This window comes from Desulfosporosinus sp. I2, assembly GCF_000960765.1.
Taxonomy (GTDB): Bacteria; Bacillota; Desulfitobacteriia; order Desulfitobacteriales; family Desulfitobacteriaceae; genus Desulfosporosinus.
The window spans coordinates 1-56846 of the sequence record NZ_JYNH01000017.1; the positions used below are offsets into that span (position 1 = coordinate 1).

Here is a 56846-nt window from a genome sequence, read left to right on the forward strand (position 1 = left end):
CCCAATGTATGCAGGAGCCCTTTGGTGGCCGCGTGCTACAAAATCTGGCGCAACATGGAGTATGGTGGCAGGATCCGTTATTTATCTCTTTATGTGTCTGTTTGTCAATGCTAAAGAATCGGCAATCTTTGGATTGACAAAAGCCTTCTTTGGAACGGTCTCTCTGGCTGGAACGGGCTCCTTAAGTTATATCGATCCACTGATCGTCGCTCTGCCCGCCAGCATTATTATTTTCATTGTCGTGACGTTAGCAACCCAACCCTTAAGTATCAAAGACAGTGTAATAAAACAATAACTTTATTGGAGTAAACATACAAGACAAAGAATAGCCACTTTCCCAATTGTTTGGAAAGTGGCTATTCAGATGCCGCGCAAGCACAAATTATTGTTTCAAGAAGACCCAAATCGTTATGTTTAGGGAACAATAACCGATCTAAACCCCTCTCCTGAGCGTAAAAAGTCTAAGCCCTCATTAATTTGGTCAAGTGAAAAGCGTTTAGATACCATTGACAGGACTTGGATTTTACCATTGCGAACCATTTCAATTACTTTAGGATAATCTCCTAATGGACAACCTAGAGAACCCACTACTTCCATTTCTCGGTACATTACTCGGCTGGCATTTAAAGTCATAGGATGCGCAGAATAACCCACGATGACCAAACGTCCACCGTTTCGTACACAATTAAAAGCAATTTCCTGAGTTTTAGGATTACCAATACATTCGCAGGCAATATCTACTCCACCACCCGTAGATTTACGAACAACCTTAGCTACATCAGGATAATCATTGGCATTATAGATTGCGACAGCACCTAATTCTTTCGCTTTAGCCAATTTAGTGTTGGAAATATCAACAGCTATGACAGAGGCGCCCGCTGCATTAGCTACTTGGACCAGGTTTAAGCCAACCCCTCCACAACCATAGACAAGTAATGTGTCACCCGGTTTAACTTTGGCTCGGTTTTTTACGGCGTGAAAAGGGGTAGTAATGGCATCGGCAATAATAGCGCCTTCAATCAAAGGAATTTCGTCAGGTAAGTGAAAGACATTACTGGCAGGGGCCTTGACATATTCCGCATAACCGCCATCGACATTATTCCCAAACATCTCCATATTGTCGCAGACATTGCCGCGCCCTTCGCGACAACTACTACATTCACCACAGGCCATAACCGCTGGCAATAAAACTCGATCCCCTACTTTAAATAGAGTAACATCAGGGGCAACTTCAGCTACCGTACCAGATATTTCATGTCCTAAGATCAAGGGTGGCTTTTTAAACGTTGGAACACCATGGTCAATATAACTTAGGTCCGTGTGACAAAGCCCGCAGGCTGCAACTTTAACTAAAATTTCACCGGTTCCAATCACAGGAATCGGCACTTCCTCTACTTTAAGAGGTTGATTAGGACCATAAAAAACTGCTGCTTTCACTACAATGCACCTCCAATTATTTAAAGAAAATTCTCGTTCTTTGCTTATTGAACCTCCCAATAAACGATTCCGGCATTACGCCTAATTCGGACACGCTTTTGGATCCTTAGCCAACCCAAATGCCCTAAAGTTTCCGAAAGAGCTAACCAAGTGTGATACCGACCTCCGCTTGGAAACAATTCATTGGCGATAGAGAATGTATCTAAGCGTTTTGTGCCTAGAATCTGAAGAACTTGTTCACAACGTTTACCCATACGGGAAAACTGACCATCAATCGCCCTGTCAATTTCTAAGATTGGTTTACCATGACCAGGATAAGCTCTAGAGGCCCTTAGTCGACGAATCTTAGTCATAGATTCCTGTAACCTTACCAAGCTAAGGTCTCTTTCTTCCCCATAAATATCAAAGACTGGGTTGGGAGTAACTTGTGTTAATAGGGTATCTCCAGTAAACACTGCACCATTTTCTACAAGCTGAAAACAACAACTACCAGGTGTATGCCCCGGTGTATGAATCACTTTAATGGTCAGTCCAGGAAATCTCAGGTCAGTTCCCTGTGACAAAAAGCTGATACAGGACTCAGACAAGGGTTTATACCCTCTCTCTGAGGTTATTACCTCTTCTATCAAATTTGCTATTTTAGCCTTCTGGACCCCCAGTTTTTCTAAAAAGGGAAAGACTGCTTCCTGGTTAACAAAAAAAGGATTATCCGATGCATTGGTTAATTTATGCCTATCCGCGGGATGGACCCAAACTCGGGCACCTGAACGCTCCACAATTTGTGCTGCGAAGCTATAATGGTCATAGTGCCCATGGGTCACTAAAATGTGCCTAATGCTATCCCAGCTCACTTCAGCTTTTTTAAGAGTAGCTTCAAGAGCGTCCAGAGCCTGCGGTGCATTTGGACCAGCATCTACTAGGATGGACTCACTATTTTCAAGTTTAATTAGGTAGACGTTAGCATTAAATCCAACCTCTGGAATTGGTACTTGATAATCAAAGATCTGCATCCCCTTGCTCCCCGCTCCTGCGCCTCAATTTTAGTACAGCGCCTCAATAATAGTAGCCATGCCTTGTCCGCCACCTATACAAAGCGTAACCATACCGTAGCGAGACTTGCGTCGTCGCATTTCATAGAGAAGAGTTGTCATCAAGCGAGCACCTGTCGCACCAATCGGGTGACCTAAGCCTATAGCACCACCATTGACATTTACTTTCTTCATATCTAACCCAAGCTCCCTAATAACGGCCAAAGATTGTGAAGCAAAGGCTTCATTTAGTTCAATAAGATCAATCTCCTCTAAAGCGAGTCCTGCTTGTTTCAACGCCTTTCGAACGGCGGGCACAGGACCAATGCCCATTATTTGCGGGGGCACTCCAACAGCAGCGTCCGTAATAATTCTGGCCATAGGCTTAATACCAAGTTCCTTAGCCTTATCTGCGGACATTAGGACTACGGCAGAGGCAGCGTCATTACGGCCACATGAATTGCCTGCAGTCACTGAACCGCCTTTCTTAAATACAGGTTTTAAAGTAGCCATTTTTTCTAAAGTGGTAACTCTTGGACCTTCATCCGTATCAAATATAACCGTTCCTTTACGCGTTTTAATTTCAACTGGAATTATTTCATCTTTGAATACTCCTTCAGCTAGGGCTCTCTGACACCGCTCTTGGCTTTGGACTGCAAATCTATCCTGGTCCTCTCTAGAAACATTAAACTGGTCGGCCACGTTTTCCGCAGTATCACCCATTGAAACACTGCCATAAAGTGAATGGGGTTGTCCACCTGGGCCTGCTTCTGTTAAAGAATCCACTAAAACCCCATCCCCAGCACTATAACCATATCGGGCATTTTTTAAGTAGTAAGGTGCACGACTCAGACTTTCAGTTCCGCCAGCAACCACCACCTCGGCCCTTCCAGTTTGGATTTGTTGGGTACCATTACTGATTGCTTGTAAACTTGCCGCGCATTGACGGTGCACTGTAAAAGCTGCAGCAGTTTCCGGAATTCCCGCCAAAAGTGCACAAACACGAGCAATATTTGAAGCTTCCGTTGTTTGCCGTGACCAACCCATAATTACTTCTTCGACTAAATCAGCACTGACTCCCGCACGAGCAACTGCCTCTTTTATGACTATGCCGCCTAAGTCTTGGGGCGTAATGTCTTTAAGTGTCCCTCCAATTGTGCCAACCGGAGTTCTTACAGCACTTACGATTACAACTTCTTTCATTAAAGGTCCTCCATTTAAAAATTTAAGTAAATTTAATAAGCCATTTAATTAATGAGTTGTATTACCTAGTCTTATATCAGCTTGCTTAGCGCATGATCATGCCACCCTCGATGCATAGTATCTGTCCAGTAATATAACTGGCATCCTGAGAGGCCAGAAACACAAACCCACCGGCCATTTCCTCTGGTTGCCCGAATCTTCCCATGGGGATTTTATCCGTATACTTCACACTTAAGACTGGATCAGTCGCTATCTTTTCAGTCATTTTTGTCACTGCAAAAGGAGAGATCGCATTCACAGTAACTCCGTATTTAGCTAATTCCCGTGCAGCAGATTTTGTCAAAGCGTTTATTCCACCTTTAGCTGCGCTGTAATTTACTTGCCCAATTGTACCTTGCAACCCAGCCGATGAAGTCACATTAATGATTCGGCCATAGCCGCGGGCTTTCATATCTCCTGCCACAGCTTGCATACAAAGGAACGTGCCTTTCAAGTGGACATTAATAATCTCATCCCACTGCTCTTCAGTCATTTTAAGCATCATAGCAGGTTTACTTAAACCAGCGTTATTGACTAAAATATCTATTTGCCCAAGTTCTTCCTTGATTTTTTGAACCATTGCTAGCACTGATGCTTTGTTTCCTACATCTACTGTAACTGTACATGTTTTGCGCCCAAGTGCTTCAATCTCCCGTACGACATCATCTTCACGAGTGATAGATCGACTAGCTAGAGCAACATCGGCTCCCTCATTAGCAAAAGCCAAAGCAACTGCCTTGCCTATGCCATCCTTAGCACCAGTAACTAAAGCTACTTTTCCTGCAAGTTTCATCTCTTTTCCTCCAGTCAGTCGATTTTATACATTTAAACCCTATAATAAATTTCTCACAATACCACTTGGATCCACACGACGCAAAGCCTCTAGCTCAATCTGAGTGGGTTCGGGAGTCGTTGGCACACTATTTGGAATAACTAATTTGAAGCCAGTACTTTCCACTACTTGATCAACTGTCACACCGGGGTGGAGAGATTTTAAACGCATAATCTTAGTTTCCTCGTCAAAATCCAGGGCACAAAGTGGCGTAACGACCAAAGCCGGACCGTTCCCAGGTAGATTTTTTGAGGCCCAAGATTCAGGACCATCCAAAAATCCGGGACCACTATTAAAATCAACTTTCTCAATCAGAGTACGAGCATTGTGCGAAGTAGTATAAATTATGACACGACCAGACCGAGGCAAAAAGGGAAGTCCTACTGTTCCTGGACCGCGTAAAGACGGATTTTTCCAATCCCCAATGCAAATTAAGTTACAGTTTCCGTATTGATCAATTTGCAATCCTCCGCCAAAGAAGACATCGAAGCGTTTCCCATGACCCTCGAGTAAAATTACATCCGGTAGGGCCAAAGCGGCTTCTGAGCGCAGGTTCTCTTCGTCACAAGAAGAAAATACCAAGGGGTCTAGAAACGGATTGACAGCCCCACTTCCGCCAGAAATATACGAGAGATTGGGTGCATGAGTCAGCTGAGACATCCGGCAGGCGGCCATCGGTATCATGCTCACGGCACCCATTACGGCTACCTCACCGTCTTCTAAGTTGCGAGCCATGACACAAGCCATTAATTCAGCAATGGAGTATGCGTTTTCAATCATAAAAAGACACATCCCCTTTTTGACGCATAGCGTTAAGTTTATCCAGCCCAATCTTACCGGAATACTCTTTCTCAGAAATACCAGTGACATACTGTTGGAAATACTCTCCATAAGCTTCGGGATTTTTGCACGACTTAAGATAACTCTTGAGGTGAGCCTCATCAAACGTGTAATACCCATGTGAGGAAGTTGGATGGCAACCGAAAGGAGCTTCAACTACTGCCGAGATCAGAAATCCCGGCACATTTACTTTGGTGGACCCATATTTTTCAGCTAGGTTGGGTACAATCGTTTCCACCTGCAAAATCACAACATCTGAAGCAAAAATCATTTGCCGATCAGTAAACTCGCTGCCCTTAAATATCGCGTTCCCATAAGGATCAGCTTCCTGGCAGTGGATCAAAGCGACACTTGGTTTAATTGGGGCAGCTGTCATCACTTCTTCACCAGTATAAGGATCCGTAGTAAACCGATATAAATCAGGATTAACCTTGGGGATATCCGTCAATTCTAACCCTTTAGGATAGGGAATAAAGGGAAGGCCGCCTGCCCCTGCTTGTAAACCATAGACCAAAAATGGTTCATCCGCTTCCAGCAGCTTTATCGTCTTTTTTTCTACTGCCTTGCGAAAATTTGGGGCTAAACCTAAGTGTTCAAAGCCGACGTAGGCAGTCAAAATTTCTTCCACAAGTCCACTGCCAATCATTAAATCGGCATTAATACAAGCCGAAGGACTGGTTACCAGCCGTTTGACTTTCTTTTGCTGACGGATCACTTCCCTAATCAAGGCCATCGGATTGTTATGCATGTGCATACCACCAACTGCAAGCGTGTCACAGGTATCTGGCATAAAACGTTGGATTGCCTGACTCACAGGCATTACCTTACTAGTGCGCTCCATCTTCTCACTCCCCTCTATTTGATTATTTTAGATGCTGACTAGTATAAAGAAAACGCAAGCGCTTTGGTTAAAACAAATGCCGCCTGTAGTGCCTCTGTAGGGCAAAGCGGAAAACATTCTTTGCAGTCCCAGCACTCCTTGGAAGCTATCTCCGGAATGAAGCTGATCTCTCGCCTTGTTCCTCTGTCAATAAATCCAATAGCATTTTTCTTTTTGACCTCAGCACAGTATCTGACACATAGGCCACAATGAATGCAAAATGAGGGTTCTTTTTCAAAACGGTCTTTGTCTGCTCCATACTCTTTAGCCAAATCTTGCAATTCGAAGGCATCCGGAGCATGAGACAGCAATAACTCCAAGATCATTTTGCGAATTCTATCGACCTTCTGCGACCTAGTTCTAACGACCAAATCTTTTTCCACCGGGTAAAGGCAGGAAGCAACGAGTTTTGTCCAACCGCGAACTTCTGCTTCGACTGTGCAAAAGCGGCAACCCCCATAAGGTTCCAATTTCTCGTGGTGACAAAGTGTCGGAATCGATATTCCCGCCTTTTGTGCTGCTTCTAAAACAGTCATCCCTTGGCTTGCTACGACTACTCTTCCATCAATCTGAAAAATAATTTCACTCATTTTTCTTTGCTCCCTCTGACTATAGTTCTCGCTTCTTCGGGGATTGGCGGTGGAACAGGCTCGCCGGAAATCTTCCTTACCGAACGAAAACGAGGAGGGCAAACTTCGAAACAAGTTCCGCACTTTGTGCATTTCTCTTGGTCAATGACATGGACTAGGTTCTTACCTCCCACAATCGCCTCTGAAGGACATTTCCTGGAGCAAATCATACAGCCCTGACACCTATCCGAGTCAATATAGAAGGCGATCAGCTCCTTACAGGAAAGAGCCGGGCACCTCTTTTCTTGAATGTGTGCCTCATACTCATCTCTAAAGTATTTTAGCGTGCTTAGAAACGAGTTGGGGGAACTCCTGCCTAACTCACAAAGGGCTGCTTCACGGGCAACCTCGGCCAACTCCTCCAAAAGCTCGAGGTCACCCTCTCTTCCCTTTCCTTGAGTGATATTAGTAAGAATCTTAAGCATCTGTCTGATGCCTTCACGACATGGGACACATTTACCACACGATTCATCCGTGAGGAATTCAAGGAAGTACCTGGCGATATCAACCATACAGGTATCTTCATCCAGGATAATCATTCCGCCTGACCCCATCATTGAACCGGCCTTCTTGAGTTCATCGAAACCCACTTCAAGATCTAGCAGATCCTCAGGGAGACACCCGCCGGACGGACCCCCGGTCTGCACTGCTTTGAACCTCTTACCGCCAGGGATACCACCGCCTATCTTGTAAATAATATCCCTGAGGGTCATGCCCATGGGTACTTCCACAAGACCGGTATTGTTGATCTTCCCTACTAAGGAGAAAATCTTAGTGCCCTTACTTCTTTCCGTCCCTATCTGTGTAAACCAGTCAGCACCTCTATTAATGATCAGCGACACATTTGCCCAGGTCTCAACATTATTCAAGACAGTGGGTCTATCCCAAAGACCTTTTATGTTGGAGCGAATATACTTTGGTCTGGGCTCTCCTGCCCGGCCTTCCAAGGCAGTCATCAAGGCCGTGGACTCACCACAGACGAAAGCGCCAGCTCCCTGATGCACTTTAACCGTGAAATCAAAGTTTGAACCAAGAATATTCTTCCCAAGGAGACCATACTCCTCAGCTTGCTTAATCGCGAGGGTCACATTTTCTACTGCTAAGGGGTATTCCTGTCGTACGTAAATATAGCCTTCGTGAGAGCCGACGGCATAAGCCCCAATCATAAGCCCTTCTAGAACAGAGTGGGGGTTTCCCTCAAGTAAAGCTCTATCCATAAAGGCTCCTGGATCCCCTTCGTCTGCATTGACTATCACATACTTTACTTCTCCGGGAGCATTGCGAGTTCCCTCCCACTTGCTCCCTGTGGGAAAGCCAGCACCGCCCCTTCCTCTCAGGTTGGATTTTTTGACTTCCTCCACTACTTGCTCCGAGGTCATTTGGAAAAGCACTTTGTCTAACGCGGAATAACCACCAATCGCTAAATAGTCATCAAGGCTCTTAGGATCAAGTTTGATGTTACTGCCAAGTATGATTCGTTCCTGATTCTTATAAAAGGGAATATCGAATTCTCGGGTTGCTTTTTCGCCTGTAGCTGAGTCAACATAGAGCAGACGATCGACGACCTTCTTCTCTTTTATAGTCTGAGAGACAATTTCCAGAACATCTTCAGGCTTTACCTTCAGGTAGCATATCTCCTCAGGATAAATAACCACAACGGGTCCTCTCTCACAAAATCCAGGGCACCCGGTTCCTTTTGTAGTTACTTCAGCATTTAAGCCTTGTTTTTCAATCTCTGCTTTAAAGGCGGCGATGACTTCACCTGCGCCGGAAGCAATACAACTGGCGCCGGCACATACTGAAATGCAAGCTTTATTGGGGTCTCTTCCCGCCAATATGCCCTTCCTGAGTTCTTCCAATTCCGTGGACGAATTTATTCGCGCCATAATTTCACCCTAATCATAGTTTTTTTAGAACGTCTGCGATCATGGCAGGCGCCATATTACCATGAGTCTTCCCGTCGATTTCCATCACCGGTCCTAAAGCACAACAACCGAGGCAATTAACCGTCTCAAGGCTAAACTTCAAATCCAAATCCGTTTCGCCAGGTTTAATTCCAGTTAGGTCTTGTACTGTGTCGAGGACACGCCTCGCCCCACGAACATGACAAGCGGTACCCTGACAAATGTGAATTTCATGTTGTCCTTTAGGAACTAAACTAAAGGCTGTATAAAAGGTAGCAATATGCAGTATCCGGGTTAAAGGAACTTGCAGTCGTTCAGCTACCCGCTCTAATGCTTCCTTAGGAAGCCAGTGATTCTCGCTCTGAATCTCCAATAATATCTGAATTAGTGAACTGGCCTCACACTCATGTTTATCAATAATTTGATCGACTCTATCCTTATCCATAGCTACACCTCAGTCCTAATCTCCTTTTTTCCTCTAGGCCACCGCCTGCACATTCACCTTATGCGAGAGCATAGCATTTCCGGCCTTCATCGTACCTGACGAATCTTTGCCTTGAAGAACTATTAAGGTGCCTTGATACTTCAGACGGAGTCAACCCTATAAGCTTAGCGATCTCTCCGGTTGTAAGGGGTCCTTCTTGCAGTAGTGAGATAATCTGGCTTATTGCCAATTTTTCTCCAACCGTTTCATCAAACAACCTATTAAACTCGACACTAGTGAAAAAATTAAGAATCTCTTCCTCCGATTTAACAGGTACTCTCAGTCTCTCTCTTTCCACCAGCCTAATGTAAGGGACTAGGTTTGTAACAGCTTCAAGTTTAGACTTTAATGCCTTTTCGTCTATTCCTTCACCTTTGCCAAGAGGGCCTAACTCCTTCACCTTTTTGCCAAACTCATTCATAACTTCGGCAAAAAGAGTTCCATCGCCGGCAGACATAGTTTCAATTCTTAACCTTTCTGGGTTCAGCCCAAGGTGCTCCATTATTTTCTGACATAGAAGTACCATGTTTAGGGCGTGATAATTTCCGTGGGTACCAAAATTACATTCATTGTAACGGCAGCCACCTATAAACACTCCATCCATTCCATTGGAGAAGGCCCTGAGTACAAAGGATAAGTCGACTCTACCAGAACACATGACTCGAATAAGCCTGCTTTCAGTTGTATATTGTAATCTGGACACGCCAGCCAGGTCCGCCGACCCGTATACTCAAAAATTACATACAAAACCTAATATTCTGGGTTTAAATTTAAGTCCTGTACTCATTCGTTTTCACCTCCCTACTTAGTAATCCAATCTTTATTGATATCGGACTTCTACAAGCCTGAAGCCGCGTCAATTTGACTCAAGAGCTCTTGATCGGTGAAGTGCTTTAGTGAAATCGCCCCTGTTGGACACTTCGTATTGCAAAGTCCATCTCCTTTGCAGAGAGCAGGATTAATCCCGGCTTTCCTGCCTTGTGGTGTGTCATGAAATTGTATAGCCCCATATGTACAGGCTGTGATACATGCCCCACACGAAATGCAGTTACTTTCATTCACCACACAAACAGAGCCAGACGCCAAGACAGTTTCATGAGAGAGAAGAGTAATGGCTCGCCCGGCAGCTCCATAAGCCTGGCTAACCGTTTCTGATATAAACTTGGGATAGTGAGCCATTCCGCAAAGGTAAACGCCATCGACAGCAAACTCGACAGGCCTTAATTTAACATGGGCTTCTTTGAAGAAACCATCAGCATTGTTCGTTAAATTGAATAACTTAGCTGCTTCCTGACTTCCCGCTGACGGAATAAGGGCGGCGGCTAAAACGAGTGCCTCAGCATCTATTTCAAGTTTCTTACCTAAAATAGGATCGGTCACAGTAACCCTTAAGACAGGACGACCCTCCTCCTCAACTGCTTCCACCTGAGGTTTATCCTGTGGCTCATAGCGTATGAACCTTACATCCTTACTTGCCGCTTCCCGGTAATAATCCTCTTTGAACCCATACGTTCTCATATCACGGAAGAGAATGTAGACATCCATCTGAGGGTTTAGCTCTTTTAGTTTCAAGGAGTTCTTGATTGACTCGCTGCAACATATCCGGCTGCAGTAATTTCTGTCTTCATTTCTGCACCCTACGCATTGGATCATCACTAAGCTCTCGGAGGTAAGCAGCCTTTCATCTCCTTTAGCAATTTGCTCCTCTAACTCCAGGTGAGTCATTACCCTATCATCTTCTCCATAAAGATACTCGGTGGGTTGGTATACTTCAGCACCTGTAGCTAGAATAGCTGCTCCATGTTTTATCTCTGCGACTCTTCCTTCAGACTTCACCTTAGTTACGAAATTTCCAACGTAGCCATCTGTCTCTGTGATAGCAGCATCAGTATAAACATGGATTAAGGGGTGTTGATAAACCTGGCGTATGACATCACGTAAATACGCTTGAACATCCAGCCCTTCTAAGGTGTAATGTATTCTGCGAGCCATCCCCCCCAAGTCTGTATCCTTTTCCACCAGATAAACCTCATGTCCCTGCTTGGCTACACTCAGAGCGCTGGTCAGGCCGGCCAATCCGCCTCCGACTACTAAGGCGGTCTTGTTGACTTGAAGTTCGAAATCCTGCAAAGGATCCAAATGGCAAGCCCTAGCTACCGACATCCGGATTATATCCTTGGCCTTTTGGGTGGCCTCTTCCTTTTCTTTGGCGTGGACCCAAGAGCAATGTTCTCTAATATTCGCCATATCTAAATAGTATTGATTAATTCCCGCCTCTCGAAGGGTGTCCCGGAATAACGGTTCAAGTGTCCTAGGAGAGCAGGCAGCGATAACCAATCGATTAAGCCCTTTTTCCTTGACCATGTCTGATATTTCTTTGGCAGAATTAGTGGCACATGAAAAGAGCTGTTCCTGAGCGTAGACAACATTAGGTAAGCTTAAGGCATATTCGACGGTAGAAGGAACACTGACTATCCTTGAGATATTAGCCCCGCAATGACACACAAAGACTCCTATTTTGGGTTCCTCTTGGGAGACATCCCTTTCCGGCGGATAGATCCTTTCTTGGGACAGTTTTCCTCGCCTGTAGTCAAGGAGTTCACCACATTGAGAGCCGGCACCGCTGGCGGTATAAACCGACTCCGGAATATCTGAAGGACCCTGAAAGGCTCCGCTTACAAAAATTCCAGGCCTAGTGGCCTCCATAGGATTGGAAGGAATTGTTTTACAGAATCCATGAGAATTAAGCTCGATGCCAAACTTTGTTGCTAAACTCTTCGCCTCAGCAGGAGGGTTCAAGCCAACGGATAGTACCACCATATCGAATTCTTCTTCTTTTACTCCATCCTCTGGAGTAGAATATCTGATCGTGACATTCTTACTTTCTGGGATCTCTTTTCCTATAGATACGTAACTTCTGATAAATCGCACTCCGGGTAGTGTCTCGGTTCTTTGGTAAAAACGCTCGAAATCCTTGTTATAGGAACGAATGTCGTTATGGAATATAGTGCACTCGACCTCTGCATCATGCTCTTTTGTGAGGATCACCTGTTTCTGAGCATAAGTGCAACATACGGCAGAACAATAGCTATTACCGCCCTCTGGGTTAACCTGTCTGGAACCGACACATTGAATCCAGGCTATTTTATGGGGATGCTTCTTATCAGAAGCGCGCAGTATCTCACCTTCGTAGGCCCCGGAGGGACTTAATAGGCGTTCATAATCAAGACTGGTTACCACGTTCTCAAACTTTCCATAGCCATAGTCGTTCCGGAGCTTTGGATCAAATGGCTCAAACCCCGGAGACAAAACTATTGCCCCTACATTGACTTCTACCCGCTCCGGCGTTTGATTAAAATCTATCGCGCCAGTTTTACAGACTGCTTGGCAAATACTACATTTCTTTTCTTTAAGGTAAAGGCAACTTTCATCAATATACGTGGCCAGAGGAATTGCTTGAGCGAAGTAGATATGGATGGCTTTATTTTGCGATAGTTCCTGATTAAATTGATCAGGGTACTTGACCGGGCAGTATTCTACACAGGTGGTACAGCCCGTGCATTTGCTCTCGTCAACATATTTGGGCTTTTTAATCAAGGTTACCTTGAAGTTTCCTGCTTCCCCTGCTACACTATCAACTTCAGTATAGGTCAGGACTTCAATATTTGGCTGCCGGTCGACCTCGACCAGTTTGGGGTTGAGTATTCAACTAGAGCAGTCATTGGTGGGGAAAGTCTTGTCGAGCTGGGCCATATGTCCTCCAATGCTCGGTGCTTTGTCAACCAGGTAAACTTTATAACCCGCCGTAGCCAGATCAAGAGAGGCCTGAATACCGCTGATCCCTCCGCCGACAACCATTACGTCCCCAAAATTACTGTCTCCAACACTATTGCAAAGTTGTTGAATTTCTTCTTTAAGCAATCGTTCTTTTTCCACTTTCTATCACCTCCGCGGTTTTCATTTGACCGTACTGTCCGGGTTGGGCCGATCCTGTCTCAATATCTTGTTTAATCTGAGATTGGATTAAAAACAAATCCCTAACTAGCGACGATTAGTGCATAATTTAATATCTAGGTAGTTTAATCTGTTCATCATAATATTCGACTAAACCAATTTCCTTCATGCGGTCATTTATATATCTCCAGCGTTCCCTTAAACGACCGGTAAACTGTTTTTCACAAGGATATTCATTACACTGAAAGCAATAATCCACGTTCTTCTCTTTATGGCAGGTTTTAGCTGAACAAGTCGTTATCGGACATTGTATATTTTCCCCTCTGCACCCGCTACATGAGCCATTGGAAAAAGAGGTCAGAATTTCTTCAAACTGAGAATAACCGTTAAAAATAGGTTCTTTCTCTGTTTTCATTTTCACTACAGGTCTATAATTACCGAGTAGTTGAGCAAGCCTTGTACTTAATTGTTTGATTTCCCCGTGTTCATAATCGGCACATCTCTTACAATCAAGACCACAGGGAGAAAGATGTTTTAATTCAATCTGCACAATCGCTTCTTGCATATTTAGCTTCTTCGTCATCTAAATTACTTCCTGGAGGATCTCTGTGATGTCCTTAACCTCTATGACATCATCATAGTTCAGGACTAACCTGCTATCCTCAAAATTAGTGATGCAATAGGGGCAGGAAGTAACCAGCACCTCAGCCCCAACCCCAAGCGCTTGATCTAATCTGAGGTTGGCGAATCTGTCAGACTTTTGAGTTTCTATCCAAATTCTTCCTCCCCCCATTCCACAACAGAGACTATCTTCCCGCGCCTCATCCATCTCGTTCAGTTCCAAACCAGGTATCTTCTTTAAGATCCCTCGCGGTTCGTCATATATGCCATTATGTCGACCCAGGTAACATGGGTCATGATACGTTACTTTCTTCTCATACTCCTTGCTAATCTGAAGCCTTCCCTCATTAATAAGCTCAAATAAGTACTGGGTAATATGAACCACCTCAAAGTTTACCTTGAATTCAGGATACTCGTTCTTAAAGGTGTGGTAGCAATGAGGGGAATTAACAACGATTTTTTCGACTCCGTTTTCAATCCAAGTTTTGATATTTTCCCTAGCCAGGCGTTTGAATAATTCCTCATTACCTGTCTTGCGGATGCTTTCTCCACAGCAATTCTCCTTGGTACCCAGAATCCCGAAATCTACCCCTGCCTTATTGAGGATTTTGACTGTGGCAGCAGCTACCTTCTTTAATCTCGAGTCATAGCTGAGGTAACAACCGGGGAAATATAAGACTTCCATCCCTTCCACGAATGGCTTTACAGAAAGACCCGCTGCCCAATCTGCCCTCTTTGATCGTTCTTCACCGAAGGGGTTACCTTCTGCAAGAAGACCTGAGCTTGCGGCGCGGACTGGTTTGACGGCTTCAGGAAAAACACCATATCCCGTGGCGAACCTGCGCAGGGCGATCATGTCTTGGATCTGCTTTACGTCCCTAGGGCATCTTTGAGCGCACTTTCCGCAGGTAGTGCACCGCCAGATCTCTTCATTTTCTATCTCAGTCAAGCCGAAGGTTGCCTCTCGAATTAGCTTGCGCATACTGAACGTTCTAACTCTATTCCAAGGACAAACAGTATCACATTTCCCACATTGATAGCAGAATTTGACGGCGTCTGCACCGCTCTCTTTTATTTCATCAATTGCCTCTTTTAAGGGGGCTACAGTCTCCACGAGTTTAATCTCCTCCTTTCAGATTAAAGTTTTTAACCCTTCTGTGACATTCGGGCAACGCTATCCACTAGCTGCTGTAATCCATGTTTGTCGACCAATGATTTCAAGCCCAGCTCCATATCGCCCAGCGTCACTTCTTCTTCGACTTCCTCTTCCCTTTCTTCGTAAGTCAGGGCTTCAGCTAAGCACCACTGAACACACATGGGCTCTTTTAGTGACGGATCATCTTCACACATATCGCATTTGAGAGGAAGCCCAGAATCGGGTTCTTTGAAAACGTCCCTCGATGGGCAGGAAGCCCTACAGAAGCCACACTCGTCGTATTCCTTTCCGTCAATCACATATTTGTCTCTGCCCATACATTCGGATGCCGTATACTCCCCTGCATATACAGGAACAAATACGTCTCTGATTGGATCACGTATCAGCCGAATACGTGCCCTCGCTGGATTATTGCTACTATATTTTGGTGCAGCGTGAAAGGAAGCGCAGATTACCTCACATGCCCGACAGCCATTGCATTTATCAACATCAATCTTGATTGTCTTAACTTTCTTTTTAACTTTCATCGTTTAGAATCCCTCTCTGTTCTAAGTCTTTACTAACGTAATCCATACCCAATTCATGTAAAGACTCTCTAGTAGGAATACCCTGATTATTCCACCCCTTAAATTTGTAATATTCATCTAGTAGCGTAGCTTCAAGTTCAGGAAATCGTTTCCTCCAATGGTCCTCCGGGGGACGTTCATCATCTCTTGTTAAGCCTCTTCTTACATTAAAGGCTCTAATTAAAGTTCGATTCCTTTTGGCAGCTTGCTTTAGGCCGACTTCATCCATATCAATCCCTGTTGCTGACGAGATTACTGTCGGATAATTGTGCAAATGATACGCAGGCTTCAGGGGAAATGATCCCAAACCGGCGCACATTCCAACGGCGTCATCAATGTAGTGCATCTGCTCCATCCAGTCAACGATTTCACAAGACGCTTCAACGGTTGGGTAATATGGATTTGAGTTTTCTCCGCGTAGTTCCCAGTCCAGAAAATATTGCTTAAACTTTTCAGCAGGAACATGGATCCAATCCTTTACAAACTCTTCTCTTGACTCCTTCGTAGGAAAAGGCGCCTGGGGGAACTGCCCTTCAATTTGGGTGATGTTTATCTTCTCACCAGTACAATACATAAGGAAATAAACGGGATTCATCATGCCAAGCTTGAGAGGCAGCTGCTCATGTTTCTTAATGTTATTATGAGCATAGGCTTCTGCGCCTTTACCAATCTTTTTGGCAGCCCAATAAGTACCATCGGCTAAAATATCTCCTATACCTTCTCGCCGAACAATTCTTTCAAGTAGCCAGAAAAATCTCCCTTCAGGATCTGACGGCATTCCCGGCATATCCTCGTCAGTCAAAATGCCGGCTTCATAAAGTTCAAGGGCGAAGGCAATAGTTTGCGGAGTTGTGAATCCGTCCACTCCATAGGCCTGAGCTTTAGAATTGATTCTAAAACCAAAATCCAGGTCTGTCATGGATGCCATGGTATACGTAAGTTTCGAGTAACATTTCATCATGTATTTTGGAATTCCTGGGTAGGCAACTGATGCCCCGCATGACATCGGGCAGTTATAGCAACTTAAAAACCGCTGTCGCGCATTTTCTGAAGACTCCGTCCACTTTGTTTCGACTTCCTCGGTCCAGAAATCTTTCCTCCGATGGCGAGCATTTCCCCAAGCGAAATTGGTGGTGTGCCACTCCTCATCATGGATTCTCATCTCTTGCGGTGACCCAAGCCCGGCCAAAATGGGCGGTACCATCCCAAGTGGATTTTCTCCTCGGACTTGGATATATTTCAGGACTTCGTTGCATTGCTCCATAAATTCAGCCGATCTAGCGATATTGACGTCCTTTGTTCCTCGAACAGCTATCGCCTTTAACCTTTTGCTTCCCATAACGCCGCCTACTCCTAATCGGCTGCAACTGGACCTACCCTGCTCGATGGAAGCATAAAAGACCCTATTTTCACCAGCTAGGCCAATAGAAGCAACATGGGCGTTCGGTTCCTTCAACTCCTGTCGAATAAGATCTGCAGTTTCATTAGTACCCATCCCCTTGAGATGACTGGCATCACGAATTTCTACTTTGTCATTGTGTATCCACAAATAAACCAGATCAGGGGACTGTCCGCGAATGATCACTTTGTCATAACCGGCATGCTTCAATTCTGGTGCAAAAAATCCGCCCATCATTGAATATGCCATTAAATTAGTTTGTGGAGAAATGGTAGAAACAATGGTACGATTTGCACCGGGAGCAGGGGTGCCAGTCAAGAGACCAGCGCTAAATATCAGGAGATTATCAGGAGAAAAGGGGTCAACTTCAGGAGTAACCCTATCCCATAATATCTTGGCGTTAGTACCTAGCCCCCCAAGATGAAGTTCCGTTAATCTCGGGTCAGTTTCTACTCTTTCAATATTTCCTCGGGATAAATCAATTTCTAAGTTATACCCTGTCTCTGCGTATCTCATTTTTCAACCCCTCTTGGAATGTTTTTAATGTAAATAATCGCTCACTAAAACCATTGTCATCAAGAAACTTAGATTACTTCTCCAGGGGAGGTGCCATAACTTCTTCAAAGAATTCCGTGGTATATGGCTTGCATTCCACCTGCAACTGACGATACTTAATAAAGTCAATAGTGTCTTTGCCGGTTGCTTTCTTGTTGTTGAAAGCGTTGAAGCCCATATACGCCTCGCTTTGCATGTTGGCAACCAACCAGTGACGGTTCAGTAGTTTTGCTTGATCCCAGAAGAATTTCTTCTTGGCGCGGACACCGTCAATGGACATCATCAGGCAGTTGGGGAACAAGTTGGTAAATACATAGAGAATCCTATCAATTTCTTTATCCAACAGGGTAAAGTCTGTAGTGGCTTCACTGATTATTTTTTTAGCCTCTGCAGCAGCTTCTCCTGTTTTAAAGTCCCCGTAAACAATCTCCCCGTCCTCAACATAATTTTCGGTTTTAATCAATGGGTTGCGGATAAACTTGCCGTCTACTTTCAAGACGGGAATTACTTTGCTGATCATGCCCATTCGATGCACTTTATAAGCGCTCCACATTTCGCAGGAAATGCAGTTCCACATAGCCTGCTCAATGGTTAAGAATTCGGGGAGGAAGTCTGTGGCACCGCCAACTGGAGCAGATCCGTGTTTCGGGCCTGCCTGCCCAAAAATTGCGAGGTCGGAAGCGATCGTGAGGTCGCAAGCCAGACCAATCTCCTGACCACCGGCAACCCTCATGCCGTTTACCCTACAGATAACTGGCTTTTTGCAATTGAGGAGACCATCGACCATCGCGTTGAAGAGATCCATGTAAGAGCCGTACTCTGTCCCATTCATGCTATAATACTCGGAATATTCCTTGGTGTTACCGCCTGTGCAAAATGCCTTGTCTCCTACAGCAGTAAAGACAACAGCGACAACGGAGCGATCAGTCGATGCTTTTTGCATTCCGGCGATAACTCCTTTAACCATTTCCGTGGTGTAGGAATTAAATTGTGAGGGGTTGTTCAGGGTTACCCAGGCTGAAGTAAGGCCCGGTACGATGTTTCCTTTGGGGTCAATAATGGGCTTTGTCTCATATATTACACTAGGTGCTTCCGTTCCAAAGTGCTCATTTCCATATAACTCATGATTTTTTATATCTGTTTGACGGGGCCATCTGTTTAAACTATTTAAGTCCATAATTTTATTTACCTCCTTAATATAGGTAGAATTTATCTTCCAACTTTTAACGACATCCTCCGCTTAAGAATCAATTAAACTATAGCTTTTCTTCCTCCTTTTCAATCAGATAATATTAGTAAACCCATTGATATCACCGGGACACATCTTCCTTTCTTTTTTTGAATATTTCCAATATTGACTATCTTTAATGCAAGTATCATGCCATTTTACTTGCTCTCGAACCAATTGAGTATTGATCAGTCGAAATTGATAGTCAAACCGTCCAAAATCCATAATCAACGGTTAGCATCGTCAACATGTCTAAGATAAGAGAATGCTAGACTCCACCTGCAAATTGCAGTATAATTATCATTTTCTATAAAGAAAACTTGGCTGGCGCCAAGCCTTGCGAAGGCGGCCGCCTTAGTTGCTCTTATGCTTCCAGAAAGTTTATAACGAAGTTAAACTTTCTGACTAGTATAAAAAAATCCATAAGACTCGCAATTGAACAACCGAGTCATATCTGCATCACACCGATGCTTATATGACTCGTTTGTTTGTTAGGCGACTCGACGTCTGCCCGTCGAAAAAGAACCATTCTTCTAACGATCTCAGGCTACAGTCTCCACAATCTCTAATGCCCTTCTTTCTCTTTCATACTAAAGTGATGACCCTTTCTGTGACATTCGGGCGATGCTATCCACTAGCTTCTGAAATCCATATTTGTCTACCAATGATTCCAATCCTATCTCAATCTCGTCCAGCCTGACTTCTTCTTCGACTTCCTCTTCTCTTTCTTCGTAAATCAAGACCTCATTGTAACACCACTGAACACACAAGGGCGGTTGTCCGGGATCGTTTTCTTCACACATATCGCACTTTATCGGAAGGCCAGAATCAGGCTCTTTGAATCTGTCTCTGGCTGGGCAAGAAGCTCTGCAAAACGTGCAATCATCATATTCTTTTCCGTCAATCACATACTTTCCTCTGCCCATGCATTCGGCTGGAGTATACTCTCCCGCGAACACCGGAAGCCATATGTCTGTCATTGGGTCAAGAATCACCTGAATACGAGACCTTGCCGGATTAATACTGCTATATTTCGGTGTGGCGTGAAAGTTGGAGCAGATTATCTCACATGACCGGCAACCATTGCACTTATCTGCATTAACTTTAATTGACTTAATCTTCTTCTTAATTTTGGCCATCTTTTAAAATCCCCCTCCTCTCTAAATCTTCTGCCACATAATCTAAATCTAATTCCAGTAATTTTTCTTTAGTGGGGATACCTTCCATGTTCCATCCCTTATATTTGTAATACGTATCTAGAAGTTGTTCTTCGAGCTCTGGGAATCTCTTTTTCCAGTGATCTTGAGGCGGCTTCTCATCAGCTCTCCTCATGCCTTTTAATACGTTATAGGCTCTGTGTAAATTTCGGCTTCGATTGACTATTTTCTTTAGGCCGACTTGATCTATATCCAACCCGGTTGCAGAAGAAACTAAAAGATGATAATTATGTGTATGGTACGGTGGCTTCAGGCAAAATGACCCCATACCGCAGCATAACCCGAGGGCATCATCAATGTTGTGTATCTCCTCCATCCAATCCACGATTTCACTGCACATATCGGGAGTTGGGTAATATGGGTTCGAGTTTTCTCCCCGTGGTTCCCAGTCCAGAAAGTATTGTTTAAAATGATCATCCGGAAGCTGGGGCCAATCCTTTACAAACTCTTCTCTCATCTCTTTCGTTGGAAAAGGTGCCTGGGGCCAATTCCCTTCAATTTGGGTAATGCTTATCTTCTCGTTAGTAGAATACATCAGGAAATAAAGGGGATCCATCATGCCCAGTTTAAGAGGGAGTTGCTCATGTTTCTTAATAGTATTATGATCAAATGCCTCTGCACCCTTGCCAATCCTGCGGGCCGCCCAATAAGTGCCGTCGGCAAGAATATCTCCGATTCCTTCCCGCCGAACTACTCTGTCAAGCAACCAGTTAAATCTCCCCTCTTTATCGGGCGGACATCCCTCGAAGTCCTTGTCAGTCAGAATTCCAGCTTCATAGAGTTCAACAGCGAAGGCCAAAATTTGCGGGGTTGAGAATCCGTCCACTCCATACTCCGTAGCACGCTGAGCAATTCTAAAGTTAAACTCCAGGTTGTCTACATAAGCGGCCATTGAATAAGTAAGCTTCGTAAAGCATTTCTGCTTAAATCTGGGAACATCTTTATAGGAAATTAAAGCCCCACACTGTTGCGGACAGTTAAAGCAACTAATATACCGCTTGATCGCTGCCCTTTGAGTACTCGACCAGGATTGATTGATCTCATCGGTCCAGAAATCTCTTCTCCGAGTACGGGCATTTCCCCATGAAAAATTCTCGGTGTGCCACTTTTCATCAGTGTGTTTCATCTCCTGTGGCGAACCAATCCCGGATAAAATGGTCATTACTCCCTTAAGGGGATTTTCATTTCTGAACTTTATATATTCCCCCACTTTGTTCACATGCTTTATAAATTCTTCCCCTCGGGCAAGATTGATGTCCTTTGTTCCACGAACAACGACAGCCTTGATGTTTTTGTCTCCCATAACAGCGCCTCCTCCGAGCCTGCTGGCACTCGACCTGCCCTGCTCGATGGAAGCTGTAAAGACCCGATTTTCGCCGGCCAGGCCGATTGCAGCTATCGAGACTTTCGGCTCATTCAGCTCTTTCTTTAAAATGTCTCTAATTTCAACAGTGCCCATACCCTTCAAATGAGAGGCATCACGTATTTCTACCTTGTCATTGTTGATATATATATAAACCAGCTTCGGAGACTTGTTGCGAAAGATCACTCTATCATACCCGGCGTACTTCAATTCCGCCGCCCAAAACCCTCCCATCATTGGATATGCCAGTAACTCCGTCTGAGGAGATATTGTCGTAACACAAGTACGATTAAAACTGAAAGCAGGTGTGCCGCATAATAGGCCGCTGCTAAATATTAGTAGGTTCTCAGGATCAAATGCCTTAGTTTCAGGGGGAACCCTATCCCAAAATAACTTGACGTTATAACCAAGCCCACCAAGATGAAGTTCGGTTAATTTCGGGTCAGTTTCTACCTTTTCAATGTTTCCAGTCGCTAAATCAATTTCCAAATTATAGCCTGTCTCTGCGCACCTCATTTTTCATCCCCTCTATCCTTCAAAATATCAAGCTTTTTCATCCACTCGTGAGATTCATACGTCTACTAAATGGGAGTACCCATCCTAGGAATCTGTACATCTTCTCCCTTTTTTAATTTGTTTAATTTAATTTAATTTAATTTGTTTTAGATTGATTTAATTAGTTTTAGTTTGTTTTGGTTTTATTTACCTTGCAAATGTCATGCCATTTTTATAACTCTCAAACCATTTGAGTATTAACTAGTTGAAAATTATGGTTAACTGCCAAAAACCAATAGTTAACGTTTTAGGGCGGTGGTTATTTAAACTATTAAAATAAGAGCATGAATGAACAACACGGCAAAATTGCTGTGGTGTTCATTCATGCTCTACAAAAAGCTACTTACTCATAGCTTGAACCGAGTCATTCCAGCATCATTTTAATGCATATATAACTCGATTTTTGAACTTTTCTCTTAAATGAAATCATACATGTTCTATCGTCCAACAGAAGCTTCAGCATCGGCTCGTCGAAAACGAGCCATTCTTCGAACGATCGTAGATTGATTTACTCCCAAGGCTGCGGCTGCTTTATAAGTACTACCATATTTTTCTAGGGCTTTGTCAATTAAGTGTCGTTCTACTTCATCTACAGCTTCTTTCAAGGGCATTAAGGAATTGACTGATATTCCTCCTAATTTGATAGCACTACGATTAAAAGGTGGAGGCAACTGGGATACCAGAATTAATTCTCCAGCTGAAACAACCATCAAACGTTCAACCATATTTTCTAGTTCTCGAACATTACCTGGCCAATCATACTCCAGAAAAGCTTCTATTACTTCGGGAGAGAAATCTCGCTGAAAACCGTACTTCTTACTGAATTTATCTCGAAAATGATAAATAAGAGGAATGACATCATCATGTCGTTCACGCAAAGGGGGAATTAAAATCGGAACCACATTTAATCGAAAGTACAGATCTTCTCTAAATTGACCCGCCCTAGTCATCTCTTCAAGATTTTTGTGGGTTGCCGCAATAATTCGCACATTAACTTGGCGTGGCTTTGCTCCTCCAACAGGAACAACCTCCCGTTCTTGCAGTACCCTTAAAAGTTTAGACTGAAGATTAAGGGGAAAATCACCAATTTCGTCAAGCAAAAGTGTCCCATTATGAGCCAGCTCGAACATGCCCATCTTGCCTTCTCGACGGGCTCCAGTAAAAGCTCCCGACTCATATCCAAAAAGTTCTGATTCTAACAAATTTTCAGGAATAGCCCCGCAATTAAGTTTAATAAAAGGGCCTTCAGCGCGGTTACTTTGAGTATGAAGGAGTTTTCCTATACCCTCCTTGCCCACTCCAGATTCCCCGAATAAAAGTACAGTAGAATCAACCTTAGCTACTCGCCTAACTAATTCAAAGACACGTTCCATCTCGGGACCAGTACCAATCATTCCTCCAGTATCCTGATGATCCCGCAGTTCTGATAGTTGCTGGTGATATTTCTCGCTTAAACGTTTGGCGTCAATCACTTCCTGCCGAAGTTGATTAAGACTGGTCATATCCCTAAGGTTTATTACAACCCTCAGAAGCTTTCCTTGCTCATCAAAAACAGGGCTGCCCGTGACAAGAATACTATGATTATGCTTATTCTCCATAATAGTTACTGGTTTTCTGCGTCGAAGAACCAATTCTACTAACGAATGAGCATAAATAACCTCTTCAATTTCCTGAATTCCTCTTCCAATCAAATCTTGGGTATTACATAATGCCATTTTTTTAAAGGTCTGATTAACTCTAAGGATAATGCCAGCCGAATCTGTAACAAATAGACCATCTGAGGAGGACTGGATAATAGAATCAAGTTCAGTATTAAGTTCCTTGACTGTGGCCAATTCCAAGGATACCGATTCAATTTCGGATATATCCTGAAATACGGCAACGGCCCCAGTAATCCGCCCGTCCTGAATTACTGGATCTCTATTCATGATATAAGTCCCCCGACCCACTCGTAACTTTTGGGAATACTCCGATTTCCCCGTTTCTAAAGTCTCCATTAGTCCAAGAGGTACTAAGGCATCTAAAACATGCCGACCGATGGCTCTTTCACGAGAAAGCTTAGTAAATCGTTCGGCAGCTCTATTGAATGAAGTAATTATACCATCGCTATTGATAACGACAATACCGTTATGAGCAGAACTTAGTACCGCTTCCAATTCTTTAACCTGGAATTCCACTTCTTGATATAAAGCAACCGCCAAATCTGATCGGTTTAAAACTCCCACGATCTGCCCATCCTCTTCAATGACCACTGCCAAGTCAAATTGATATGCCCAAGCTTCCCCCAGACGCAAAGAGGGTTTAATAACCACTGGATCGCGCTCTAGTGCTTCCAAACAGCTCAACTTTCCAGATAAACAATCCTTTCCAATTAGTTTCTCGACAAGTGTTTTCATTGTCACAATTCCTAACAACTTCCCAGTCCTATCTACCACAGGCCAACCTGAAGAATTAGCTTCTGTAAGCCTATGCAATGCCTCCAAACAAGAATTGGTCTCACTCAAACAAACTGATATTTGTGTCATGACCTCTTCTACCCAGATCATAACAACATCTTGGGTTCCCCTACTTTATTAATTGTTTGCGCAAAACACAAGTCTCTCACCTCTTTCTCTATACAGAGTTTAGCAAAGTCGCGCATTATTGTAATGCAGATATGACTTAGTACAATACTGTAATGTGACAAGTCTTTATCATTTTAGCATTTTACCCATTCGAGATTAACTGACTTTATAGCGTCGACAGCTTATATTTAAAGGTTAGGATATTATTTTGTGCAAATTTGAATTAAAGGGTGCAAAGTCTGCAAAGTGGTATGTTACTTGCATAATAATATTTAATTGAATATTTTAAATACATTGACAAGTCGGAGAATAAGGATATATTTTAATTATCTGTGCTACAGCACAACGGCGTGGGGATCAATAGTTCAAAAAATATATCTTTTAGATATGCCAAGAAATGAGGGATTTGCTTGAAACTTCGTGTCCTATTGGTCGATGACGATTGCCCCACCCGTAATGAACTCCGCAATTTACTCCTGCCTTTTGAGGATGTTCAGGTTGTTGGCGAAGCAACCAATGCCTTAGAAGCCCTAAAGTTAATTGATAATCTGGATTATTCATTAATTTTTCTTGACATCCTTATGCCAAACCTAAGTGAGATTGATTTAGCCCAGCTATTACAAAAAAAATCGGATTCACCCACAATTATTTTCACCACGGCTCACGAAGAATACGCGTTCGCCTTTAACGTAAATGCTTTAGACTATCTTATAAAACCTATTCACCCTAAACGTCTTGAAGAAGCACTCATGAAAGTGCGCCGATTTAGAAGCCAACTACCTGAATCTATCAGTAATCCTATCCCTTCTGCAAAAAGGAAAGAAAGTGAACCTAAGCCTTTTGAAGTTGTCCCTGTTGAACTAAATGGGAAAATAATTCTTTTACGCCAAGATGAAATTTTCTTTATTTATACCGATAAAGACAAAGTCTTTATTAAAACCCTAAAGGACTCTTACCTGACCCGTTTTACCTTACGCGAGTTGGAGATGCGTTTAAACTCTACTCTATTTTTTCGCTCCCATCGTTGTTATTTAGTTAACCTACAACGCATGAGGGAACTTCTACCCTATTTTAATGGAACTTACACAATCGTAGTCGATGACCATGAACGTAGCGAGATTCCAGTTAGCCGGACTAAATCCCGTATACTCAAGGAGATGATAGGTCTTTAATATCCCATATATGCCATTAGTTATGTTAAAATAACATTGAATACTCTGAATTTTTTACTTTTTTTCATTATATAGTATCTAAATAAGGTTATCAAGCCATGATCTTATGCGTCGAAATTGAGCATCTTTCCAACGAATCGATAAACGATGATTGGGAGGCCTATATGAGCATATCTGAATTATTTGAACCTTATCCAGTCCAACTTGCCCCAGATCAACCAATTTCCGAAACTATTAATATGCTTATAGCCAATAACCTCTGTTTTGTACCGGATAAAGGAGCGCTTAAGCAAGCTATTCTGGAAAGCGTACCGAATGGGATCATTGCTATCAATGCTGCCGGTGAAATCATATTTATGAATAAGGAAGCTTACCGTTTACTGGGTGTGGATAATAATGTCATTGGGAAACCCATTATACTCGTTTTTCCTGTTAGTAAACTTACTTATATCGTTGAGACGGGCCTTACAGAATATGGCCAAAAGTTGGAGATTAACGGTCATACTATTATTTCCAACCGCTCCCCCATTATTTTAAATAACAACATTTGCGGTGCGGTAGCACTTTTTCAAGATATCACAGATTTAGAGAATATCTCCCACCAACTCGCTTCGGTAAAGCAGCTTAACCTGGAACTAGATACGATTATTGAATCCTCTTTCGACGGTGTTATGATAACCAACCAAGAAGGAATTGGCATTAGAATTAACCAATCCTTAGCCCGATTAACCGGATTGGATGCCACGCACTTTGAGGGTAAACCTATTGATGATTTATTTGATAAGGGCATTTTTGAGTATGAATCAATTACCATGAAGGCTTTACGGGCTGGGCGAACTATTACAAATGTCCAAAAAATTAGCACCACAGGCAAAGAGGTGCTTGTTACCGGTAATCCAATTTTTGATATAGCAGGAAATGTTCATAGAGTTGTCACTAATGTACGAGATATTACCGAACTGGAAAACCTAAAGGAAAAGTTAAAAGAATCCGAGTTGCTGGCAACTCGCTATCAAACGGAACTGTCTCAATTAATTCCGGAGCGCCTTGAGAAAGACAAAATTATTGTACAAAGTCCTAGCATGTTGAAACTATATAAACTTGCAATGCGCGCGGCTAGGACGGACGTCACCGTTCTGCTTCTAGGTGAATCTGGTGTCGGAAAAGAAGTTTTTTCCCGAGTGATCCACAACTCAAGCAACCGCGCAGCTACAGGGAGATTAATCCAGATAAACTGCGGAGCCATTCCCGAAAATCTTTTAGAATCCGAACTGTTCGGATATGAACCAGGTGCTTTTACTGGGGCTAGCCCCAAAGGTAAACCTGGAATTTTTGAAATTGCCACCCGAGGAACACTACTTTTAGATGAAATAGGAGATCTACCTAAAAATCTACAGGTTAAACTGTTACGGGTTCTTCAGGAACAGGAAGTTTATCGGATAGGAAGTACTAATCCGATAAAACTCAATGCCCGAATTATTGCTGCGACCAATCTAAATATTTGGGAACGAGTAAAAGAGGGTTCCTTTAGAGAAGACCTATTTTATCGTTTAAACGTTCTACCCATTGAAATCCCCCCCTAAGGGAACGCAAAGAAGATATTATACCCCTAAGCATGCACTTCATCCAACTTTATAACGAGAAATACAAAGTAGCCAAGCGGCTGGATCCTAAAGCCGTACCCATTCTGGAATCGTACAATTGGCCCGGCAACGTACGAGAACTTCAAAATATACTTGAACGATTAATGGTCGTTACCGATGAAGAACTAATTCAATCCTTGCAGGTTCAGTATCAGTTAACTAAGTTTAACTCTAAGTTTAATTCTCCTATCACTATCAATGAACTTATACCAATCCATGAAGCTAGAGATATAGTGGAAAAAGAACTAATTACCATGGCTTTAGATTGTTACTCTTCCATAAGAAAAGCCGCCGAAGTTTTGGGACTTGATCACTCAAATATTGTTCGTAAGGTTGCAAAATACGGGATAAAGAGAAAATTATAGCAAAATTGCGTTTGAAACCAGTGTCTTGAGAATGAGCGTCCTCACTCCACTTTGAGAGTGAAAGAAGGTCGCTTTTTGATTGTTGTAACCTCTTAGAATTTTGGAGACTAAGTCTTCACACGCCCCACTAATTATTTGTAAAATTGTAATAATACCGGTGCGATAATACACCAAATTGGTGCATTATCGCACCGGTATTTAATATCTGAAAGTTATTATTGGAGAATAATCAGGTCCAGACTACCTTTACCCGTGAATTACTTCATTTGAGGTATTTAAAACAACCGTTCACAAATTATTTTAAACATTTAGAAAATTTGGTCTATAACTTGCAATTAATGCTAAGAGCTGAGAATTTGATTTAATCTTTTCCGAAGGGAGCTGAAACATTTAAAGCCCAATTATTAAGGAGGTTAATTGTCATGGGAGTTAAAAAGGAACCGGAAAAGTATAACGAGGCTAATCAATTTGTTGATCGCCATATTCAAGAAGGCCGAGGACCGAAGGTAGCTATTTATTATTTGGACCAACAAATAACTTATAGTGAAGTTCATGAGAAAGTCAATCAAACAGGTAACGCTTTAATGGAAATGGGCATTGGTCTAGAAGACCGAGTTATGTTGTTACTTTTAGATTGCCCAGAGTTTGTCTATAGTTTTTTTGGAGCCATGAAAATTGGTGCGATTCCCGTTCCTACTAACACCTTGTTAAAACCAGAAGATTATGAATACCTGTTAAATGATAGCCGCGCAAAAATTATTGTGGTCAGCGAAGAGTTACTGGACTGTATTACAGCTATTCGCAATAATTTATTATATTTACGTCAAATCATTGTAGTCGGGAAGCCAGTCGAAGAGTTCCTGAGTTTTAATAGCTTGCTTAAGGATAAATCCATAGAATTAGAAACTGCAAACACCACTGCCGATGATGCAGCATTTTGGCTTTACAGTTCAGGAACAACCGGGTTCCCTAAAGGAGTCGTTCACCTCCACCATGATATGACTTTTGCTGCAGAACATTATGCCAAAGGAGTTTTGCAGATCACAGAAAATGATATAACTTTTTCTGTGGCTAAATTGTTTTTCGCATATGGTTTAGGTAATGGCCTCTACTTTCCCTTTTATGTTGGTGCATCTACTGTCCTTTCCCCCAAGCGTCCGCTGCCAGAACATGTTTATTCGATGATTGAACGATACAAACCGACCTTATTCTTTGGAGTTCCCTCTTCATATGCAGCTATGGTACAACTCGAACGTGCCAAGGAAAACTATGATTTAAGCAGTATCAGGTATTGTGCTTCCGCCGGAGAACCTTTACCAAAAGTAATTTTTGAACGTTGGTTTGAAAAATGGAATCTGGAAATTTTAGATGGAATTGGTTCAACGGAAATTTTACACATCTTTATCAGCAACATGCCCGGAGAAGTCAAACCAGGAAGTACTGGCAAAATTGTTCCAGGGTATAAGGCGAAAATTATTGATCAAGACGGTAACATCGTTCCAGCCGGGAATGTAGGAACTCTTATGATAAAGGGACACAGTAATGCAGCATATTACTGGAATAAGCATGAAAAGACTATGGATACCTTCATCGGTAAGTGGACTAATACCGGAGACCAATATTACCAAGATAATGAGGGCTTCTTCTGGTATGTTGGTCGCGGCGACGATATGATTAAAGCCGGTGGAATTTGGGTTTCCCCTGTCGAAGTTGAATATTGCTTGATGGAACATCCTGCAGTTTTTGAATCCGGGGTAATCGGAAGAGCCGATATAGATGGCTTAATCAAACCGAAAGCTTTTATAGTACTACAAGAAGGCTACGAGCCCAGCGGCGATTTAGTAAGTGAATTGTCTCTTTTTGTAAAATCAAAAATTGCACCCTACAAATTCCCACGTTGGCTCGAGTTTGTTTCTGATTTACCAAGAACAGCTACGGGCAAAATTCAGCGCTTTAAATTACGGCAGATAGATATTGAGATAGATATTGCTAGTTCAAGTGAGGATAGTTAATAAATAGATCAACTTGTTGAAAAGGAAGTTGGTATTTAAAGCCGCAAGGAGGTTCAAATATGACAGAAATCACCACGAGGCAGACATTTAAAAGTCAACTGGGAACTGGTTTTGCCTCATTAGTAACTTGTGTTGTTTTAGCTATGATTCTGTGGCCAATCTGGTCTAGTGTTATGAAGGCCATTTTTACCGTTTTTGCTTCACAAGGCTTGACAGCAGCGGGACCAAAAGTAGCTGCTCAGTTAATTGGGGCCATGGTTGAAGGAAGCTTCTTCTGGATGGTTATTAACACTTGGATCTGGCAGACTCTAGTCATGGGCAACTATGGCAAAACAAAATTTACTGACCACCAACCATGGGCTGGACTTTGGTATATTCTTGTTGCCTGGTTTTTTGGAATTGTGGCTTTTATTCTATTAATCAGTTTCCTGGGCATTTGGTGGAAACCGTTTAGCTTAGCCATAATGTTCATGCCCAAAACCGCTGAAGAGGTCAGTTTAGCTTTCGAAGCATGGGAAGCTGCCAATTTTTATGCCTTAGCTGTGATTTTAGCCCAAATTCCATTTATCTCCTTACTGCAAAAATGGCCTTTTGCTGGTACATCTAAACAACCCATCGAAAGTTTTGGCGTTCTTGCTTTCAGCACTGCAGTGACTTGGATTGTTTGGATGTCTGTAATTGTACCCAGCTTTATGAAACTTTCCATAGGCGAACATCTAATTGTAGCCCAACCTTTTGGTTCTTGGCCGGCTTTTGTAGCCTTTTGTCAAGCATTTGTTATCTTTTCCATTATGCCTGTCGAGGGTGGCGAGCTATATCCCATGAAGCTGTTTGCCAAGAAACAGCCACAGATGGCTATAGTCGGGTTTATTATTGCCTTAGCCTCTGGTTTTATCATGCCGGCAATCCTTAAAAGCATAATAGTTCCCTTAGACCTAGTTCCCGGTACTCCCCCAGATGTTATCGTCGCTTCACTAGAGCTATCTGTCATTGTCTTTATGTTGACTTGGCACCATTTATTCGGGGATTATCCAAGTGCCAAACTGAGTCCAAATACAGCAATTAGGGTCTTGACACGAGTTGCTATTTGGTTTATTGGTGGTAGTGTTTATGGAGTTGTATGGCTAAAGACCTTTAAATTATTGCCTATAGGTGCAAATAATTTGGGTATGGGTTTTCCAACCATGGGAATTTTAGCTGGTCAGTTCGCTTTACTTATGACTATACTTTTCTTTAATACATTTTTGGACAAATGGCCCCTTGTTCGCAAACAGGAACGTAATAATACTGAAGCGGTTCCAGCACGAAATTACAAGATTTAATCATCTTCATAGTACTCATCATACAAGAAGTGGTTGTGTATCAAAGGGAGGCATTCTGCCTCCCTGCTTTTGGGATCTCCTAATAGATTTATGGAGAAAGGAGGGGTTTTGGAAAAGCCCAAAATCTCTAATACAGGATTCTAATGTTGTTTAACGGAAGGTCGTCCTTGACTATCCCACCCTCTTAATTTGTAATATTCATCGAGCATAAAGTCTAGTTCCTCAACGTTGATAACATCCCGCCCCCCGTTGAGCGGTTCTCTGAACATCCGCTTCGGCAATGTATCCTGTTCCCTGGTCGCACCTTCGCGGAGATTAAAAACCTTTGTTAACGTTACAATTCTGTTGGCAATTTCTTCAAGTTCTAACCGGGTATAATCCCAACCGGTAAGTGCTTTTATTAACTGTTGAAGTTCTGGCCAAAGAATCATGTCCCGATAAAAAACACATAAGATTTGAGCATTAAAAAGCGTTAACCTATTTTCAAAATCGATGAACATTTCTGCTTTACCCTGGGTAATTGCAGGATCGATCATCCCACTTAACTCTGCCTTATAAAATGTAGCGCGCAAATGACAGGCACCTCTGGTGGATGTGGCATAGGCCAGCCCCATGCCTTTAAGTACCCGGGGGTCATAGCCAGAGGGTTCCAAACCTTTGACGTGAATGGCAATGTCCTCAAGATCCCAAACTTTGGCGGCATGTTTGATCCCTTGGGACAAGATTACCCCTAGACCTCTTACATTAGCGATATCTTCAAGTAATTCAGCCACTCCCAATGCATCGCCATAGCTTAAATTTGCTTCGACTTTACCACGTTGAACAGCTTCAAGAGTAAAGGCAACTAAATTCCCTGCCGTGATCGTGTCCATCCCTAAACGGTCACAAAGATCATTTAAGTAGAGGATCTCAGCTAAATCACCAATGCAGCAAAGTCCTCCAAAAGCATAGATCGTTTCATATTCGGGTCCTTCTACTTTTAACCCCTCATACTTTCCTTTAGAAACCGTGGTAAGCTTTCCGCAGGCTAAGAAACAATTGGGACAGGCATTTGCTTTGACCTCATGTTCGGCGATTAAGGTGTCCCCGCTCAGATCTTTCCAATTCTCATAAACCCCTTCTGACCAATATTTAGTCGGGAAGGTTTCAGCACAATTCATGGTTTTGACCATTTGAGTGGTACCGTACGTTTGATACGCTTTGACACCTACATTCCCTTTCGCCTTCTCGCTCAAGGATTTAATTAAATCCTTGAGCAGTTCCGGATCAGCGACTTCTGCCTGAGCTTGACCGTAAAATACTATAGCCTTAACCTTTTTCGAGCCCATCACGGCGCCCATACCGGTGCGGCCAGCTGAACGCCAATAGTTATTTTCGATACAGGCGAACCGTACCAGATTTTCTCCTGCCGGACCTATGACGATGGCTTGAGCTTTAGGCACTCCAACCTCCTCTAAAACCCGATCTTCCGTCTCAAAGGTATCTTTACCCCAGAGATGGCTGGCGTTTCGGAACTCGACCTTGCAATCGGATATCTCTAGAGAAAGCGGCACGTCTGCCGCCCCCTCCAAAATTATCGCATCGTAGCCTGTTTTGCGCATAAGAGGAGCTACCTTGCCCCCTGAGTATGATTCGCCATAGAAGCCTGTTTGCGGCGATTTGCTATATACTCCGTAACGGCTAGAACCCCACATTCCTGTACCTGTAGCGGGGCCAGTAACAAAAATAAGCTTGTTGTCCTCTGAGAGAGGGTCGATCCCAGTCCTTACATTTTCTAAAAGCAAGTAAGAACCTAGGCCCTTTCCTCCAAGATAAGTTTTTAGTATTTCCTCCGGAATCTCCTCGACCGTGGAGGACCTATTCGTGAGGTTAATCCTCAATAGTCTCCCAAAAAAGCCTTTCATCCCGTCCCCCCCATTTACTCTACTCCGACTTATGATTATTTCACAAGAGATTTTGTTTTTACGGATTCCACAACTTATATGTAATTTCCTTGCTATTCTTACAGCAAACCGTGACAAAGGAACTACTAACAAGCTAACAAGGGTCGCAATTTACCAATGGTTAATCCACAAAGGGAACTAATTTAAACACTACCGGTGCACAATAATCCGGGCACTGAACGTTTACTTCTCCGTCGAAACCTAGAGCTTGAGGGGTAACCTTCTTGCGAAGGGCAAATACAAAAGGGTACATTGCATTAAGCGCCGTGACGCAAACATTATCAGATTTATCAAAATCGATTAAAGGACCGTCAATAATAATTTTATCTCCCGGCTTGTACAATTTACATTGGGAGTTTACGACTACTATTTTAATTTTATCTTCCTTAAAATCAGTCACATTATATAATCCTCTCTTTCTCTTAGTCCGGTCAATGTCCCCCTAAATAGGCGGCTTTAACTTCCGGGTCACTAATTAAATCAGCCGCTAGCCCACTCTTAAGAACCGCTCCATTTTCCAAAATATAAGCACGGTGAGCAGTGTTCAGAGCGGTCATGGCATTTTGTTCGACAAGTAAAATCGTTTTTCCAGCCTGATTTAAACGTTTGATCACCTCAAAGATCTCTTTAACAATTAAAGGGGCCAAACCCATGGAGGGTTCATCTAAGAGTAAGGTGTCCGCTCCCGTCATTAACGCTCGACCAATCGCTAACATCTGCTGTTCTCCGCCAGACAGATTGCCTGATGCTTGCTTTTTTCGTTCGGACAAACGGGGAAACTGTTTATAGACCTCTTCCATATCTTCTTTAACCTTGGCGTGATCTTTTCTGTTATAGGTAGCTAGTATCAAATTTTCCTCGACGGTTAGTTTCGTTAACATGCCCCGTCCTTCTGGAACATGGGATAGGCCCTGGCGAGCGATTAAATGCGAGGGGGAATTCGTAATATCCTTATTTTTAAACCTTACCTTACCGGAACTAGGGCGTACCATCCCAGAAATAGCCCGTAACGTGCTCGATTTGCCGGCTCCGTTTGCTCCAATAATGGTTACAATTTCTCCTTCATCGATATAAAAAGAGATCCCTTGCAGCGCTTTAATTACGCCGTACACAACTTCCAGGTCTTCGACTTCCATTATTTTGGTCATTAACCCACCTCCGCTTCACCCAAGTAAGCCTTAATTACAACTGGGTTATTCTGTATTTCTTCAACAGTCCCGTTAGCGATAACCTGGCCAAAATTCATGACAGTAGCATAATCACAGAGCCCTTCCACCAATTTCATCTGGTGTTCAATTAAGACAATCGTTATATCACTGTATTGTCTCTTAACTTCCTTGATAAGACCTACTAAGCCTTGGACCTCTTTCGGATTCATACCCGCTGCAGGTTCATCTAGCAATAAGAGTTTCGGTTCCGTAGCGAGTGCTCTGGCGATTTCTAACTTTCTCTGCATTCCATACGGAAGATTTCCAGCCTTTTCTTCCGCTCGCACATCAAGTCCAAAAAGTTTTATTAGACTTTCAATTTTAACCGACAAATCTTTGGTTTTATGCTTCCCTAGCCTGCGGCGGTGGATTTGTCCAACCTGGATATTCTCCACAACCGTAAGGTCATTGAACAAACGCAAATTTTGAAAGGTCCTAGCCACTCCAAGGCGGGAGATTTCGTAAGACTGTTTACCAACCAAGCTTGTTCCATCGAGAAAGATCTGACCAGCAGTCGGTTGGTATATTCCAGTAATTAAATTGAATAACGTCGTTTTACCTGCTCCGTTTGCTCCAATTACTCCATAGATCATCTTCGGTTTAACATTGATATTTAAACTGGAAATAGCCTTCAAGCCACCAAACATATGGTTCAGTTCTTTGATTTCCAGCAACTCCATAGTCAGGCCCCCTTCTGTTCAGAGCTTTATTTACATAACACTTAGATATTTGATTTTTTCATTCCAGGAAGTAGGCGTTTAATTATCCCTCTTCGTCTCCCTCTGAGGATTCTAAGCAAGCTCATAAGTCCTTCCGGCAAGAACAGAATTACTAAACAAATCGCTAGCCCGAGGATGATTAAATAAGCAGAACTTTGCCCCCACATAACCAACATGTATTGGTTGCCTACATATAGTACGATGGCACCAATAACTGGACCGAATAAGGTACCAATCCCCCCTAAGAGCACCATAATAACCATTTGATCCGCGATCAGCGGTCCCAAAACGCTATCAGGATGAATAAACGTAATCCAATAGGCAAAGGCACCTCCGATGATGCCAGCAAACATTGAGCTGAGGGCAAATACCTGGTTTTTAACCCACGTCGTGTTGAGTCCTAACGTGCGGGCTGCAGTCTCTTCCTCCCGTACAGCTTTAACTTTTAATCCAAAATCGCTATGTTCAAAAAAGAGATAGGCTACCATGAAAACAAGGAGTGCTAAGCCGAACATGACGAAATAAAAGAAATTGTCATTCAGCATCGGTGGCAAACGCAAGCCCTCTGGCCCACCTGTTATCGTTAACACCAAAACCAACTGACGCATCATTTCAGCGAAAGCCCAGGTACCAATGGCAAAATAGGAACCGCTTAGGCGTAAGGTAGGATACCCCACCAAAGCAGCAAAAATATAGGTTAAAATCCCCGCGATTAACAAGGACACAAAAAATGGCAGATGTAACTGGGTCATCAGCATGCCTGCAATATAAGCACCCAGTCCAAAAGATGCGCCATGACCGAAGCTAATATAACCCATGTAACCACCCAGCATATTCCAACTTAAGGCTAGGCCGATCCACATCATGATACCCGTAGCAATTCGCAAAACGAAGGAAGAAACGACGAAGGGCAAACAGCATAAAACGACCATAGAAAGGAACAGAATGATTAATTTGACTGGGCTAAAAGACTTTGATATTGACAATTTGACCTCTCCTTTCTACCAGCCTTTACCGAGAATACCTTTAGGAAGGAATACCAGGATTAAATAGAGGATGAAAAATAATATCAAAAAAACGTAGGCTCCACCCACATAGACCGAAACAAAACTCGATATTAACCCCAGTAACAAGCCCGCAACGATTGCCCCAGAGAAAGATCCCATTCCTCCAGCAACCACAACAAAGAAGGCGAAGGCGGTATAGCGCAAACCCATGTCTGGAAATACCGAAAAAATAGAGCCTATAAAGACACCAGACATAGCGGTTAATCCAACATAAATAGCATAAACCAAACGTGATATGCGATGACCATCAATCCCCATTAAACCAGCCACCGTCTTATCCTCTGCCGCTGCCCGAATTGTGATCCCAGTCTTTGTGCGATATAGGAAAAAGGCAAAAGCTGCAGTCACAAAAATCGAAAATACCGTAGCCGCCGCTCGAATGGCCGGTACGGTGATGCCGAACAGGTTAACATTCATTTCTGATAACATTGTAACTAGATTTCGATTGTTAAACCCCCATAAGGTTAGGGCTGATCCTCTTAATAACGTCGAGAGACCAAAAGTGAAGGCCAAGGCCATCATGGCAGCGCTTCTGTGCTTAATATTTACAACTTTTTGAATGATGGGTTGAAATAGATAACCAACTAAAGCAAAAAAAAGGGCAATAAACGGTATTAGTAGTAATGGGTCAATTTTAGTATATTGGTTAAGCCAGAAAGCGGTAAAGGCCCCCAACATAATCCATTCCCCGACAGCAAAATCAACAATATGCATAACTCCATAGGAAATCGAAAAGCCGACTGCAATCGTTATGAAAATCCCTCCGATTAGAATTCCATTGACTGTGGTTTGCATAAATAATCCCATAGAACATCTCCTCTCCAAAAGTTTGAGAAAACCGAAACACCCGTTTCCTGAAATAAAACTTGGTTTCCGCCCAGCTATAGCGCAGGCGGAAACCTTAGTTGTCCTGAGATTAGCGAGCATTGAAAGCAGGAACCGGATAAACAGGATCTTTAGCTTTCATATCGTTCGGTCCAACGACGAGCTGATCTCCATTAAGCATTTGAATAGTCAAAGCTTTTAACCCTACATTGTCATGGTACCAATTGCCGTCCGTGGCAAATTTAATTGGGCCATAAAAGGTTTGAATATCAATTTGTTCCAGTGCTTTTACTAATTGTTCACGTTGTTGCTCAGAGAGAGGCGGTTTAGCTCCGATTTTGGCTAGAGCTGCCGAAAAGGCTTCACCCGTTGCCGAACACCCTGCTTGGGTATAATCAGGCACAGCATTAAATTTCTCTTTGGATGCTTTCACATAATCCTGAACTGTACCAAACAAATCATCTTTTAGCTTTAAATCAGGTGTCCATACAGCAGCACCATAAACATAGTCCCCGTCTTTGCCAGTATTTTTAATAAAGTCTGGGGTTGTGATACCATAATGCATGACAAAAGCCTTAGGCATAAAGCCTAACGATTTGGAGCCTTTGATAACTTGCATATGTTCGGTTTCATGACCGCCTACCGCAAGAACATCCGGGTTAAGTTGTTTGATTGCGCTAATCAACGGAGTAAAGTCCGTACCAGCCGGAACAACATCGTACTTGACAACTTTCATTCCCTTTTTCTCTGCGCTCGCTTTAAAGGCTTCGGCAACAGCTTTAGAGAAGGCATCATTCACGCCGAGGACAGCAACCGTCTTGGGCGGATTGGGTAGTTTGGCTAAGGTATCAAGTGGCGAGTTTGCTGTCAAGTCTGCCGCCGGTATAGTACCAAAGGTGTAAGCAAATTTTTGAGTCCAGATAGTCGGAGATTCGGCGGATCCAGTAATCATGGGAACTTTATACTTATCGAGAATTGGAGCCACCGCTTTTGTAACCCCACTGGTATAAGGTCCGAGAATAAAGTCAACTTTCTCTGACGTGATCAATCTTTCCGCAGCATTGGCACCCGCAGTAGGATCACTTTGATCATCAGCATAGATAAGTTTTACTTGGTAACTTTTATCACCGACCTTGATCCCGCCTTTTTTGTTCACTGCATCAGCCCATAATTCGTAACCATATTTTGTAACATTTCCACCATAAACTTCTGCTCCCGATAATGATGTAATGACACCTACTTTATAATAGTCTCGTGCCTCCGTACTTGCACCGCTACCGGCGCCAGTACTAGCACTGCCACAGCCGACCAAAGACAAAAACAAACCAGAAATCGCCAGCAATGCCAGACCACGCATAATTGATAGCTTTTTAAACATAAATTTTCCTCCTTAATTATTCTTAATTAAATTGCCAGTAGTTGAGTCGAGGTTACTATGTTGATTCTTTAATGATTTTGTAGCTTGCATGCTCCTTTCAAAAGATTAAATATTAACTAAGGTACTTTTATGTTTAATTAATGGGGAAAAATACCTTGGTTTGCCAAAAGCCATTATTAATTGTGACTATATATTGTCAAATTCTTTTAGTTCTAACTGAATACTATCTTTTAAAATCCCGTATCTATGCATTTTTCGAACAATTGTCGATTGATTAACCTCTAAAGCATCCGCCATTTTATAAGTATTTTGGAACTTTATTAAGGCTTTATTTAACAGTTGTCGTTCTAATTCATCGGTAGCATTTCTTAAAGGACAAATGTCCATTATAAAAACTTTCGCAGAACTCCCATCCGTATGTAAAATATAATCTGGTAAATGCATCGGTAAAACTTCTAGAGAATCTACAGTCACAACAACTCTCTCAACTAAGTTCTCTAATTCCCGCACGTTACCGGGCCAATTATAATTTAACAAGAGATCCAGAGTCTCCGGGGCTATTTTTTTATGAATCTCGTATTTTTCTAGGAACGCTTCTAGGAAATGCTCAACCAAGACCGGAATATCTTCTTTCCGGTGCCGCAAGGGTGGTACGATAAGGGGTACAACATTTAAACGATAATAGAGGTCCTCTCTAAACTTTCGTTCTTTAACCAGACGAGGAATGTTTCGATTTGTAGCAGCAATAATCCGAGCATTGACATCAATATTGTCGTTTCCTCCAACCCTCCTTAACCTTCTATCTTGGATTACGTGCAGTAGTTTCACTTGGAGATTAAGCGGAAGTTCACTAATTTCGTCTAAGAAAACTGTCCCATTGCTGGCTGTTTCTAAAAGGCCCTTTTTCCCTTCTTTTTTGGCGCCCGTAAAGGCTCCCCCTTCATAACCAAACAATTCCGATTCCATTAAATCCTCTGGGATAGCACCACAGTTAATAGTAATAAACGGAGATTCACTACGCTTACTTAATTGGTGAATCTTTAAAGCTACAACACCTTTACCAACGCCGGATTCCCCTTCGATCAAAACCGTGGAATCTACGCCTGCAACCTTACCGGCCAGTGCCAATATTTGCTGCATTGTTGCGCTTTTACTGATAATTTCAGATGTTTTAATCCTTTCCTTGCGCAATTTAGCAATCTCCGAGCGGTAATTTTCCATTAATTTCTCAGTATCTTCTAAGCGCTGGCGTAGACTGCTTAATTCCGTTATGTCACGAGAATTCGTAACAACTCTAATGATTTGACCTTTTTCATCAAAAACAGGGTTAGCTGTTACGATTATTTTTTGTCCACTCTTTGTTGTTTGTATTAAGGTGGTACGTTTCTTTGACTTTAGAACTTGTGGGGTAATACTGGGCGAAAATAGCCCTAATTTCTCTAATTCGTTTACATGTCTGCCGACCATCTCTTCCGCTTTTATGCCGTAGAAACGCTCACCGGCTTTATTAACCCTCAGGGTGAAACCTTCTCCGTCCGTAACGTAAATTTCATCATAGGAAGAATTAAAGATCGCTTCTAATTCCTTATTGAGTTTTTTTGTAGCTTCTAATTCTTGAGCCACCACATCAAGATCCGTAATATCCTGAAAAGATGTGACCACACCAGTTAATTTATCCCCTTCAAAAACAGGTTTATGATTAGAAAGTATCACTCTGCCTCCAATGTCAACTTTATTATTGAGAACTGGCATTCCTGTTTCGAATACCTCATACATTGCTGAATCTGGAAGCACTTCTCTGGCTTTTTCCCCTACAACCTGGCCATCGATTCCTAATAGTTCCTTGGCGGCCTTGTTACATGCTAAAATGTATCCATTTGAATCTACCATTAATACACCATGATAGATCTCTTGAAATCCCGCTTCATAATTCAAATTCTTCTACACCCCCGCCTACTTGAAATATAATAGCAACTTCTGTGCCAATACCGAAGAAGATAATACGCCAGCTACCCGTCTGCCTATTTTGAATATTCAGTATTATTGGCTTATATTCTTGATGCGTATTTGCATTCAATCTAGATGTTATTTCTTTAGTTTGATCTATAAAGACTTTTTCGAAGTAGCATCTATCACACATGCATAAATGCATCATGATAATGCGTTTACGCATCTTAGCTAGATGCTACTTATTGGTTGACCAATTATTCACTATGATTGTAGAACTAGTATTAATTCCTATGCATTACCCCTGCATTTGTGACGATATTTCTTAAAAAATTTACAATGGCAGACTGATCGATTCTTATTAATTTTATCAAAAATTAAATATGACTTTTGGTATCATTCTTTAGCAAGTATTGTTGGTAATTCTGTAGGAGAATTTCGGGCATCTAAAAGATACATATTGGGTGTAAAACTTATAGGGTCATAGGGTTACTTAAATTCGATAATGCATCTTCTTAATGCATACTTAAAATATGCTGTAAGCTATTAAAAAGCAGCTGTCTATTCACACAGATTTAAACCAAATCCCAATGCAGTTATACATAGGGATTTGTATGAAATTTTCAGGGTATGCATGATAATCTGAATTTACAAGTGTTATTGAATTATTGTTTGACTGGCACGGACCTTGCATTGTAAAAAGATGATTGCCGGAAAAACGCAAATACATTAAGAGTTGAGGAGGTAATATAATTTGAAAGCGAACTATCCTATCTTCATCAATGGAGAATGGGTTGAGACTAAGGATACTATATCCGTGGTTAATAAATATTCAGGGGAAGTATTTGCAACAGTATGCTCTTCTTCCCCCTCAGAAGTTGATAATGCTGTGACTGCAGCGGTAAAAGCCTTTAAATCCAGATCCCTCTCCCCCTCCCAAATATACCAGATTTTAACTAAGACTTCTACATTGATTAGGGAGAAAGCAGATGACCTAGCACTAACCATTACGCTCGAGGCTGGTAAAGTTTTCAGAGACGCCAAAACCGAGGTTATGCGGGCTGCCCAAGTCTTTTTAATTGCCGCTGAAGAAGCCAAGCGGATTAGTGGGGAAGTAATTCCTATTGAAGCTACATCAGGGTCTGGAAATCGGTTGGCCTACACTATTAGAGTCCCAATCGGTGTAGTTTGTGCCATTAGCCCTTTCAATTTTCCATTTAACCTAGTCGCCCATAAAATTGCTCCCGCTTTAGCTGCCGGTAATACCGTCGTTTTAAAACCAGCTTCTGCTACCCCGATTTCGGCAATTAACCTCTGCCGGATCCTAGAGGAGGCTGGTCTACCACCTGGTTATCTTAATTTAGTGATAGGTGGTGGCAATGACGTAGGAGATCTATTATTGAACGATGAGCGAATTAACTTTTATACTTTTACTGGCTCTCCGAAAGTTGGAAAGAAGATTATGTCTACGATCGGTTTACGGAAATCCACCATGGAATTAGGCTCAAATTCCGTCACCATCGTTCATAAGGACGCGGATTTAGCTAAAGCAGCTACTTTATGTAGTCGCATGCCTTTTGTCAACGCTGGGCAAGTCTGTATTTCTATTCAACGGTTACTAATCCACCAGGATATCTACGAACAATTTGCTGATATGCTTGCAGAGGAAACAAGCAAACTCATACTGGGCAATCCGCTCGATCCCCAAACGGATATTGGGCCAATGATTAGCGAGTCGGAAGCGGTGAGAGCCGAGGCCTGGGTATCTGCAGCTTTACAAGGTGGTGCTACTCTATTATGTGGAGGAAAAAGAGATGGAGCTCTTTTTGAGCCAACTATTTTGACAAATGTTAAATCAAATATGCAGGTTGTCTGTGAGGAAGTTTTTGCTCCGGTGGTAAGCTTGATACCATATAAAGAGTTTGAAGAAGCCATCGAAATTGCCAACAACTCCCAGTACGGTCTGCAGGCCGGTATTTTTACTTCCTCCATTGATGTTGCTTCTGAGGCAACGCGAAAGTTGGAAGTTGGTGGGGTCATCATTAATGATACTTCTCTGTACCGTGCTGATCAGGCCCCATATGGCGGCATTAAAGGAAGCGGCATCGGACGAGAAGGCCCTAAATATGCAATACAAGAAATGACGGAGTCTAAACTAGTGGTATACAACTTATAGCCACTGAAAATATAGGTCTTGATATATAAGAAAAAACAATAAGGAATATAATTTATGGCAAGCTTACGTACTCTGTAGTAGCTGAAGCTCTTAATTTGGAATATACACCTCTGGAAGAACTAATTTAGATCATTTTTTAGAATATCGAAAAAGAAAGAAAGTGGTAAATGTGACCGTCTATACAGAAAATCAAATCGACCAGATGAAAAAAGATGACATGAGGTATTTTTTACATCCGACAAGTTCAATAGACGACATGGAATCATGGGGTGGGCCTAAGATTATTGAAGAAGGGAACGGAATTCGGATCAAGAGTGTTGAGGGTAAGACCTACATTGATTGTGGCTCAGGTCTGTGGTTAAACAATGTCGGTTATGGCAGGACCGAACTGGCAGAAGTGGCTAAAAAACAGATGGAAAAATTGTCTTACTTTCAAACGTTTAATGGCTATTCTCACCCATTAGTTATTGAGTTGGCTAAAAAAGTAGCTGGAATGATCCCCATGGATAACCCCAGGATCTTTTTTACCAGTGGGGGGTCAGAGTCCAATGATACTGCTTACAAACTGGCCCGGATATATTGGTATCTACAAGGTAACCCTAGCAAGAATCACATCATTGCCAGGACAAAAGCTTATCATGGGGTTTCTTATGGGGCAGTCAGCGCGACCAGTTTACCTGGTTTTTGGGACGGATTCAGACCTTTAGTGCCAGCATTCCACCACATTAACCATCCTCACTGTTACTTCTGTCCCTGGGGAAAAGAACAAGGTCGTTGTGATTTGGAATGTGCGGCTGCACTTGAAGAGAAGATCCTCGAGCTCGGTCAGGATAATGTTGCAGCTTTTACGGCGGAACCAGTTATCGGTACTGGAGGTGCAATCGTTCCACCAGACGGTTATTATCAACGAATTCGAGAAATTTGTGATAAGTATGACGTCTTATTCATAGCGGATGAGGTCATTACTGGCTTTGGTCGGACAGGAAAGATGTTTGGAATGCTGCAATGGGGGGTAAAACCCGATATCATGATGATGGCTAAAGGGATTACCAGTGGGTACATTCCTATGGGAGCTGTCGGGATTTCAGAGAGAGTCTATAGGCCAATCAGAAACCACGGCATCTTTATGCATGGTTATACCTACAGTGGTCATCCGGTAGCCTGTGCCGTTGCTTTAAAGAATATCGAACTTATTGAAACAGAAAACTTAGTAGGCAATGCCCGCGAAAAAGGTGAACTATTGCGTTCACTCATCCGTAACTTGGAATTACCCAGTATTGGTGAAGTTAGGGGCCTAGGACTGATGAATGCCGTCCAACTTGTCCAAGATGCTGAAAACAGGACCAAGTTTAATTCTAACTTGGGATTTGCCAAACGTGTGTCCGCTATTGCTTGGGAAAACGGACTGGCGTTACGACCATTAATTGACGACGGATTACAATTGTCCCCACCGTTGATCATTACTGAAGCGGATATAATTGAACTAGTCGACAAATTAGGTAGGTCCATTGAACAAGCTCACCGTGAGTTTTAGAAGCTTACTTTAGGTCGCTAACGTAAGAAGCACCAAAGGCGCCATTTGAAATGCTAGGAGTAGTTCCAAGCCATTCAAATGGCGCCTTTGTTCCATTTCGGTCTGCACTACATCTAAGCTAAATAATGATTCCCGCAAGGAAGTAATTCCAAAATTATTGTATTAGTATATATTATATGGTGAATTTCGGTTTTAAAATAACTCCATTGCTGCTGTGACCATCAATGATCACCTTAATCGGATTTTCAAAGCGAATCAGCCTGACATATTCGGTTTGCTTGAGTACCGTTGCCGTCTTCAGCCATTCCCAATCTACAAATTCGGCATCATTCTCTTTTCCAATATGGAAATACCCCATTCTTAACGATACCAAGTTGTGATGAAAATGACTGCCCAGTGAGGGTTCAACTTGGAGGTTATCCCAATCGGCTTCAATAACTACTTTGGCCTGGGACATTTGTGACCATGTCAGAGGGATTCCTAGCCATGGATCAGATGACCCTAGACGACCAAACCCAAAGAGCAGATAGTTGCGCTCTTCATTAAGCAATAACTGATTTAATTCTCCGATTTCTTGAGCAATTTTTCTGGTCTTGCTCAAATCAAAATGATCGGGGTCTATAAAAATAATATCGTAAATATCCTGAAATATACCATTTCCTATGGTGTGCCGGCTTTTACACATAGTCTCATCATTTGCATAATCATTAACCTTGACTTCCTGTAATTCTCTTCCTGAAACTAAAGGTCGAACCTGTAAGAAATAAAACTCGATCTCTTTTTTCCTGTCGACAGGAATGTTTATTGCAAACTCTATTTCTATTTCCGAACTGAACGCTTTTTTTCCGAGAATGAATAGGTCCTTGATAATATTGGCAAGCGGAAAAAGGCCATATTTCAAAACTGGTGCAAACGACACAAGCCTCGGTCCTGGAATTGAGAGGGTATCGCTGATGGTGTCATTGTCCTTTGAATACGTGCTGCCTACAAAGCTCAAGGTACCGTCTTTCTCAGCGCGATTTAGGGGGTATTTTCCATAGGTACACCCCGGACCGCGAGAAATGTCGACTGACTGGTTCGCAAAATTCAAGGCATAAAACTGGTTTTGGGACTTTCTTAAAAAATCACCCGGGGACGCAAATTCCGTATTCATCTTCGGATAAGCAGGAGAAAACCGATAAACTTGTTCTCCATCGACAACAGCCCTGCCAAAGCCCAAAGCCAGGCTGCCGATCCCCTGTTCAGGTTTCATATAGGAAATTGGGTAAAAATTATAGGACTGTGCAACCCCTGACATAACCGGATAAAAAATGTCCCCATGCAATTCTCCGACAAGTTGTTGAATCAAGACTGCCATTTGTTCCTCTTCTATTCTCAACTCAGAATTTTTTATGTAGCTTTTGGGTGACTGATAAAACACCGAGGCATAGACGAGTTTTATGGCATCCAGGAGTTGTTTCAGGCGAACTTCAGGGTCTTTGTGGTTGTTTGGTAATAGGAAGGTGCTGTATATTCCTGCAAAGGGTAGCATTTGGGAATCCTCGAGAATACTAGATGAACGGACGGCCAAAGGGTAGTTGATTTTCATAATTAGTATGCGCAGTTCATCAGTTATCTTGGCTGGCAATTCAGCGGACAGGAACTCGCTTGCAATAGTTTCCTCATTTTCCGTATTAACTGCCATTGCCTGCAAAACGTTCATTTCCAGAAATTCTTCGAATACTTCACTACAGATTACAAAGGATCGCGGAGTTTTTATCCTAATATGCTCATATTTATTAAACAAACTCGTCTGAGAAAGCATGAAGTTAAAAAAGGCTATTCCCCTCCCCTTACCGCCAAGGGATCCGCTGCCTAGTTTAAGCAGTGAGTTATCCAGGTCCACTTTCGAGTGTCCGAAATCAGTTATGACACCTTCCTGTAGACGTTTGAAATACATCCGTATAGTATCGAGGATATATTCCCTTAACGCCTGAGGACTTTGAAACTCAGAGACATCTGCCCGACTTTGTGCCGCCAATTCGAAATCTGTCCTAGCTTTGAACCATCTCGAAAAATGATAGCGTGTAGCGTGGTAGAGCAGGCTTTCTTCAGGCAGGTTGGGAATGATATCTTCAAATTCATCGATGGTAGCTGCCCTAGCTATTATGCGCCCATCCGGAGTCCTGAATATGAAATCACCGAACCCATAGTTCTCTAATATATATGTACACAATTCAAGATGCATGTTGGGAGAACTCTTATTAAGAAAACTGATCCCGCTCTCCTTCACCTTGCTTTCATTGTCACTTTCACTCGATTGAATTAAGAATGGAAGGTAATGGATTTCCCCCTTGATCATGTGCGCCAGATGCAGACCTGCCTTCGAATTTAACACCCCGTCTTTTTGGTAACTCATATCAGATATCACACCCAGCAAATTGTTTCGATAACGGTTGAATATAGCCGCAGCCTCTTCATAAGTCTCTGCCAGCAGGATTTTAGGTCTGGCCCTCATCCTTAACAGACGGTGGAGATTGTTTATCCCCTTGGATATAAGATAACTGGTCTGTTTCATAATTTCCGTGTAGATAATGGGGAGGAATTGAGAATACGCCCAGGGTGAGTCTTCGACCACGAGAATGACCTGAACCCCTTCATTGCAGTCATGCTCTACATTCCCTAGGTCCTCGACGTACTTGATGATTGCCAGCAGAATTTTATTGTTCCCAGACCAGTAGAATATCTTGTCAATCGTTTTTGTCTCTCTAATTTGCTTAGTTAATTCGACATTTAGTGTATCGTAAGTCAGCAAGACTACCGGTTTCCCCGGGTAAGTCTCCTTGATTCGTCTTCCGAATTCTTGGGGGTCCATATCACTAATTCTAGCCATGGTAATAATCAGATCATAGGTTCTTTCTTTCATAGCAGAAAACGCTTCTACTGCCGAAGAAACCCTCCGGATGCGCGGGACGAATTGAAGATTCATATCCAAGTATTCAGTAAAGATTTTCTCAGATAAACGACCGTCTTCCTCAAGCACAAAGGCATCATACGAGCTGGAGACAAGCAATATCTCCCGGACTCGAAATTTCATCAGGTCATGGAATCCTGAAAACTGGGTTTTATAATTATTTAAATTTTCCATATAAATCTCCCTGCCGGTCGTAGTTCTCACCACAGTTTCTAAAGCAAAGCGAGGCTATCAAATTAGAGACAGCCCCGTTGAACTATTCAATACACTTATTTAATACCCTAGATACGTTGGATACCTCAATATGCAATTCCCTGTGCATACATAGCTGTAGCAACCTTTATGAAACCCGCGATGTTGGCACCAATTACGAGATTATCTTCTTCACCGTATTCCTTGGCGGCTTCACTTACATTTTTATATATGGTAACCATGATGTCTTTTAATTTTGCATCAACTTCTTCAAAAGACCAAGAATATCTCATACTGTTCTGGCTCATTTCAAGCGCTGAAGTTGCAACACCACCAGCATTTGCGGCCTTAGCAGGACCAAATACTACTTTATTCTCAAGGAAAAGTTGAACTGCTTCAGGCGTCGTAGGCATATTTGCGCCCTCTCCTACAGCATAACATCCATTGGCTATTAAAGTCTTCGCAGCTTCTTCGTCTAATTCATTCTGTGTTGCACATGGTAGAGCGATATCACACTTAACATCCCATATGCTTGCACATCCTACTTTGTAAGTCGCACCTGGATGATATTCAACATATTTATTGATTCTTTGTCTTTCAACTTCTTTGATTCTCTGAATAGTTTCGAAGTGTATTCCTTCAGGGTCATATATATAACCATTTGAGTCACTCATCGCAACTACTTTCCCGCCTAATTCGTGAACCTTTTGAGTTGCATAAATAGCAACATTTCCTGATCCAGAAACAGTAACCGTTGCCCCTTTAAATGACTTACCCTTTGCCTTTAGGGCTTCTTCCATAAAGTAGCAAAGGCCGTACCCGGTTGCTTCTGTTCTGGCTAAGCTTCCACCATAGGATAATCCTTTTCCTGTCAGAACACCGGTAAAGTCGTTACGGAGTCTTTTGTACATTCCAAAGAGGTAACCGATTTCACGACCACCTACCCCAATATCCCCAGCTGGTACGTCTGTATTTTCCCCGATATGTTTAGACAATTCCAACATGAAGCTCTGGCAGAATCTCATTATTTCTCCGTCTGATTTACCTTTAGGATCGAAATCACTTCCGCCCTTACTTCCACCTATTGGAAGTCCGGTCAGTGAATTCTTTAAAATCTGTTCAAATCCAAGGAACTTTAAGATGCTTGCATTTACGGACGGATGGAATCTTAAGCCCCCCTTGTATGGACCAATGGCACTATTAAATTGAATTCTGAAACCACGGTTTACCTGAACATCTCCATTATCGTCAACCCATGCTGTCCTGAAAATAATTTGTCGTTCCGGCTCTACAAATCTACTGAATATCCCCGCCTGAATCCATTCTGGATGTTTTTCAGCAACAGGCTCTAATGATTCCAAGACCTCTTTTACTGCTTGGTGAAATTCAGTTTCGTTCGGATTTCTCTTTAATACTTGTCCCATTACATTTGCTAATAATTTCATCTAACTCCTCCTCGAAATACAATATACAAAATACAAAATACCCTATTTACTTACTATACTACTTTGCGAGATTTGTGCCAATGATTAAATGCTGAAATAATATGAATTATATGAATTTAGAGAAAGCGGCACCGGATGGATATAAGAGAAATTTCCTGTACCCACCTGGCGCCTCAGTTTAAGTCCATATAATATATTGCGCTAAGTAATCCATGGCGACTTGATGTACCACAAACCAAAAATCTCGGTTACTTCTGAACTTTGGCAAATGCCCAATCCAAAATATTTAGCGCTTTCTCAAGCTGCTCATCCGAAATCACCAACGGCATCAGCATCCGAATTACGTTTCCAAATACTCCTGCCGAGATGATTACAAGCCCTTGACTCAAACATTCTTGAGTGATCTGAGCCGTTTCTTCTTTTGCAGGTTCTTTTGTCTCACGATCTTTAACTAGCTCAATTCCAATCATTGCACCCAGACTCCGGATGTCGCCGATCAATGGATATTTTTCTTGCATACCTTGCAAGCGCTCCACAACAGAAGCTCCGATTTTTGCTGCTCTGGCCGAAAGCCTTTCTTGCTCGATATAATTAATCGTCGCTAAACCAGCCGCACAAGCTAGCGGATTACCCGCATAGGTGCCACCTATCATACCTGGTCCAGGGGCATCCATTATTTCCGCTTTACCAACTACTGCACTTAAAGGCATACCAGCGGAAATGGACTTGGCCATCGTGATAAGATCAGGCTCAACACCATAGTTCTCAACCGCAAACATCCTACCCGTTCTTCCAAAACCCGTTTGAATCTCGTCTGCAATAAGCACTATACCATGTGTTTCGGCAATCGTTTTTAAGCCCGGCAAGAACTCTTTAGGTGGAACTATAAACCCACCTTCTCCTTGAACAGGCTCAATGATCATGGCTGCGATGGTTTCTGGTTCAACCTCTGAAGTGAAGAAACGCTCAAATTGCTCTAAACAGTACATACCACAGCTAGGATAATTGGCATGATAATAACACCGATAGCAATAAGCAGAAGGAAGTTTATAAATTTCAGACGCAAACGGCCCAAAACCATATTTATATGGTCTTACCTTACTAGTTAAGCCCATAGCTAAATTTGTTCTACCATGGAAAGCCATCTCAAAGGCAATAACTCCTGTTCTTTTAGTAAAGGAACGAGCAATTTTAATCGCATTTTCCACTGCTTCCGCACCGCTGTTGACGTACGTTACTTTAATATCTCCCTTAATCGGTGTGATTTGTATTAACTTCTCGGCCAAATCCACCCACCCTTCATACATAGAAACCATAAAACAAGTATGAATCAATTTTTCAGCTTGTTCCTTTATGGCATCAACAACCGGTCTGGGACAATGACCAGCATTCAAAACCCCAATACCACCATATAAATCAATAAATTCGTTGCCATCAACATCTGTCATCAAGGCACCTGAAGCTTTCTCAATAAACAGAGGAGTTCCCTGTGAGATCCCTCTAGCAGTACACTTATTTTTTCTATCAATTAATGCTTTGGATTTTGGACCTGGAAGTTCCATTTTCTCATTCATTCTAACAGCCCCTTCGTATTTCCTAATAATCTAAAAGCTTAAAACAATCTAGTACAGCTCGCCCATCAATATACTTTTATAATGCAATTATCGCGCCAAAAATTCTCTAACTATCAACAGCCGATTCTAATAGTTTCCTTGACTAATCTTAAAACAAAGAATGCATCTAGACATTTAAAATTTTGGGATTTGCCCCTAATACCTGCCCCCGATCTGATAAACTCGGCAAATCCATGATGATGCAATTGAGCATTCGATTAATGTATGATAGCTGTTAATACTCCCGATTAATTAATTAATTAATTGATTGATTAATCTTAATATACCTTTCGTGAACCTACCGGTTCACATATTAGAACAAATATGTGAAAAAAGCGCAGCAAAAAAGATGCCTACAATCTGCAAGACATCTTTACAATTATTATGGGGTTGCTGTTTACCTAATTTCACAGGAGTAATTTATCCAAGCCCCAGAAAACAACCATTCCAAAAACAATTCCCAGAAACAAGTTGGGAACAAATCTGGAGAAAACAAACATCAAGACTCCGGTCCATAAAAAGGGATTATGTATAAGGACAATTGTTCCTCCCGGTGTCACAAGTTCAGGTATTACAAGGGCAGCCAGTAAGGCAATGGGGACAAGTTCGATAAAATCCCGAGCAAAACCTTGAACGTTCTTTCCCTTAAACAAAAGGAAGGGTAAAACTCGCGAGCCATATGTGACTAAAGTCATTAATACAATTGTACTTAAATAGTCGGTTGACATACTTCTCACGCCCTTTCTCGTTGTAGCTAAGCGCAGACTCTTTTAATCGTTAAATTAGGAAGGAAGCCTTCTGCGACGCCACCATGCCCCGATTCCTGCGGCAAGGACAACACTTAGAATTAAATATAGTTTTCCTGGTATAAGTAGCTTAAGTACTACCGCTAATACGGCTGCCATAAGGTAAGTCCCATAGTTTTGCTTAGACAGGGAGGAGGTCGTTAAAATAATGAATAAAGCCAAAAGGGCAAATTGAAAACCCGAGAATTCAACGGGCAACCAGTTACCAATCAAACCACCAAGGATCGTAAAAATGACCCAGGAGGAAAATGCACCGAGGTTGATTCCCAGCATCACTCGCTGGCGATTTTCTTCCCCAACGACCTCCTTTAGAACCTTCGTATTAAGTACAAAGGTTTCGTCCGTAAGTCCTTGGGCTAAACCCAGAGACCAAGGAAGGGTTCTCTCTGGAAAAAAGGGAACAATGGACAAACTCATTAGAAGATGCCGAATGTTAATAATAAGGGTAGTTAGTCCAATCATCAAAGGGGTTGCACCTTGGTGGATCATTTCTATTCCAATGAATTGCGAGGCACCTGCGTAAACAAAGAAAGACATCAGCCCAGCTTCCCAAAAGGTCAAGCCGAACTGAGTTGCTAAGATTCCAAACGTTATTGCCACAGGTGCATACCCTATAACTATGGTCAATGACTGACGCAAACCGTAGATAAAGCCCGTCTTGTCATTTTGGATTAAGTCATTTTCGTTAATCACTTGGCCACCTGCTTGATTACCGTCAAAAAATCCGGATAGGATACTTCGGCAGCCTCCATGTTTTCTACGCTTACCCCTTCTTCCGAGAGAAGTCCAGCGATGGCCCATGCCATAGCCAAACGATGATCTCCGAGACTATTCGCGTATCCACCACGTAAGGTAGGCTGACCATGGATTCGTAATCCATCGGGAAGTTCTTCGACTTTAGCCCCTAGAGCATTTAATCCATCCGCTACCGAACGGATCCGATCACTTTCCTTGATCCTTAATTCGGCCGCGTCCCGGATAACAGTTTCCCCTTCCGCAAAGCAAGCAGCCACGGCTAAAATTGGGATCTCATCAATCAGACGTGGAATCATAGGCCCTCCAATTTCTATCCCTTTAAGACGGGAGGGTCGAACCCTTAAAGTTGCTCTAGGCTCACCACAAACATCCAAAACATCGCTCAGCTCGATATCCGCGCCCATCCCTTGTAATACATCCAATATCCCTGTACGTGTCGGGTTCACTCCAACATCCTTTAAAATTAGCTCTCCGCTCCCAACCAAACTTCCTAGAACGAGAAAAAAAGCAGCCGATGAAATATCCCCAGGCACTAAAACCGTTTGACCCGTTAAGCGTCCACCGCCGCGAACCCACGACTCTGTGCCAAGACTTTGCACCTCTACGCCAAATCCTCTCAGCATTCGCTCAGAATGGTCCCTAGAAAGAGCAGGTTCCAGGACTCTAGTCTCACCACTAGCTCTCAACCCTGCTAAGATTATCGCGGATTTTACTTGAGCAGAGGGAACCGTTGTTCGAAACGTCTGCCCTTGCAACTGACCGCCTTCCATGGTTAGTGGCGCTAAAGTTCCACCTTGTCTCCCGATAATCTGGGCTCCCATCTGCCTAAGTGGGTCTGTAACACGTCGCATCGGTCTTGAACGAAGGGATGCATCACCTGTCAAGGTGACGGCAAACGGACTACCCGCTAACACACCCAACATTAATCTCATAGTGGTTCCGGAATTACCAGCATCTAGAACATCAACAGGCTCTTGCCAAGCATCCATCCCTTCGCCCCGAATCCAGACTTCAGTCCCTTGTCTCTCCCAAGAAACACCCAGTTGATTTAAACAACGAAGCGTACTTAAACAGTCTTGGCCTAATAAGAAATTCGAAACATGGGTTTCTCCATGAGCCATCCCTCCGAAGAGCGCAGCTCGATGAGAAATTGACTTATCACCCGGAACTCGGATTTCTCCTTTCGCACCGGAAACCGGTTTGACATACACGCCTTGCATAGGTGCTCCCCCCTTAGTTAGGTTATACATTACGTTATACACCTTTTTTAGCTAATCTTCAATTTCATTCTAGAAATAGCTATATACTTTGGAAAATTTGCCTTAATCCTCTGACAAAGCTCAATGACCCAAGCGCACCCCCGCTTCTATAAGTGGGGGTGCTGAACGAGTTTACTAGTATTTATAAAAGAGTTATTTCATATCATCTCGAAGTATGTGTGCCCTTCGAAACGCGTCGGCAATAGACTCCCCATCTCCCTGCTGTAGACAATCCCTTAGTTCTCCAATTCTTCGCTCCCAGTGAGTCAGCCCATCGAGAATCGCTTCCGAATTTCTCACCATAATCTCCTTCCACATTTCGGGCGAACTATCCGCTATCCGCGTAATATCTCGGAAACTACGACCTGCTAACGCCAAAGTCGATTCTCCGTCTGTAGGAGTATCTTGTGAAGCTAAAGTCAGGGCTACCGCCAGGAGATGGGGGAGATGGCTTACCATAGCTACTTCCACATCATGATCCTTAGGTTCTCGAAACACGACTTTGGCTCCAAATCCTTGAATAAGTTCTACAAGTCTCCGAACCGCTTCTATAGATGAATCCGGGGTAGGCGTTAAAACATATGGATAGCCTCGGAAAAGATCCGGGTCCGCAACCCCAAATCCGGACTGTTCTGAACCTGTCATTGGGTGACCACCTATAAACGTAAGATCATCAGCACCCGCCATGGCATTAAGACACGATTTTCGACAAATTTCCGTCTTTAGACTCCCGACGTCTGTGACGATTGCCCCCTTTGGGATCCTCCCCACCAATTGTTCTAACCCCTTCTCCAGTTCTTGAAGGGGAAGGGCTAATACAATCAAATCTGCCTCGATAAACTGCGGCATAGCCGCCCAACCTGCCTTAATCCAGCCCCGACTGATAGCTTCGTCAAGACTAGCCTTTTCCGGATCAACCGCAGAAACTTCCCAGCCAGCACGATGCAAGGCCCCTGCCCAAGAGCCTCCAATCAAGCCCAAACCAAGGACACAAGCCTTCGGAATTCGAAGGCCTGACCAGCCAGGTGATAAAGTAGCCTCGCTTTGCTGAGTTGCCGTTACTATAGTCAAAACGAGCTTTCTTCCCCCAACTTACGGTCTAAGGCGTGGGCGAGCCTTGATAAATCATGCATCATACTTTGAAACCTTTCCGGGGTTAAGGACTGCTTACCGTCGGAAACAGCCTTTTCAGGATGAGGATGGACTTCAACAATCAAGCCATCGGCACCAGCAGCCAGAGCTGCTTTGGCCATAGGATGAACTAGATGCCATTTCCCAGTTCCATGACTAGGGTCAACTATGACTGGAAGGTGAGAAAGGGCATGCAACGCTGGAACCATACTCAGATCAAGTGTATTTCGAGTATAACTCTCAAAGGTGCGAATTCCCCGCTCGCAGAACATCACTTGATAGTTTCCTCCATCCATGATGTATTCTGCCGCCATCATCCATTCCTCTAAGGTTGCCGAAGGTCCTCTTTTTAGTAAAACAGGTTTCCCTGACTTGGCTACTTCTTTGAGAAGTATGAAGTTTTGCATATTCCGAGCCCCAATTTGGAGTATATCTGAGTAATGTGCTACCAAATCAACATCTCGCGCATCGATTACTTCTGTGATGACCAAAAGCCCCGTTTTATCACGTGCTTCTGCTAAATAGCGTAAACCTTCTTCCTCTAACCCTTGAAAGGAATAGGGCGACGTGCGCGGTTTAAACGCCCCGCCCCGCAAAAAGGTCGCTCCACTCTCGCGCACTGCAAGAGCTGTTTCCATGATTTGGGCCCGGCTCTCCACAGCACAAGGACCTGCCATTACATGGACCGTCTGGCCTCCAATTTCCTGTCCACCGACTCGGATTATGGTATCTGCAGGGTGAAACTCACGACTGACTAATTTATACGGTGCTAAGATCGGCACTACTTTTTCTACCCATGGAAGCGCTTCTAAATCAAGGGATTCAATTTTTTGGCGATCCCCTATGGCTCCCATAATCGTTTTCTCGACCCCTTGGGAAAGATGGACTTTTAAGCCCTCTTCTGTTAAACGTGTGGATACTTCTTCAATCTGTTCTACCGTCGAACCCCTTTTTAAAACAATAATCATTTCTACTACCCCTTTCAACCATCCTGCTGTTTAATTTATTAATCAAAAAAGCACCCTGAATAGAGGGTGCTTTGATTCTTAATCGCTCCCATCCTACTTTTCTACCTATTCTTCCGCAAATCCTTCAATATTGAAGCACCTACAGCAACCACGCATAGCCATCCTACATAAGCTTTGCCAAACAAAGCTTGCTCATCACGAAGTTAAAATTAAATTAGTGCTATCTTACCACAGAAAGGGCTATCTCCACAACCCCTATTAACAAAAACAACTATACCCTATAGCATAGACTTTTTTAAGTTGTCAATTCATGATTGCACAACAGCTTCTCAGTCGGGTTCAGTCATAGTGTCATTTGTTGCTTGACTATGCCCCTTCACTCCACAGGCATTACCCTGCTTCATCATTACTATAGGCTGACGCGTCCTGCATTCACCAGTCATTTCCTACTGGTTAGGTCTCATTACCTTTTATAGGTTCTACCATGCAGGAGTCCGCTGTTCCGTGTTTCCTAGCCTTGCATACGACTTTAGCCGCCTGCTATGACCCGAGGTTCAGCTTTTACCCATGATTGGGGGACTAAGCACGCTTTTTATTTCTGATCTTCGTCAGTCTTGGCACATTGAATTACCTTGACCGTTCCCCTTCTATCCTGAAATAGATGGCAATGTTTCCTTTGCCCTTACTTTCGAGCCGTACAAACTCAGGTTCCTATGCTAAGTCGGCATGGACGTTTTATGGCGACCCAACTACTTTACCAACCATTTTACAGGTTCAATAAGCCTAGGTCTGTTGGATAACGCAGGTCGGCTGGCGTACAAGTTGCATCCAAAATAAGCGTTCCCTGATTAGGTTTAACTTCGGGTGTATCCTCTTCTACCTCTTGTATTTCAACAGGTATAGTTATATCAACGCTATCGGATCCTCTCGAGTCATCATCGTGATGATCTTCATCATGCACTTTATCTTTTTCACTTTGTATGGCTCTTTGCGCAGCTTCTGCAGAGATTATACGTTCGTTGATCTTGGCTAGACGTTTGGCATTAAAACGTTTCCGAAATTTGACCATCGCTACTGGCGTAAAGGGTTTCGTCAATTGGTACTCACTGAAGCCAATGAAGTACTGAAGATAGGGGTTTTCTGTAATCTGTTGCACGGTTTCGCGATCGGTATTGCCACACCGTGCTTGTATAATCAATGATCCCAGAGCCATTCGGACAGGTTTAGCCACATTACCCCGATCACTTGGAAACATAAAGGCGTATTCCTCTTCGATTTCATCCCAAGGAATGATTTGGGCCAATTGGAACCAGCGATTTTCGGCACTGAGCTTAACCGAAAAAGGTAGGATAAAATCATCTATGGTCATCTGCGAACTGGGCTTACGGTACATCTTTTCTCCTCCATGTGCACGGTTTTTTTGGGGTAGTTACGTTTTTCCATGCACATAATATTCGACAAAAATGCCCTCAAGCCCTTGTGATATCTAGCTTTTCATGATATTTAGCAAGCCCGAATTAGCAAACTAAAATTACCTAACCAGTATAACGGTTAAGAGTTAATTTTCCTTGTTCTGATTCAATAATTCAAATACTATCTTTTAATATATAGATATTATAAACATTTTCAGATTCAGACTTACTATACAGTCCAATAAATGCAATTTTTCCAGTTGGAGAGATAGTGGGACTAATAATATTTTGAAAGTCTGGAGTAACTGCCTTTTCTTCTTTTGTAGTTATATTTAATAGCTTTAACCTTTGTGGATAGTAATGTAGTTCTGAAAGTTGATCTGTTAAAGATTGAATATATAATAATCTGTCCCTAAAGGGCGGAGTATCTATAAGGAGAGCTCCACTTTCGGGGGAATTCATATACAGTTTTGTTATTGATATTAATAATATAAATTTAGGGATTCACCTAAATTTTCACTAGACTAAATCAGATGCAAAAGTTTT

General features: G+C 42.8%; 44 protein-coding genes and 2 pseudogenes. 8 read left to right on the plus strand and 38 right to left on the minus strand.

Annotated features, from left to right (window positions below; genetic code table 11):
- A pseudogene (locus UF75_RS28965) lies at window positions 1–295 on the plus strand (sodium:solute symporter family protein); the annotation flags it as partial.
- A 119-nt stretch (window positions 296–414) separates the two neighbouring features.
- Here the strand turns inward: UF75_RS28965 and UF75_RS06565 are convergent.
- The 19 genes from UF75_RS06565 to UF75_RS06660 form a co-directional block, all read right to left on the minus strand.
- On the minus strand, window positions 415–1437 hold the full coding sequence (locus UF75_RS06565; protein ID WP_052693043.1) for a zinc-binding dehydrogenase: 1023 nt from the start codon (window positions 1435–1437) through the stop codon (window positions 415–417).
- Window positions 1438–1481: 44 nt separating this feature from the next.
- Window positions 1482–2447, minus strand: a complete 966-nt coding sequence (locus UF75_RS06570) for an MBL fold metallo-hydrolase (protein WP_045573810.1) — start codon at window positions 2445–2447, stop codon at window positions 1482–1484.
- Between the two features lie 30 nt (window positions 2448–2477).
- Window positions 2478–3668: a thiolase family protein gene (locus tag UF75_RS06575; protein WP_045573811.1), complete on the minus strand. Its 1191-nt coding sequence runs from the start codon at window positions 3666–3668 to the stop codon at window positions 2478–2480.
- Between the two features lie 85 nt (window positions 3669–3753).
- Window positions 3754–4500, minus strand: a complete 747-nt coding sequence (gene fabG / locus UF75_RS06580) for a 3-oxoacyl-ACP reductase FabG (protein ID WP_045573812.1) — start codon at window positions 4498–4500, stop codon at window positions 3754–3756.
- Between the two features lie 39 nt (window positions 4501–4539).
- Complete coding sequence (locus UF75_RS06585; protein WP_045573813.1) at window positions 4540–5319, minus strand: CoA-transferase; 780 nt, start codon at window positions 5317–5319, stop codon at window positions 4540–4542.
- Entirely contained in the window at window positions 5312–6220 is a 909-nt protein-coding gene (locus tag UF75_RS06590) for a CoA-transferase (RefSeq protein ID WP_045573814.1), read from the minus strand. Before UF75_RS06590 ends, UF75_RS06585 begins: the two co-directional genes overlap by 8 nt.
- A gap of 38 nt (window positions 6221–6258) precedes the next feature.
- Window positions 6259–6849, minus strand: a complete 591-nt coding sequence (locus UF75_RS06595; RefSeq protein WP_045573815.1) for a 2Fe-2S iron-sulfur cluster-binding protein — start codon at window positions 6847–6849, stop codon at window positions 6259–6261.
- A complete protein-coding gene (locus UF75_RS06600; RefSeq protein ID WP_045573816.1) occupies window positions 6846–8774 on the minus strand; it encodes an NADH-ubiquinone oxidoreductase-F iron-sulfur binding region domain-containing protein in 1929 nt (642 codons plus the stop codon). Before UF75_RS06600 ends, UF75_RS06595 begins: the two co-directional genes overlap by 4 nt.
- 13 nt (window positions 8775–8787) lie before the next feature.
- The gene (locus UF75_RS06605) at window positions 8788–9237 is read right to left on the minus strand and encodes an NAD(P)H-dependent oxidoreductase subunit E (RefSeq protein ID WP_045573817.1); all 450 of its coding nucleotides are present in this window, start codon (window positions 9235–9237) and stop codon (window positions 8788–8790) included.
- Between the two features lie 58 nt (window positions 9238–9295).
- Complete coding sequence (locus UF75_RS06610; protein WP_082075047.1) at window positions 9296–10063, minus strand: hydrogenase iron-sulfur subunit; 768 nt, start codon at window positions 10061–10063, stop codon at window positions 9296–9298.
- A 50-nt stretch (window positions 10064–10113) separates the two neighbouring features.
- Window positions 10114–13197: a CoB--CoM heterodisulfide reductase iron-sulfur subunit A family protein gene (locus UF75_RS06615; RefSeq protein WP_282433782.1), complete on the minus strand. Its 3084-nt coding sequence runs from the start codon at window positions 13195–13197 to the stop codon at window positions 10114–10116.
- A gap of 142 nt (window positions 13198–13339) precedes the next feature.
- Window positions 13340–13813, minus strand: a complete 474-nt coding sequence (locus UF75_RS06625; RefSeq protein ID WP_045573820.1) for a DUF3795 domain-containing protein — start codon at window positions 13811–13813, stop codon at window positions 13340–13342.
- Window positions 13814–14965 carry a (Fe-S)-binding protein gene (locus UF75_RS06630; protein ID WP_045573821.1) on the minus strand — a complete coding sequence of 384 codons (1152 nt, stop codon included), beginning with the start codon at window positions 14963–14965 and terminating at the stop codon, window positions 13814–13816.
- A gap of 32 nt (window positions 14966–14997) precedes the next feature.
- Complete coding sequence (locus UF75_RS06635) at window positions 14998–15534, minus strand: (4Fe-4S)-binding protein (RefSeq protein ID WP_045573822.1); 537 nt, start codon at window positions 15532–15534, stop codon at window positions 14998–15000.
- Window positions 15524–17488, minus strand: coding sequence for an aldehyde ferredoxin oxidoreductase N-terminal domain-containing protein (locus tag UF75_RS06640; RefSeq protein WP_045573823.1), 1965 nt, complete (start codon window positions 17486–17488; stop codon window positions 15524–15526). Before UF75_RS06640 ends, UF75_RS06635 begins: the two co-directional genes overlap by 11 nt.
- Before the next feature lie 73 nt (window positions 17489–17561).
- Window positions 17562–18704: a 6-oxocyclohex-1-ene-1-carbonyl-CoA hydratase gene (oah, locus tag UF75_RS06645; RefSeq protein ID WP_045573824.1), complete on the minus strand. Its 1143-nt coding sequence runs from the start codon at window positions 18702–18704 to the stop codon at window positions 17562–17564.
- Window positions 18705–19345: 641 nt separating this feature from the next.
- A complete protein-coding gene (locus UF75_RS06650) occupies window positions 19346–19894 on the minus strand; it encodes a 4Fe-4S dicluster domain-containing protein (RefSeq protein WP_045573825.1) in 549 nt (182 codons plus the stop codon).
- Entirely contained in the window at window positions 19881–21851 is a 1971-nt protein-coding gene (locus UF75_RS06655) for an aldehyde ferredoxin oxidoreductase N-terminal domain-containing protein (protein ID WP_045573826.1), read from the minus strand. Before UF75_RS06655 ends, UF75_RS06650 begins: the two co-directional genes overlap by 14 nt.
- 476 nt (window positions 21852–22327) lie before the next feature.
- Window positions 22328–24436, minus strand: a complete 2109-nt coding sequence (locus tag UF75_RS06660) for a sigma-54-dependent Fis family transcriptional regulator (RefSeq protein WP_052693044.1) — start codon at window positions 24434–24436, stop codon at window positions 22328–22330.
- 428 nt (window positions 24437–24864) lie between these two features.
- Between UF75_RS06660 and UF75_RS06665 the strand changes: the two genes are divergently transcribed.
- The 5 genes from UF75_RS06665 to UF75_RS06680 all read left to right on the plus strand — a co-directional run bounded on the left by UF75_RS06665 (window position 24865) and on the right by UF75_RS06680 (window position 30968).
- A complete protein-coding gene (locus UF75_RS06665) occupies window positions 24865–25626 on the plus strand; it encodes a LytTR family DNA-binding domain-containing protein (protein ID WP_045573827.1) in 762 nt (253 codons plus the stop codon).
- 164 nt (window positions 25627–25790) lie between these two features.
- Entirely contained in the window at window positions 25791–27209 is a 1419-nt protein-coding gene (locus UF75_RS06670; protein WP_052693045.1) for a sigma 54-interacting transcriptional regulator, read from the plus strand.
- Window positions 27210–27241: 32 nt separating this feature from the next.
- A complete protein-coding gene (locus tag UF75_RS29900; protein WP_052693046.1) occupies window positions 27242–27634 on the plus strand; it encodes a helix-turn-helix domain-containing protein in 393 nt (130 codons plus the stop codon).
- Between the two features lie 422 nt (window positions 27635–28056).
- Window positions 28057–29646: a benzoate-CoA ligase family protein gene (locus tag UF75_RS06675; RefSeq protein WP_045573828.1), complete on the plus strand. Its 1590-nt coding sequence runs from the start codon at window positions 28057–28059 to the stop codon at window positions 29644–29646.
- Between the two features lie 59 nt (window positions 29647–29705).
- Complete coding sequence (locus UF75_RS06680; RefSeq protein ID WP_045573829.1) at window positions 29706–30968, plus strand: hypothetical protein; 1263 nt, start codon at window positions 29706–29708, stop codon at window positions 30966–30968.
- 140 nt (window positions 30969–31108) lie between these two features.
- Here the strand turns inward: UF75_RS06680 and UF75_RS06685 are convergent, their stop codons facing one another.
- From UF75_RS06685 to UF75_RS06725, 9 genes are all read right to left on the minus strand, one after another.
- Window positions 31109–32872, minus strand: a complete 1764-nt coding sequence (locus tag UF75_RS06685; RefSeq protein ID WP_045573830.1) for an aldehyde ferredoxin oxidoreductase family protein — start codon at window positions 32870–32872, stop codon at window positions 31109–31111.
- Window positions 32873–33032: 160 nt separating this feature from the next.
- Window positions 33033–33311: a TIGR04076 family protein gene (locus UF75_RS06690; RefSeq protein ID WP_045573831.1), complete on the minus strand. Its 279-nt coding sequence runs from the start codon at window positions 33309–33311 to the stop codon at window positions 33033–33035.
- A gap of 31 nt (window positions 33312–33342) precedes the next feature.
- On the minus strand, window positions 33343–34059 hold the full coding sequence (locus tag UF75_RS06695) for an ABC transporter ATP-binding protein (protein ID WP_045573832.1): 717 nt from the start codon (window positions 34057–34059) through the stop codon (window positions 33343–33345).
- Complete coding sequence (locus UF75_RS06700) at window positions 34059–34799, minus strand: ABC transporter ATP-binding protein (protein ID WP_045573833.1); 741 nt, start codon at window positions 34797–34799, stop codon at window positions 34059–34061. Before UF75_RS06700 ends, UF75_RS06695 begins: the two co-directional genes overlap by 1 nt.
- 41 nt (window positions 34800–34840) lie before the next feature.
- Window positions 34841–35824: a branched-chain amino acid ABC transporter permease gene (locus UF75_RS06705; RefSeq protein ID WP_156146275.1), complete on the minus strand. Its 984-nt coding sequence runs from the start codon at window positions 35822–35824 to the stop codon at window positions 34841–34843.
- Window positions 35825–35839: 15 nt separating this feature from the next.
- On the minus strand, window positions 35840–36712 hold the full coding sequence (locus UF75_RS06710) for a branched-chain amino acid ABC transporter permease (protein WP_045573834.1): 873 nt from the start codon (window positions 36710–36712) through the stop codon (window positions 35840–35842).
- 109 nt (window positions 36713–36821) lie between these two features.
- On the minus strand, window positions 36822–38108 hold the full coding sequence (locus UF75_RS06715; RefSeq protein WP_045573835.1) for an amino acid ABC transporter substrate-binding protein: 1287 nt from the start codon (window positions 38106–38108) through the stop codon (window positions 36822–36824).
- A 186-nt stretch (window positions 38109–38294) separates the two neighbouring features.
- Window positions 38295–40043 carry a sigma 54-interacting transcriptional regulator gene (locus UF75_RS06720; RefSeq protein ID WP_045573836.1) on the minus strand — a complete coding sequence of 583 codons (1749 nt, stop codon included), beginning with the start codon at window positions 40041–40043 and terminating at the stop codon, window positions 38295–38297.
- Complete coding sequence (locus UF75_RS06725; RefSeq protein ID WP_156146277.1) at window positions 40033–40281, minus strand: hypothetical protein; 249 nt, start codon at window positions 40279–40281, stop codon at window positions 40033–40035. The genes UF75_RS06720 and UF75_RS06725 overlap by 11 nt, the downstream gene beginning before the upstream one ends.
- 528 nt (window positions 40282–40809) lie before the next feature.
- Between UF75_RS06725 and UF75_RS06730 the strand changes: the two genes are divergently transcribed.
- Together UF75_RS06730 and UF75_RS06735 are read left to right on the plus strand one after the other, a co-directional pair.
- A complete protein-coding gene (locus UF75_RS06730) occupies window positions 40810–42231 on the plus strand; it encodes an aldehyde dehydrogenase family protein (protein WP_045573838.1) in 1422 nt (473 codons plus the stop codon).
- Between the two features lie 202 nt (window positions 42232–42433).
- Entirely contained in the window at window positions 42434–43765 is a 1332-nt protein-coding gene (locus UF75_RS06735; RefSeq protein WP_045573850.1) for an aspartate aminotransferase family protein, read from the plus strand.
- Between the two features lie 172 nt (window positions 43766–43937).
- Here UF75_RS06735 and UF75_RS06740 read toward each other — a convergent pair whose 3' ends face one another.
- From UF75_RS06740 to UF75_RS06785, 10 genes and pseudogenes are all read right to left on the minus strand, one after another.
- Window positions 43938–46892, minus strand: coding sequence for a PEP/pyruvate-binding domain-containing protein (locus UF75_RS06740; RefSeq protein ID WP_045573839.1), 2955 nt, complete (start codon window positions 46890–46892; stop codon window positions 43938–43940).
- Between the two features lie 125 nt (window positions 46893–47017).
- On the minus strand, window positions 47018–48355 hold the full coding sequence (gene gdhA / locus UF75_RS06745) for an NADP-specific glutamate dehydrogenase (RefSeq protein ID WP_045573840.1): 1338 nt from the start codon (window positions 48353–48355) through the stop codon (window positions 47018–47020).
- Window positions 48356–48603: 248 nt separating this feature from the next.
- Window positions 48604–49929 carry a 4-aminobutyrate--2-oxoglutarate transaminase gene (gene gabT / locus UF75_RS06750; protein ID WP_156146280.1) on the minus strand — a complete coding sequence of 442 codons (1326 nt, stop codon included), beginning with the start codon at window positions 49927–49929 and terminating at the stop codon, window positions 48604–48606.
- Between the two features lie 446 nt (window positions 49930–50375).
- Window positions 50376–50696 carry an AzlD domain-containing protein gene (locus UF75_RS06755; RefSeq protein WP_045573841.1) on the minus strand — a complete coding sequence of 107 codons (321 nt, stop codon included), beginning with the start codon at window positions 50694–50696 and terminating at the stop codon, window positions 50376–50378.
- A 54-nt stretch (window positions 50697–50750) separates the two neighbouring features.
- On the minus strand, window positions 50751–51467 hold the full coding sequence (locus UF75_RS06760) for an AzlC family ABC transporter permease (RefSeq protein ID WP_045573842.1): 717 nt from the start codon (window positions 51465–51467) through the stop codon (window positions 50751–50753).
- Complete coding sequence (gene aroA / locus UF75_RS06765; RefSeq protein WP_045573843.1) at window positions 51464–52750, minus strand: 3-phosphoshikimate 1-carboxyvinyltransferase; 1287 nt, start codon at window positions 52748–52750, stop codon at window positions 51464–51466. The genes UF75_RS06760 and aroA overlap by 4 nt, the downstream gene beginning before the upstream one ends.
- Window positions 52751–52942: 192 nt before the next feature.
- On the minus strand, window positions 52943–53860 hold the full coding sequence (locus UF75_RS06770) for a prephenate dehydrogenase/arogenate dehydrogenase family protein (RefSeq protein WP_156146282.1): 918 nt from the start codon (window positions 53858–53860) through the stop codon (window positions 52943–52945).
- Complete coding sequence (gene aroF / locus UF75_RS06775) at window positions 53857–54888, minus strand: 3-deoxy-7-phosphoheptulonate synthase (protein ID WP_045573844.1); 1032 nt, start codon at window positions 54886–54888, stop codon at window positions 53857–53859. The genes UF75_RS06770 and aroF overlap by 4 nt, the downstream gene beginning before the upstream one ends.
- A gap of 772 nt (window positions 54889–55660) precedes the next feature.
- Window positions 55661–56281: pseudogene (locus UF75_RS06780) on the minus strand (transposase); the annotation flags it as partial.
- Window positions 56282–56474: 193 nt separating this feature from the next.
- The gene (locus tag UF75_RS06785) at window positions 56475–56762 is read right to left on the minus strand and encodes a hypothetical protein (protein WP_045573845.1); all 288 of its coding nucleotides are present in this window, start codon (window positions 56760–56762) and stop codon (window positions 56475–56477) included.
- Window positions 56763–56846 lie beyond the last annotated feature (84 nt).

Coding starts and splice junctions, on each gene's coding strand:
- aroF (WP_045573844.1), bottom strand. CDS start 54,888: ATGATTATTGTTTTAAAAAGGGGTTCGACGGTAGAACAGATTGAAGAA.
- UF75_RS06655 (WP_045573826.1), bottom strand. CDS start 21,851: ATGAGGTGCGCAGAGACAGGCTATAATTTGGAAATTGATTTAGCGACT.
- UF75_RS06605 (WP_045573817.1), bottom strand. CDS start 9,237: ATGGATAAGGATAGAGTCGATCAAATTATTGATAAACATGAGTGTGAG.
- UF75_RS06575 (WP_045573811.1), bottom strand. CDS start 3,668: ATGAAAGAAGTTGTAATCGTAAGTGCTGTAAGAACTCCGGTTGGCACA.
- UF75_RS06625 (WP_045573820.1), bottom strand. CDS start 13,813: ATGACGAAGAAGCTAAATATGCAAGAAGCGATTGTGCAGATTGAATTA.
- UF75_RS06595 (WP_045573815.1), bottom strand. CDS start 6,849: ATGAGTGAAATTATTTTTCAGATTGATGGAAGAGTAGTCGTAGCAAGC.
- UF75_RS06715 (WP_045573835.1), bottom strand. CDS start 38,108: ATGTTTAAAAAGCTATCAATTATGCGTGGTCTGGCATTGCTGGCGATT.
- UF75_RS06640 (WP_045573823.1), bottom strand. CDS start 17,488: ATGAGATACGCAGAGACAGGGTATAACTTAGAAATTGATTTATCCCGA.
- UF75_RS06695 (WP_045573832.1), bottom strand. CDS start 34,059: ATGACCAAAATAATGGAAGTCGAAGACCTGGAAGTTGTGTACGGCGTA.
- oah (WP_045573824.1), bottom strand. CDS start 18,704: ATGGACTTAAATAGTTTAAACAGATGGCCCCGTCAAACAGATATAAAA.
- UF75_RS06785 (WP_045573845.1), bottom strand. CDS start 56,762: ATGAATTCCCCCGAAAGTGGAGCTCTCCTTATAGATACTCCGCCCTTT.
- UF75_RS06735 (WP_045573850.1), top strand. CDS start 42,434: ATGAAAAAAGATGACATGAGGTATTTTTTACATCCGACAAGTTCAATA.
- UF75_RS06685 (WP_045573830.1), bottom strand. CDS start 32,872: ATGAAAGGCTTTTTTGGGAGACTATTGAGGATTAACCTCACGAATAGG.
- gabT (WP_156146280.1), bottom strand. CDS start 49,929: ATGAATGAGAAAATGGAACTTCCAGGTCCAAAATCCAAAGCATTAATT.
- UF75_RS06700 (WP_045573833.1), bottom strand. CDS start 34,799: ATGGAGTTGCTGGAAATCAAAGAACTGAACCATATGTTTGGTGGCTTG.
- UF75_RS06670 (WP_052693045.1), top strand. CDS start 25,791: ATGAGCATATCTGAATTATTTGAACCTTATCCAGTCCAACTTGCCCCA.
- UF75_RS06755 (WP_045573841.1), bottom strand. CDS start 50,696: ATGTCAACCGACTATTTAAGTACAATTGTATTAATGACTTTAGTCACA.
- UF75_RS06710 (WP_045573834.1), bottom strand. CDS start 36,712: ATGGGATTATTTATGCAAACCACAGTCAATGGAATTCTAATCGGAGGG.
- UF75_RS06740 (WP_045573839.1), bottom strand. CDS start 46,892: ATGGAAAATTTAAATAATTATAAAACCCAGTTTTCAGGATTCCATGAC.
- fabG (WP_045573812.1), bottom strand. CDS start 4,500: ATGAAACTTGCAGGAAAAGTAGCTTTAGTTACTGGTGCTAAGGATGGC.
- gdhA (WP_045573840.1), bottom strand. CDS start 48,355: ATGAAATTATTAGCAAATGTAATGGGACAAGTATTAAAGAGAAATCCG.
- UF75_RS06570 (WP_045573810.1), bottom strand. CDS start 2,447: ATGCAGATCTTTGATTATCAAGTACCAATTCCAGAGGTTGGATTTAAT.
- UF75_RS06675 (WP_045573828.1), top strand. CDS start 28,057: ATGGGAGTTAAAAAGGAACCGGAAAAGTATAACGAGGCTAATCAATTT.
- UF75_RS29900 (WP_052693046.1), top strand. CDS start 27,242: ATGCACTTCATCCAACTTTATAACGAGAAATACAAAGTAGCCAAGCGG.
- UF75_RS06600 (WP_045573816.1), bottom strand. CDS start 8,774: ATGGCGCGAATAAATTCGTCCACGGAATTGGAAGAACTCAGGAAGGGC.
- UF75_RS06635 (WP_045573822.1), bottom strand. CDS start 15,534: ATGAAAGTTAAAAAGAAAGTTAAGACAATCAAGATTGATGTTGATAAA.
- UF75_RS06585 (WP_045573813.1), bottom strand. CDS start 5,319: ATGATTGAAAACGCATACTCCATTGCTGAATTAATGGCTTGTGTCATG.
- aroA (WP_045573843.1), bottom strand. CDS start 52,750: ATGCAAGGCGTGTATGTCAAACCGGTTTCCGGTGCGAAAGGAGAAATC.
- UF75_RS06725 (WP_156146277.1), bottom strand. CDS start 40,281: ATGCGTAAACGCATTATCATGATGCATTTATGCATGTGTGATAGATGC.
- UF75_RS06590 (WP_045573814.1), bottom strand. CDS start 6,220: ATGGAGCGCACTAGTAAGGTAATGCCTGTGAGTCAGGCAATCCAACGT.
- UF75_RS06660 (WP_052693044.1), bottom strand. CDS start 24,436: ATGATCTGGGTAGAAGAGGTCATGACACAAATATCAGTTTGTTTGAGT.
- UF75_RS06650 (WP_045573825.1), bottom strand. CDS start 19,894: ATGGCCAAAATTAAGAAGAAGATTAAGTCAATTAAAGTTAATGCAGAT.
- UF75_RS06680 (WP_045573829.1), top strand. CDS start 29,706: ATGACAGAAATCACCACGAGGCAGACATTTAAAAGTCAACTGGGAACT.